The sequence below is a fragment of the Streptomyces sp. NBC_01166 genome (genome assembly GCF_045039765.1).
Classification (GTDB): domain Bacteria; phylum Actinomycetota; class Actinomycetes; order Streptomycetales; family Streptomycetaceae; genus Streptomyces.
Window position 1 is genome coordinate 563,808 of record NZ_CP108613.1, and the last position, 56,031, is coordinate 619,838.

Annotated in this window: 53 protein-coding genes and 2 pseudogenes (1 of these 55 cut by a window edge); 32 read left to right on the top strand and 23 right to left on the bottom strand. The window is 71.9% G+C overall.

Translation table 11 applies throughout. From position 1 onward, the window contains the following. Positions 1-12: 12 nt before the first annotated feature. From OG379_RS02860 to OG379_RS02895, 8 genes and pseudogenes are all read right to left on the bottom strand, one after another. Positions 13-1,419 carry an NADP-dependent succinic semialdehyde dehydrogenase gene (locus OG379_RS02860; protein ID WP_405658901.1) on the bottom strand — a complete coding sequence of 469 codons (1,407 nt, stop codon included), beginning with the start codon at positions 1,417-1,419 and terminating at the stop codon, positions 13-15. Between the two features lie 148 nt (positions 1,420-1,567). After that, positions 1,568-2,083 carry an ATP-binding protein gene (locus OG379_RS02865; protein WP_405658904.1) on the bottom strand — a complete coding sequence of 172 codons (516 nt, stop codon included), beginning with the start codon at positions 2,081-2,083 and terminating at the stop codon, positions 1,568-1,570. Positions 2,084-2,236: 153 nt separating this feature from the next. After that, complete coding sequence (locus tag OG379_RS02870) at positions 2,237-4,333, bottom strand: xanthine dehydrogenase family protein molybdopterin-binding subunit (RefSeq protein WP_405658906.1); 2,097 nt, start codon at positions 4,331-4,333, stop codon at positions 2,237-2,239. A gap of 44 nt (positions 4,334-4,377) precedes the next feature. Next, positions 4,378-5,373: an FAD binding domain-containing protein gene (locus OG379_RS02875; RefSeq protein ID WP_405658909.1), complete on the bottom strand. Its 996-nt coding sequence runs from the start codon at positions 5,371-5,373 to the stop codon at positions 4,378-4,380. Then, positions 5,370-5,942 carry a 2Fe-2S iron-sulfur cluster-binding protein gene (locus tag OG379_RS02880; RefSeq protein WP_405658911.1) on the bottom strand — a complete coding sequence of 191 codons (573 nt, stop codon included), beginning with the start codon at positions 5,940-5,942 and terminating at the stop codon, positions 5,370-5,372. Before OG379_RS02880 ends, OG379_RS02875 begins: the two co-directional genes overlap by 4 nt. Before the next feature lie 36 nt (positions 5,943-5,978). Then, positions 5,979-6,374 carry a hypothetical protein gene (locus tag OG379_RS02885; protein ID WP_393754466.1) on the bottom strand — a complete coding sequence of 132 codons (396 nt, stop codon included), beginning with the start codon at positions 6,372-6,374 and terminating at the stop codon, positions 5,979-5,981. A 227-nt stretch (positions 6,375-6,601) separates the two neighbouring features. Next, positions 6,602-6,837: pseudogene (locus tag OG379_RS02890) on the bottom strand (hypothetical protein); the annotation flags it as partial. Positions 6,838-6,997: 160 nt separating this feature from the next. Continuing rightward, positions 6,998-7,963 carry an LLM class F420-dependent oxidoreductase gene (locus tag OG379_RS02895; protein ID WP_405658913.1) on the bottom strand — a complete coding sequence of 322 codons (966 nt, stop codon included), beginning with the start codon at positions 7,961-7,963 and terminating at the stop codon, positions 6,998-7,000. Positions 7,964-8,051: 88 nt separating this feature from the next. On the opposite strand from OG379_RS02895, the gene OG379_RS02900 reads away from it, so the two are divergent. The 3 genes from OG379_RS02900 (at position 8,052) to OG379_RS02910 (ending at position 10,284) form a co-directional block, all read left to right on the top strand. After that, entirely contained in the window at positions 8,052-8,411 is a 360-nt protein-coding gene (locus tag OG379_RS02900; protein ID WP_393754470.1) for a DUF6479 family protein, read from the top strand. A 27-nt stretch (positions 8,412-8,438) separates the two neighbouring features. Then, positions 8,439-9,353 (top strand): cation diffusion facilitator family transporter, encoded by a 915-nt coding sequence (locus OG379_RS02905; RefSeq protein ID WP_405658915.1) that lies wholly within the window; start codon positions 8,439-8,441, stop codon positions 9,351-9,353. A 103-nt stretch (positions 9,354-9,456) separates the two neighbouring features. Then, positions 9,457-10,284 (top strand): VOC family protein, encoded by an 828-nt coding sequence (locus OG379_RS02910; protein WP_405658917.1) that lies wholly within the window; start codon positions 9,457-9,459, stop codon positions 10,282-10,284. A 6-nt stretch (positions 10,285-10,290) separates the two neighbouring features. Here OG379_RS02910 and OG379_RS02915 read toward each other — a convergent pair whose 3' ends face one another. Next, positions 10,291-10,854, bottom strand: coding sequence for a DUF6328 family protein (locus tag OG379_RS02915; RefSeq protein WP_405658920.1), 564 nt, complete (start codon positions 10,852-10,854; stop codon positions 10,291-10,293). A 307-nt stretch (positions 10,855-11,161) separates the two neighbouring features. On the opposite strand from OG379_RS02915, the gene OG379_RS02920 reads away from it, so the two are divergent. Next, complete coding sequence (locus tag OG379_RS02920; RefSeq protein ID WP_393754479.1) at positions 11,162-11,548, top strand: VOC family protein; 387 nt, start codon at positions 11,162-11,164, stop codon at positions 11,546-11,548. 61 nt (positions 11,549-11,609) lie between these two features. On the opposite strand, the gene OG379_RS02925 is transcribed toward OG379_RS02920, so the two are convergent. Then, positions 11,610-12,092 carry a GNAT family N-acetyltransferase gene (locus tag OG379_RS02925; RefSeq protein ID WP_405658923.1) on the bottom strand — a complete coding sequence of 161 codons (483 nt, stop codon included), beginning with the start codon at positions 12,090-12,092 and terminating at the stop codon, positions 11,610-11,612. 43 nt (positions 12,093-12,135) lie between these two features. Then, the gene (locus OG379_RS02930) at positions 12,136-12,540 is read right to left on the bottom strand and encodes a DUF1992 domain-containing protein (protein ID WP_405658925.1); all 405 of its coding nucleotides are present in this window, start codon (positions 12,538-12,540) and stop codon (positions 12,136-12,138) included. A gap of 227 nt (positions 12,541-12,767) precedes the next feature. Here OG379_RS02930 and OG379_RS02935 point away from each other — a divergent pair, with 227 nt between their 5' ends. Then, on the top strand, positions 12,768-13,343 hold the full coding sequence (locus OG379_RS02935; protein ID WP_405658927.1) for a hypothetical protein: 576 nt from the start codon (positions 12,768-12,770) through the stop codon (positions 13,341-13,343). A 158-nt stretch (positions 13,344-13,501) separates the two neighbouring features. Beyond that, entirely contained in the window at positions 13,502-13,894 is a 393-nt protein-coding gene (locus OG379_RS02940; RefSeq protein WP_405658929.1) for a hypothetical protein, read from the top strand. 115 nt (positions 13,895-14,009) lie between these two features. Here the strand turns inward: OG379_RS02940 and OG379_RS02945 are convergent, their stop codons facing one another. Both OG379_RS02945 and OG379_RS02950 read right to left on the bottom strand, forming a co-directional pair. After that, positions 14,010-14,807: a tyrosine-protein phosphatase gene (locus tag OG379_RS02945; RefSeq protein ID WP_393754495.1), complete on the bottom strand. Its 798-nt coding sequence runs from the start codon at positions 14,805-14,807 to the stop codon at positions 14,010-14,012. Positions 14,808-14,913: 106 nt separating this feature from the next. Next, positions 14,914-15,408 (bottom strand): DUF6325 family protein, encoded by a 495-nt coding sequence (locus tag OG379_RS02950; protein ID WP_405658932.1) that lies wholly within the window; start codon positions 15,406-15,408, stop codon positions 14,914-14,916. 144 nt (positions 15,409-15,552) lie between these two features. On the opposite strand from OG379_RS02950, the gene OG379_RS02955 reads away from it, so the two are divergent. The 6 genes from OG379_RS02955 to meaB all read left to right on the top strand — a co-directional run bounded on the left by OG379_RS02955 (position 15,553) and on the right by meaB (position 24,147). Next, positions 15,553-15,972: a helix-turn-helix transcriptional regulator gene (locus tag OG379_RS02955; protein WP_405658935.1), complete on the top strand. Its 420-nt coding sequence runs from the start codon at positions 15,553-15,555 to the stop codon at positions 15,970-15,972. A gap of 10 nt (positions 15,973-15,982) precedes the next feature. Beyond that, entirely contained in the window at positions 15,983-16,396 is a 414-nt protein-coding gene (locus OG379_RS02960) for a VOC family protein (protein ID WP_362931971.1), read from the top strand. A gap of 115 nt (positions 16,397-16,511) precedes the next feature. Continuing rightward, the gene (locus OG379_RS02965) at positions 16,512-18,902 is read left to right on the top strand and encodes an ATP-binding cassette domain-containing protein (protein WP_405658938.1); all 2,391 of its coding nucleotides are present in this window, start codon (positions 16,512-16,514) and stop codon (positions 18,900-18,902) included. Positions 18,903-19,055: 153 nt separating this feature from the next. Beyond that, a complete protein-coding gene (mutA, locus tag OG379_RS02970) occupies positions 19,056-20,912 on the top strand; it encodes a methylmalonyl-CoA mutase small subunit (protein ID WP_405658940.1) in 1,857 nt (618 codons plus the stop codon). After that, complete coding sequence (gene scpA / locus OG379_RS02975; protein WP_405658942.1) at positions 20,912-23,146, top strand: methylmalonyl-CoA mutase; 2,235 nt, start codon at positions 20,912-20,914, stop codon at positions 23,144-23,146. Before mutA ends, scpA begins: the two co-directional genes overlap by 1 nt. A gap of 11 nt (positions 23,147-23,157) precedes the next feature. After that, positions 23,158-24,147: a methylmalonyl Co-A mutase-associated GTPase MeaB gene (meaB, locus tag OG379_RS02980; protein ID WP_405658945.1), complete on the top strand. Its 990-nt coding sequence runs from the start codon at positions 23,158-23,160 to the stop codon at positions 24,145-24,147. Between the two features lie 18 nt (positions 24,148-24,165). On the opposite strand, the gene OG379_RS02985 is transcribed toward meaB, so the two are convergent. Further along, positions 24,166-25,653 carry an MFS transporter gene (locus OG379_RS02985; protein ID WP_405658947.1) on the bottom strand — a complete coding sequence of 496 codons (1,488 nt, stop codon included), beginning with the start codon at positions 25,651-25,653 and terminating at the stop codon, positions 24,166-24,168. A gap of 115 nt (positions 25,654-25,768) precedes the next feature. On the opposite strand from OG379_RS02985, the gene OG379_RS02990 reads away from it, so the two are divergent. After that, positions 25,769-26,275, top strand: a complete 507-nt coding sequence (locus tag OG379_RS02990; RefSeq protein WP_405658950.1) for a MarR family winged helix-turn-helix transcriptional regulator — start codon at positions 25,769-25,771, stop codon at positions 26,273-26,275. A gap of 305 nt (positions 26,276-26,580) precedes the next feature. Continuing rightward, the gene (gene rho / locus OG379_RS02995) at positions 26,581-27,720 is read left to right on the top strand and encodes a transcription termination factor Rho (RefSeq protein WP_405658952.1); all 1,140 of its coding nucleotides are present in this window, start codon (positions 26,581-26,583) and stop codon (positions 27,718-27,720) included. Between the two features lie 61 nt (positions 27,721-27,781). Here rho and pgm read toward each other — a convergent pair whose 3' ends face one another. After that, positions 27,782-29,428 (bottom strand): phosphoglucomutase (alpha-D-glucose-1,6-bisphosphate-dependent), encoded by a 1,647-nt coding sequence (gene pgm, locus OG379_RS03000; RefSeq protein ID WP_405658954.1) that lies wholly within the window; start codon positions 29,426-29,428, stop codon positions 27,782-27,784. 609 nt (positions 29,429-30,037) lie between these two features. Here pgm and OG379_RS03005 point away from each other — a divergent pair. From OG379_RS03005 to OG379_RS03045, 9 genes are all read left to right on the top strand, one after another. Further along, positions 30,038-31,213: a glycosyltransferase family 4 protein gene (locus OG379_RS03005; protein WP_405658956.1), complete on the top strand. Its 1,176-nt coding sequence runs from the start codon at positions 30,038-30,040 to the stop codon at positions 31,211-31,213. Beyond that, on the top strand, positions 31,210-32,697 hold the full coding sequence (locus tag OG379_RS03010; protein ID WP_405658958.1) for an exopolysaccharide biosynthesis polyprenyl glycosylphosphotransferase: 1,488 nt from the start codon (positions 31,210-31,212) through the stop codon (positions 32,695-32,697). The genes OG379_RS03005 and OG379_RS03010 overlap by 4 nt, the downstream gene beginning before the upstream one ends. Positions 32,698-32,700: 3 nt before the next feature. After that, the gene (locus OG379_RS03015; protein ID WP_405658961.1) at positions 32,701-34,065 is read left to right on the top strand and encodes an O-antigen ligase family protein; all 1,365 of its coding nucleotides are present in this window, start codon (positions 32,701-32,703) and stop codon (positions 34,063-34,065) included. Then, positions 34,062-35,672 (top strand): lipid II flippase MurJ, encoded by a 1,611-nt coding sequence (locus OG379_RS03020; protein ID WP_405658964.1) that lies wholly within the window; start codon positions 34,062-34,064, stop codon positions 35,670-35,672. Before OG379_RS03015 ends, OG379_RS03020 begins: the two co-directional genes overlap by 4 nt. Next, entirely contained in the window at positions 35,662-36,432 is a 771-nt protein-coding gene (locus OG379_RS03025; protein WP_405658966.1) for a polysaccharide deacetylase family protein, read from the top strand. Before OG379_RS03020 ends, OG379_RS03025 begins: the two co-directional genes overlap by 11 nt. Beyond that, entirely contained in the window at positions 36,429-37,580 is a 1,152-nt protein-coding gene (locus tag OG379_RS03030) for a glycosyltransferase (protein ID WP_405658969.1), read from the top strand. The genes OG379_RS03025 and OG379_RS03030 overlap by 4 nt, the downstream gene beginning before the upstream one ends. Beyond that, entirely contained in the window at positions 37,577-38,248 is a 672-nt protein-coding gene (locus tag OG379_RS03035; RefSeq protein ID WP_405658971.1) for a YveK family protein, read from the top strand. The genes OG379_RS03030 and OG379_RS03035 overlap by 4 nt, the downstream gene beginning before the upstream one ends. After that, positions 38,245-39,411 (top strand): GNAT family N-acetyltransferase, encoded by a 1,167-nt coding sequence (locus tag OG379_RS03040; RefSeq protein WP_405658973.1) that lies wholly within the window; start codon positions 38,245-38,247, stop codon positions 39,409-39,411. The genes OG379_RS03035 and OG379_RS03040 overlap by 4 nt, the downstream gene beginning before the upstream one ends. 111 nt (positions 39,412-39,522) lie before the next feature. Beyond that, positions 39,523-39,804 (top strand): chaplin, encoded by a 282-nt coding sequence (locus tag OG379_RS03045; RefSeq protein WP_393754531.1) that lies wholly within the window; start codon positions 39,523-39,525, stop codon positions 39,802-39,804. A gap of 88 nt (positions 39,805-39,892) precedes the next feature. On the opposite strand, the gene OG379_RS03050 is transcribed toward OG379_RS03045, so the two are convergent. Together OG379_RS03050 and OG379_RS03055 are read right to left on the bottom strand one after the other, a co-directional pair. Then, positions 39,893-40,753: a tyrosinase family protein gene (locus OG379_RS03050; protein WP_405658976.1), complete on the bottom strand. Its 861-nt coding sequence runs from the start codon at positions 40,751-40,753 to the stop codon at positions 39,893-39,895. A gap of 20 nt (positions 40,754-40,773) precedes the next feature. Further along, positions 40,774-41,247, bottom strand: a complete 474-nt coding sequence (locus OG379_RS03055; protein ID WP_405658978.1) for a tyrosinase family oxidase copper chaperone — start codon at positions 41,245-41,247, stop codon at positions 40,774-40,776. Between the two features lie 192 nt (positions 41,248-41,439). On the opposite strand from OG379_RS03055, the gene OG379_RS03060 reads away from it, so the two are divergent. The 3 genes from OG379_RS03060 (at position 41,440) to OG379_RS03070 (ending at position 44,863) form a co-directional block, all read left to right on the top strand. Then, the gene (locus OG379_RS03060) at positions 41,440-42,729 is read left to right on the top strand and encodes a cytochrome P450 (protein ID WP_405658980.1); all 1,290 of its coding nucleotides are present in this window, start codon (positions 41,440-41,442) and stop codon (positions 42,727-42,729) included. A gap of 111 nt (positions 42,730-42,840) precedes the next feature. After that, a complete protein-coding gene (locus OG379_RS03065) occupies positions 42,841-44,034 on the top strand; it encodes a glycoside hydrolase family 26 protein (protein WP_405658982.1) in 1,194 nt (397 codons plus the stop codon). Positions 44,035-44,041: 7 nt separating this feature from the next. Beyond that, positions 44,042-44,863, top strand: coding sequence for an SDR family oxidoreductase (locus OG379_RS03070; protein WP_405658985.1), 822 nt, complete (start codon positions 44,042-44,044; stop codon positions 44,861-44,863). A gap of 36 nt (positions 44,864-44,899) precedes the next feature. On the opposite strand, the gene OG379_RS03075 is transcribed toward OG379_RS03070, so the two are convergent. Continuing rightward, complete coding sequence (locus OG379_RS03075) at positions 44,900-46,312, bottom strand: hypothetical protein (RefSeq protein WP_405658988.1); 1,413 nt, start codon at positions 46,310-46,312, stop codon at positions 44,900-44,902. Positions 46,313-46,476: 164 nt separating this feature from the next. Between OG379_RS03075 and OG379_RS03080 the strand changes: the two genes are divergently transcribed. Next, positions 46,477-47,748 carry a molybdopterin-dependent oxidoreductase gene (locus tag OG379_RS03080; protein WP_405658990.1) on the top strand — a complete coding sequence of 424 codons (1,272 nt, stop codon included), beginning with the start codon at positions 46,477-46,479 and terminating at the stop codon, positions 47,746-47,748. A gap of 310 nt (positions 47,749-48,058) precedes the next feature. On the opposite strand, the gene OG379_RS03085 is transcribed toward OG379_RS03080, so the two are convergent. Genes OG379_RS03085 through OG379_RS03095 form a run of 3 tightly spaced genes read right to left on the bottom strand, consistent with a single transcriptional unit; the run spans position 48,059 to position 50,222 of the window. After that, the gene (locus tag OG379_RS03085; protein ID WP_405658992.1) at positions 48,059-48,838 is read right to left on the bottom strand and encodes a class I SAM-dependent methyltransferase; all 780 of its coding nucleotides are present in this window, start codon (positions 48,836-48,838) and stop codon (positions 48,059-48,061) included. Next, the gene (locus OG379_RS03090) at positions 48,835-49,494 is read right to left on the bottom strand and encodes a DUF2064 domain-containing protein (RefSeq protein WP_405658995.1); all 660 of its coding nucleotides are present in this window, start codon (positions 49,492-49,494) and stop codon (positions 48,835-48,837) included. The genes OG379_RS03085 and OG379_RS03090 overlap by 4 nt, the downstream gene beginning before the upstream one ends. Then, positions 49,491-50,222 (bottom strand): glycosyltransferase family 2 protein, encoded by a 732-nt coding sequence (locus OG379_RS03095; RefSeq protein ID WP_405658997.1) that lies wholly within the window; start codon positions 50,220-50,222, stop codon positions 49,491-49,493. The genes OG379_RS03090 and OG379_RS03095 overlap by 4 nt, the downstream gene beginning before the upstream one ends. 124 nt (positions 50,223-50,346) lie before the next feature. On the opposite strand from OG379_RS03095, the gene OG379_RS03100 reads away from it, so the two are divergent. Together OG379_RS03100 and OG379_RS03105 are read left to right on the top strand one after the other, a co-directional pair. Further along, positions 50,347-51,117, top strand: a complete 771-nt coding sequence (locus tag OG379_RS03100) for a response regulator (RefSeq protein WP_405658999.1) — start codon at positions 50,347-50,349, stop codon at positions 51,115-51,117. A gap of 4 nt (positions 51,118-51,121) precedes the next feature. Continuing rightward, positions 51,122-52,234 carry a sensor histidine kinase gene (locus OG379_RS03105; RefSeq protein ID WP_405659001.1) on the top strand — a complete coding sequence of 371 codons (1,113 nt, stop codon included), beginning with the start codon at positions 51,122-51,124 and terminating at the stop codon, positions 52,232-52,234. An 18-nt stretch (positions 52,235-52,252) separates the two neighbouring features. On the opposite strand, the gene OG379_RS03110 is transcribed toward OG379_RS03105, so the two are convergent. Beyond that, positions 52,253-53,338, bottom strand: a complete 1,086-nt coding sequence (locus tag OG379_RS03110; protein ID WP_405659003.1) for an NAD-dependent epimerase/dehydratase family protein — start codon at positions 53,336-53,338, stop codon at positions 52,253-52,255. 254 nt (positions 53,339-53,592) lie between these two features. Here OG379_RS03110 and dhaK point away from each other — a divergent pair, with 254 nt between their 5' ends. From dhaK to OG379_RS03125, 3 genes are read left to right on the top strand one after another with little or no spacing between them, the layout of a single operon-like run. Next, a complete protein-coding gene (gene dhaK, locus OG379_RS03115; protein WP_393754565.1) occupies positions 53,593-54,585 on the top strand; it encodes a dihydroxyacetone kinase subunit DhaK in 993 nt (330 codons plus the stop codon). A gap of 36 nt (positions 54,586-54,621) precedes the next feature. Then, positions 54,622-55,239, top strand: coding sequence for a dihydroxyacetone kinase subunit DhaL (gene dhaL, locus OG379_RS03120; RefSeq protein ID WP_393754569.1), 618 nt, complete (start codon positions 54,622-54,624; stop codon positions 55,237-55,239). After that, positions 55,236-55,646 carry a PTS-dependent dihydroxyacetone kinase phosphotransferase subunit DhaM gene (locus OG379_RS03125; RefSeq protein WP_405659006.1) on the top strand — a complete coding sequence of 137 codons (411 nt, stop codon included), beginning with the start codon at positions 55,236-55,238 and terminating at the stop codon, positions 55,644-55,646. Before dhaL ends, OG379_RS03125 begins: the two co-directional genes overlap by 4 nt. Positions 55,647-55,743: 97 nt before the next feature. Here the strand turns inward: OG379_RS03125 and OG379_RS03130 are convergent. Beyond that, a pseudogene (locus OG379_RS03130) lies at positions 55,744-56,031 on the bottom strand (GH12 family glycosyl hydrolase domain-containing protein) (its annotated part continues 495 nt past the right edge of the window); the annotation flags it as partial.

Consider the following 56,031-nt stretch of genomic DNA (forward strand, 5'->3'; position numbering starts at 1 on the left):
CCTGGGGCAGGACTAGCGGGCGTCCGGGTCGGGGCCGTACCAGACGGTGGTGGCGTTGCAGAACTCGCGGATGCCGTGTCCCGCCAGCTCCCGCCCGTAGCCGGAGCGCTTCACCCCGCCGAACGGCAGCGCCGGGTGGGAGGCCGTCATGCCGTTGAAGAACACCCCGCCGGCCTCCAGGTCGCGCACGCAGCGGTCCATCTCCCCCTGGTCACGCGTCCAGACGTTGGAACTGAGCCCGAAGGGTGTGTCGTTGGCGAGATCCACTGCCTCGTCGAGGTCGGCCACCCGGTAGAGCGTGGCGACCGGGCCGAAGGTCTCCTCGCGGTGGATGCGCATGTCCGGGGTGATCCCCGTGAGCACGGTGGGCTCGTAGAACCAGCCACGGTCCAGACCTTCGGGCCGCTTGCCCCCGCACAGCGCGGTGGCGCCCTTGCCGAGGGCGTCCTCGACGAGCTCCTCCAGGTCGGTGCGGCCCTGTTCGCTGGAGAGGGGACCTACGTCGGTGGACTCCTCCAGAGGGTCGCCGACGGTCAGCGCGCGCATCCCCGCGGTGAACCGCTCGGTGAAGGCGTCGTAGACGTCCGTGTGGACGATGAAGCGCTTGGCGGCGATACACGACTGGCCGTTGTTCTGGACGCGGGCGGTCACCGCGGTCTCCGCGGCCTTCTCGACGTCCGCCGAGGGCAGGACGACGTAGGGGTCGCTGCCGCCGAGTTCCAGCACGGTCTTCTTCACCTCGTCGCCGGCGACGGAGGCGACCGCGCGGCCCGCCGGTTCGCTGCCGGTGAGCGTCGCCGCGGAGACCCGGGGGTCGCGCAGGACGGCCTCGACGGCGCCCGAGCCGATGAGCAGCGTCTGGAAGCAGCCGGCGGGGAACCCGGCCCTGGTGAACAGGTCCTCGATGTACAGGGCGGTCTGCGGCACGTTCGAGGCGTGCTTGAGGAGGCCGGTGTTGCCCGCCATGAGGGCCGGCGCGGCGAAGCGCATGACCTGCCAGAGCGGGAAGTTCCACGGCATCACGGCGAGCACGACGCCCAGCGGCCGGTAGTGCACGCGGGCGCGGGAGGCACCGGAGTCCTTGACGTCGGTGTCGTCGGGGTGCTCGTCGGCGAGCAGGCGCTCGGCGTTGGCCGCGTACCAGCGCATCGCCTTGGCGCACTTGGCGGCCTCGGCGCGGGCTGCCTTGACCGGCTTGCCCATCTCGGTGGTCATGGTGCGGGCGATGTCCTGCTGGTCCTCGTCGAGGAGATCGGCGGCCCGGTTCAGCAGGCGGGCGCGCTCGGCGAAGTCCGTGGTGCGGTAGCTGCGGAACGCGCGGTGCGCGGCGGCGAGCCTGCGCTCGGTCTCCCCCTCGTCCAGCGCGTCGAATGTCCTGAGCGTCTCGCCGTTCGCGGGGTTGACCGTCGCGATGGGCATGGCAGTGCCTCCTTGCGTTGTTCTTCGACCGTGCCGCGCCACGCCGCAGCGCGCAACGCGAACCTCACGCACACGTACCCGGCCGACGCGGATCATGCGTGCCGCGGGCACACCGTCCGCGCCGGCCGGGCCGGCACCGGGCTGTTCGTCACACGAGTTCGGCCACCGGGCCACTTTCGACCGCCGGGCTGCTCCCGGCCACCTGGCCGCCTTCGTCCACCGGGCCGCCGAGGAACGTGCGCCCGCCGGGGAACGGCGTGGGCGGCAGCAGTCCGGTGGTGCACGGCGTCTCGGCGTAGCGCGTGAACCACACGACCTTGCCGTCAGGGGTCCGGCAGGTGCCCCAGCTGTCGCTGAGGGCCATGACACGGCTGAGGCCGCCGCCACCGCCGTCGAGCAGCCGGGGCATCCGGGAATCGTTGTCGGCCACGGACACCGTCAGGTGCCGGCCGCTCCAGCGGAGCTCGACGACGCAGTGGTTGTCGTCGCCGACGTGTCGCTGGACGTTCGTCAGGAGCTCCTCCGCGGCCCGGCACACCGGCCGGACGTGCAGGTCGAGACTCCAGTGACGAAGGTGTGCGGCGACTATGCGCCGCAGCTGGGAAATGCGCTCTGCCGACACCTGCAGTTCGACCAGATAGTGCCGGTCGAGTGGAACGGTCATCGTCGAGGCTCCTCACCGCGAGGCTCACGTGCTTCACCCCGTTTGAACCAACGACCCCCGAACACGAAGCGTGAGCAGTAATCACTTCTGGGTCACTCATCAGGGTGACCCGAGGGGGCCGGTTGCGCAACCGAGGGAGCCGGGCACCGGGTGTCACGGCAGGTAGGGCAGCAGTTTGTCCGGGGTGAGGGGGAGCTCCCGCACCCGGGCGCCGGTGGCGTGGCGCACGGCGTTCCCGATCGCGGCCGCGGTTCCGACGATGCCGATCTCGCCGATGCCCTTGCTGCCCATGGGGTTGAGGTGCGGGTCGTCCTCGTCGATCCAGTGCGCCTGGATGTCGGGGACGTCGGCGCAGGACGGCACGTGGTACGAGGCCAGGTCGTTCTCGGTGAAGTCCCCGAAGGCGGGGTCCATGGTGCTGCCCTCGGTGAGGGCCATGCCGAGGCCCATGACCATTCCGCCGATGAACTGGGAGCGTGCCGTACGGGAGTTGAGGATGCGTCCGGCGGCGTACACGCCGAGCAGTCTGCGCACCCGGACCTCGCCGGTGAGGGAGTCGACCGCCACCTCGGCGAAGTGGGCGCCGAAGGCGTGCCGTGCGTACGGGGACTCCTGCGCCGTCTCCTCACCGGTGTCGGCGGTGACCGTGACGCCCTCCGGCGGGAGCGGCCCGGTGTGTCCTTCGAGCCGGCGTACCAGGGCGGTGGCCGCCTTGTGCACCGCGGAGCCCCAGGAGGCCGTGCCCGAGGAGCCGCCCGCGACAGGTGCCTTGGGCAGATCGCTGTTGCCGATGTCGACCGTCACGTTCTCCTGGGGTGTGTCCAGGACCGAGGCGGCGATCTGCGCCAGGACGGTGCGGGCGCCGGTGCCGATGTCCGTGGCGTTGACCCCGATGCGGTAGGAGCCGTCGGGAACGGCCTGCGCCGAGGCTGCCGCCTTCGACACGATTACGGGGTACGTCGCGGAGGCGACCCCCGTGCCGAGCAGCCAGGGCCCGTCCTCACGGGTGGCGGGCTGCGGGTCCCGGTCGTGCCAGCCGAAGCGCCGGGCGCCCTCGCTCAGACAGGCGGCGAGGTTGCGGCTGCTGAACGGGCGCCCGCTGTCGGGCTCGGTCTGCGGTTCGTTGCGCAGCCTGAGCTCGACGGGGTCGAGGCCGAGGGCGTTCGCCAGTTCGTCCATGGCCGACTCCAGGGCGTACATCCCCGAGGCCTCCCCCGGTGCGCGCATCCAGGACGGGCTGGGCACGTCGAGTGCCGCCACCCGGTGCTCCGTGCGGCTGTGGGGCGAGGCGTACATGATGCGGGCGGGCACGGCGGCCTGCTCGACGAACTCCTTGATCCGCGAGGTGTGCGTGACGATCTCGTGGGAGACGCTGGAGAGGACGCCGTCGCGGTCGGCGCCCAGCCGGACCCGTTGCAGGGTGGGTGCGCGGTGCCCGACGATCGCCGGCATGTACCGCCGGGGCAGGGCGAGCTGGACCGGGAGACCGGTGTGCCGCGCGGCCATCGCGGCGAGGACGGCCTGGGGGCGTGGGGTGCCCTTGGAACCGAAGCCGCCACCGACGTGTTCCGAGATGACGGTGATGCGGTCCGGGTCGAGCCCGAGGGCCGTGGCGAGGCTTTCACGGACGGCGGTCGCTCCCTGGCTGGAGTCATGGACGGTCAGATGTCCGTCGGCCCACCGCGCGGTGGAGGCGTGCGGCTCCATGGGGTGGTTGTGCAGCCCCCGCAGTGTGTAGGTGGCGTCGATCCGCACGGGTGCGGCGTCGAACGCGCGCATGGCGTCGCCGCGTTCGCGAAGAGCCGGGTAGCCGCCGTTCGCCTCCTGCGGGGTGTAGAGGCCCGGGTGGTCCGCGGTGAGGACGACGTCGTGCCCGGTGGAGGCGTACTCGACGTGTACGGCCTCCGCGCCGGCCCGCGCGGATTCGAGGCTCTCCGCCAGGACGAGGGCGACGGGCCAGCCGCGGTGCGGCACCCGGTCGTCCTGGAGCACGGCGAGGATCGGGTCGTCGGGCTCCTTCAGCCGCGGCGCGTTGTCCTGGGTCAGGACGGTGTGCACCCCCGGCACCGCGAGCGCGTCGGCGGTACGGATCGCGGTGACACGCCCGCTCGCGACGGTGGCGGGGACGATCCAGCCGTACAGACAGCCCGGAACGGTGTGCTCCGCGGCGTAGAGGGCGGTGCCGGTGACCTTGTCCCGGCCCTCGCGGCGGACTACGGGCGCGCCCAGCGCCCGGGGGGAGTCGCTCATGACGGAAGTCCTCGGTTCGTGGGGGTGTGCGGGGGGACGGCGGGTCAGCCGGCCGCGGCCTCGGTGGTGAGTTCGGCCAGGGTGCCGACGGCCAGCCGGCGGGCCAGGTCCACCTTGAAGCCGTTGTCGCGCAGGGGTCTGGCCGCCGCGAGCTCGGCGTCCACCGCGCGCGTGAAGGTGTCCTCGTTCGCGGGGGCCCCGCGCAGCACGTCCTCGGCCACCCGGGCACGCCACGGGCGGTGCGCGAGCCCGCCGAAGGCGAGCGAAGCACGGTCGACGCGGCCGTCGCGCACACTCAGCACGGCCGCGACGGAGGCCAGGGCGAAGGCGTACGAGGCGCGGTCCCGGGCCTTGCGGTACAGGGAGACGGCGCCGGCGGGAGGCGGCGGCAGCACCACTTCGGTGATCAGCTCGCCCGGGCGGATCACCGTGTCCTGGTCCGGGTTGTCGCCGGGCAGCCGGTGGAAGTCGGTCACGGGTACGGTCCGCTCCCCCTCGGGTCCGTGCAGCAGGACGGCGGCGTCGAGGGCGGCGAGGGCGACCGCCATGTCCGAGGGGTTGGTGGCGACGCAGTCCTGCGAGTGACCCAGCACCGCGAGATCGCGGTGTGCTCCCTCCCGGGCCGGGCACCCGGAGCCGGGGGCCCGTTTGTTGCAGGGCTTCGTGACGTCCTGGAAGTACGGGCAGCGCGTGCGCTGGAGCAGGTTCCCGCCGGTGGTGGCGGTGTTGCGGAGCTGCCCGGACGCTCCGGCCAGCAGGGCTTGCGAGAGGGCGGGATAGCCGCTCCGTACGTCGGGGTGGGCGGCGAGGTCGCTGTTGCGCACGGTCGCGCCGATCCGGAGACCGCCGTCGTCCGTCCGCGTCACCCGGTCCAGCGGCAGCCGGCTGACGTCGACGAGCAGGCCCGGCGACTCGACGCCGAGTTTCATCAGGTCGACGAGGTTGGTTCCGCCGCCCAGGAACCGTGCGCCCGGGTGTCCGGCGCCCGCCCGGACGGCTTCGGTCACGGTGGCGGGGCGCAGATAGGCGAAGGGTTTCACGGGGCCACGTCCTTGATCGCCTCGACGATGTGGGGGTAAGCGCCGCACCGGCAGAGGTTGCCGCTCATCCGCTCGCGGATCTCGTCCGCGTCGAGCGAGGCCGGCCCCCCGGCGGCGAGCGCCGGCCGCGGGGTGGCGTGGGAGGGGAAGCCGTCCTCGGCCTCCCGGAGCATGCCGGCCGCCGAGCAGATCTGCCCCGGGGTGCAGTAGCCGCACTGGAGCGCGTCCCTCTCCAGGAAGGCCGCCTGCAGGGGATGCAGTCGGTCGCCCTCGGCCAGCCCTTCGACGGTGGTGATGTGGGTGTCCTCCTGGGCGACGGCCAGCAGGAGACAGCTGTTGGCGCGCCGGCCGTCGACGAGCACGGTGCAGGCTCCGCACTGGCCGTGGTCGCAGCCCTTCTTCGCGCCCATGAGTCCGAGGTGCTCCCTCAGGGTGTCCAGCAGGGTGGTGCGGTGGTCGAGCGTCAGGGTCCGTGCCGCGCCGTTGACGTGCAGGGTGAAGGTGGAACAGTCGTCGGGAGTCGGCACCTGGGCCGCATCCGCGTCGACGGTCCCCGGGGTGGCATTCATGTACGCGTTACCTTCCGGGTTCGGTTCGTGCGGGCGTCAGGCGGGGCGGTGGCTCTCCAGCCGCAGGCGGATCTCCTGCTCCTGGTCGCCCGCCGCTGTTCCGACGAGCCGGACGGTGAACGCGTCCGCCAGTTGCTTGCGGAGCCGGTCGACCGCCCAGTAGCCGCCCTGCGCCTCGACCATCACGGGCTCGGAGAGCCGCGCGGGTCCGGGGCCGGCCTTCGTCTCGGTGACGTCGACGGTCGCCGTCCACACGGTGGGGCGTGTGTCCGACTCGTCCTCCGGGGCGTCACCCGCCGGACGGTCGGATGCGAAGGAACGGCGCAGCACGTCGAACACGGTGCGCGCGTCCTCCTTCGGGCAGCCGGTCACCGCCACCACGACATCGCCGCTCTCCTGGTGTTCCTGTGTCTGTTCCTGCGTGCTGTTCACCCTGGGTTCCTTTCACTGGGAGCGCTGCGAGCGCTGCTCGGCGGCCTCATGCTGGGGGCCGACCGTGTGGGCGGGGTCCTCGGCGGAGGCGATTCCCGCCGCGAAGACCCCGAAGCGTCTGGAGGCCGGCCCGCGAGCAGCACGAGGCCCGCGCCTGCGGCGACGGGGCGGTTGCGGTGTCCGAGCCGGAAGCCCTTGTCGGTGCGCCCCGCTGCCAGGTCCTGCCCCCTGGACTCGACGACACGGTCCGCGACCATGTCCATCGCCGTCTCCAGACGAACGACTCCCGGTCGGCTGCGTACGGGCTCCGGTACAGCACCTGGTGGCGACGGGCCGCCGTGGCCGTGCGGCGCCCGGCCCCTTCCGTCTCCCGCGACACCACCACCCGTCCTCTGCCCAGAGGATCACCGCCGGTCAGCTGCCGGAACACGGGGCGGCGGCCGAGCGGGTTGCCTGCTCCCATCGCATTTCCTCCAGCGGTCCGGGGACTGACTCCAGGCTCACCCCACGGCTCCGTGTCGGCGACACGAGCGGTGTTCCGGCGGGCAGGCCCGCGAAAGATCTCGTACCCGGTGTGCGGCGGGGAAACGTGGCCGCCCGCCCGCGCCGTGTGCCCCCGCCGCCTACAGTTCGCAGAGCGCCGGCAGGAGCGTGCTGCGGGCCCAGTCGATGAAGGGCTGCTGGTGGGCCCCACCGATCTGGACGAGAGCGACCTCGGTGAAGCCCGCTTCGCTGTAGGGGCGTACGGCCTCGACGAACGCCTCGACGTCCGAGCCGCACGGGATCGCTCCGGCGATGTCGTCCTTGCGGACGAATTGGGTCGCCTGCTCGAAGGCGGAGGGGCCGGGCAGTTCCGAGTTGACCTTCCAGCCGCCGAGCGACCAGCGGAACTGCTCGTGGGCGCGGGCAACGGCCGCGTCCCGGTCGGTGTCGTAGCAGACGGGCACCTGTCCCACGCGCGGCTTGCCGGCCCCACCGTGCCGGTCGAACGCGCTCAGGAGTTCGCTCTTGGGTTCGGTCGCGATGACCAGGTCGCCCAGGGTTCCCGCGAGTTCGCAGGACTTCTCCCCGGAGACCGCGATGCCGATGGGGACACGCTTGTCGGGCAGGTCCCAGAGCGTGGCGTTCTCCACGTCGAAGTGGGTGCCGTGGTGGTTGACGTAGCCCCCGTCGAAGAGGGCGCGGATGATCTGCACGGCCTCTTCGAGCATCTCCAGCCGCACATGGGCGGAGGGCCATCCCGCGCCCACGACGTGTTCGTTGAGACTCTCCCCGGAACCGAGGCCGAGACGGAAGCGGCCCTCGGCGAGGAGCTGGAGCGTCGCCGCCTTCTGCGCGACCACCGCGGGGTGGTAGCGGGTGGTCGGGCAGGTCACGTACGTCATCAGTGGGATCCGGGAGGTGGCCTGCGCGGCGGCTCCCAGGACCGACCAGGCGTAGGGCGCGTGTCCCTGGGAACCCAACCAGGGGAAGTAGTGGTCGGAGGTGACGGAGAAGTCGAACCCTGCCTCCTCCGCCGCGACCACGTCCCTGACGAGGGCGCGGGGGCCTGCCTGCTCGGTCATCATCGTGTAGCCGATCTGAACCATATGAAACTCATTTACCGTGACATCGCCATAAAACATGAATTCATGTCAATGGCTGTCTGTGATCGACTCCCCGGGGTATCCGCCATGCATGGACGTAACGAATGGAGCATGGGAATCGCTCGCCACCACCGGCGGCGGCGACGGGCCGGGCGCGGTAGGCGTGATCATCGGCATCATCGGTCTGCTGGTGGTGCTTCTGCTGATCGGAGGCTTCTGGTTCGGGATGCGGCGCCGCGACAAGGAGTCACGGCCGCCGCGACCGGATGAGCAGCCGCCGCGTCCGGATCACCGGACGGAGATCCAGGAGAGCGGCCGGCACAGTTCGGACCACTTCCCCGAGAACGGCCGGGCCATGTCGCCGTACGAACTCGGCCACCACGGCAATGAGGTGATCCCGCCCGACAACCCCCCGGGCACCACCCCCGACCCCGAGCGCCCGCGCGACTGACGGCGGCGCAGACGGATGGGGGGAAAGATGAACCAGTCGAATTCCGACCGCAAGACCCGGATCACGGTACTGGTCGCGCTCGCGGCCAACCTCGTCATCGCTGTGGCCAAGGGGGTGGGTGGATTCCTGTCGGGATCCCCCGCCCTCCTGTCCGAGGCCGCCCACTCCGTGGCGGACAGCGTGAACGAGGTCTTCCTGCTGGCCGCGCTGAAGCGCAGCCGCCGGCCTCCGGACGCACATCACCCCTTCGGGTACGGCAAGGAGCGCTACTTCTGGTCGCTGCTCGCGGCCGTCGGAATCTTCGTCGTGGGCGGCTGTTTCTCGTTCTTCCAGGGCTTCGAGGCACTGGGCCGGGACGAGCAGGAGTCACCCGAGGGGTACACCGTCGGCCTGATCGTCCTCGGGGTCGCTTTCCTCGCGGAAGGCGCCTCCCTGGTCCGCGCCCTGCTCCAGCTCCGCGGGGAGAAGGGCGCCGCCCGCGACCCCGCGCTGAGGACGGTGATCGCCGAGGACAGCACGGCGGTGCTGGGTGTGGTGCTGGCCATGGCGGGAATGGTGCTGCACCTGGTCACGGGAGACGTCGTGTGGGAGGCGTCGGCCTCGCTGGCGATCGGCCTGCTGCTGGTCTACGTCGCCTTCCGGCTCGGCAGGGACGCGCGCGACCGGCTGATCGGTGAGTCCGCCGAACCCGGGCTGCGCCGGGGCGTGGAGGACCTCCTCGTCTCCCAGTCCGAGATCGACAACGTCGCGGCCCTGTTCACCATGGGCCTCGGTCTCGACTCCGTGCTGGTGGCGGCAAGGATCGACCTCGCGCCCGGAATCGACAGCGAGGAGGTCGAGCGGGTCGCCGTCCGGATAAAGCGGTCGATCGCCCGGAGCTGGCCCGAGGCCGAGCACGTCTTCCTCGACATCACGAACGCCCCTCCCCGGGGCGGGGTGTGACCGCGTCGGCCGCGTGTTGCGGGAGTCGCCGAGGCGGATGAGGCTGGTCCTGGCCGCGCGGCACCGAAGAAGTCATGCCGCAGAACCGATAAGGCAGTGGACCATGACTCCTAGCGATCCGCGGGGCACGCCGGAACCGGCGGTGCTGAGCGGTGCGAGCGCCCCCTGCTGGGTCCATCTGGTGACCCGCGACCTCGAGGACGCGCGGCGCTTCTACGGCGCCGTTCTCGGCTGGACCTTCCGTCCCGGACCGCTGGGCAGGGACTTCCTGATGGCGCGCTCCGGCGGTGTGCCGGTGGCCGGCATCGGCGCGGTCGCGTCCGCCTATCAGGTGGGCGTGGCCTGGATGCCCTACTTCTCGGTCCGGGACGCCGATGTCGTCTCGGACCGAATCCGGGAGCGCAGCGGCACCGTGGCCGTGGGCCCGCTGGCGGTCGGGCAGGGACGTGCGGTCCTGGCCGCCGACCGGGACGGAGCCTCCTTCGGCGTCTGGGAGTGGACAGGCCGCGCGGCCACCCTCGCACCGTCCGGGAACCGGGCACACGCCTGGCTGCGGCTGCGCACCAGGGACGCCTTCGACGCCGCGATCTTCTACGGCGAGGTCCTCGGCTGGGAGAGCGGGGAGCCCGGCGGCTGCGAGGTGGCGTACGTGAAGGAAGAGGTGCTCGTACGCTGCAACGGCCGCCCGCTGGCCCGGATCAGCTCCGGTGCCGTGGAGGCCGCTCCCGATCCTCAGGTGCGTCCGCACTGGCAGGTGCAGTTCCCGGTCCCCGATGTGGGCGCGACCGTCCAGGCGGCGGAGCGGAACGGGGGGACCCTCATGGAACGGCGCGACGTGCGGTTCGGCAACGAGGCGACGCTGCGGGATCCGGACGGCGGGCTCTTCACCGTGACGGACGTACGCGGCCCTGCGGGCGTGGACGAGGACTGACGGGGGTCAGGGACGCGGGTCCGGGTCCCCGGCGTCCGGGGTCTCTCCTCCGTCGGCGGGCCTCCGGCCGTTGTTCCGGGCAATGGCCCAGAGCGGGAACACGAACCAGCAGACGAGGAACCACAGGGCCATCCCGCCGACCAGCCACAGGGCCGCCACGTTGTGCAGCGCCACCCTCAGTATGAGCAGCAGCGTGCTGCACATCGTGCAGAAGAGCAGGCCGAGGCCCAGCTTCGTGAGACGTGAGGCCCAGGTGACCGTCTGCGGCTTCATCCGGCGGCCGGTGAGGAGCCGGTGGTACGACACGGGCCCTATCAGCGCGGCTGCGGTCGCGGATCCCAGCATGACGGTCACGACGTAGATGTTCCGGTCGGCGGTGGAGAGATCGGCGAAGCGGGGCTGGAAGACCACCGCGAGCAGGAAGCCGAACAGGATCTGGACGCCGGTCTGCGCGACCCGGAGTTCCTGGAGCAGGTCGCCCCACTGCCGGTCCGCCCGCTCCTCCTCGGTCTCCTGGCGTCCGCTGCGGGGGTTCGTACCGCTCCCGCCGCCCACCGGTCTCTGTCCCATGGATGCCTCCCCCACCTCGTAGAGGTGGTACTGGTGCCCCGCGTAGCGGCCGCGAATCCTGGCTCACCCGCCTTGCCGGGCGGCCGGTCAGTGCGGGGCGGCTCGCCGGCCGGTGCTCTCCATGGTGGCAGCCACCGGGAAAACCACCACAGCGACAGCGGGAAGGAGGCGACCGCCTCGGACCGAGGGCCAGACCTCGACGCAGCGTGACTACTCGCATAGGATCGTCGTACGGCATCGCGCGTCGGTCACCGGCTGGGTGAGGCGTGGAGGTAGCCCGTGAGATGCCCGTTGGAGGCATTCCACAGTGTCAGTCGAGCTGAATCACACCATCGTTCACAGCCGGGACAACCGCGAGTCCGCCGAGTTCCTGGCGCACATCCTGGGTCTCACCGTCGGAACGGAATGGGGACCCTTCATCCCGGTCGTCCTCGCGAACGGCGTCACGCTGGACTTCGCGTCCGTTCCCGCCGAATCGATCACCGTGCAGCACTACGCGTTCCTCATCTCGGAGGCGGAGTTCGACACCGCCTTCGAACGCATCGAGGCGCAGGGGATCTCGTATTACGCCGATCCCCACAAGAAGCAGCCCGGCGAGATCAATCACAACGACGGCGGACGCGGGGTGTACTTCCCGGATCCGAGCGGTCACGGGATGGAGATCATCACCCGTCCGTACGGCGGCTGGTCGTAACCTGCTCCACCCCCGGCCCGCTCGAACGGCCCGGCCCCCGACCGGGGCCGGGCCCTTCGGCTCAGGGGCCCCCGTCGGTCCTCAGCGTCAGCTCGGGCCGGTCCCACATCACCGCGGGAGGGCGGGCCGCGACGGTGCCGGTGCGTTCGGCGCCGACGCTGCGGTAGAAGCCCTCGGCCGGCGGGTGCGCGACCACACGTACGGCGGCGATCCCCGCGCGGCGCGCCTCGTCGCGCAGGTGGCCGACGAGGAGCCGCCCGATGCCCCGCCCCTGGGCGTCGTCGGCGACGAACATCAGGTCGAGCTCCGGAGGGGAAAGGACCAGGGCGTAGAAGCCGAGCACGCGGCCGTCGTCGTCCACGGCCACATGGACGACGTGCGCCTCGATGTAGTCGGGGCCGACCTTGTACCCCGCGACCATGGGCGCGTACGGGCCCTCGTAGGCGCGTGACGAGGTGACGAGACGGGTGAGCCGCTTGGCGTCCCGTGCGACGGCTCGTCGGACGTGGACGCCGCCGCGCCGGTCCGTAATACTCGTTCTCATGCGGTGAGTATTACGCATTCCTGGCGCGGAGCACACATGACGCTCAGCGCACGCTTCGTCCGGAGTGCCACTCGGCCACGATCGCGTCGATGTCGAACGGTCCGAGATTCAGCGGCGGCCCCTCCGGCGGTCTGGCGAGCGCCTCGCGGATCCTCTCGTTCATCTCGGCCAGGATGCGCCGGACCTCAGCCTCCGACCGTGCCTGCGACGCCTCCTGCCGGGCGTCTTCGGCCGCCTTCCGCAGTGTCAGGGAGGGCGGGAGCGCCGACAGCCCCTCGCGCTCCATCTTCGCCTTGATCCACCACATCGGGTCGTACGGCCTCTCCAGACCGGGAATCGGCTTTCCGGCACCCGGCAGGTCGGTGAACGCGCCCCGCTCCTCGGCCTCGCGGATCTGCCGGTCGACCCAGGTCTCGAAGTCGACCCCTGCTGGTTTGCGCTCGGTCACCGCACGCCCCTCTCGCAACTCGTACCGGACAGAACCGTGTTCGGCCGGGCACGTCCGCGTCTGCGTGTTCCAGGATACCGGGGGCATTCCCGCATGAACGGCGTCCAGGGGGTACACGCCTGTTGCGCACAGCCCGGTCGGCACACCGAACCGGGCCCGAAAAGGAAGGGGTTGACGAGAGTGAAACAGCACGACGCACCGACCGCGAACCGACGGGAGCGTCGGCCATGACGACCGTGGTGATCATCGTTGCCGTCGTCCTCGTGGCCGCGCTCGCCTTCTTCCTCGTCCGTGGCCGTAGGACCGGCGGGCGTGGGCTGCGGCGCCGCTTCGGACCCGAGTACGACCGGACGGTCGCCCGTCACGACGGCGACACCGCAGCGGCCGAGCACGAGCTCTCCGAGCGGGTGAAGCTGCACGGCTCCCTGTCCGAGCGGCCCCTGCGCCCGGAAGCCCGTGAGGCGTACGCCCGCCGCTGGGCAGAGGTACAGGAACAGTTCATCGACTCCCCCAGGGACGCGGTCGTCGAAGCCGACGCGCTCCTGGCACAGCTGGCGCACGACCGGGGCTTCCCGGACGGTGACAGCTTCGAGGAGCAGACGGCCGCCCTCTCCGTCCACCACGCCGAGCAGGTCGACGGCTACCGCAAGGTGCACACGGCCGTACGCGGCCAGGGCGGCACGGAGGAGATGAGGAAGGCCCTGATCGAGTCCCGGGCCCTCTTCGACGTACTTCTCGCGGACGCACCGGCTGAGCCGGCCCGAATGGACCGGCACGAGGCGAAAGGCAGTGCAGCAGCATGACCAACCGTACCGAGCACACGACAGAGCCCGTCCCCGCCACGGAGCCCCCGCCCGTCGACGACCGGGGGACCGTACTTGGGAGGGCGCCCGGATCCGCCCGGGGCGCAGCCCCGGGAGCAGCCCCGGGAACAGCGGCCGGGCTCACGCCCGGAGAGAGCATGGACCGTGAGCCGAGGAGCGGAGGACCGGGCGATCTCAGCGTTCCGCCCGCCCCGCGGAAGGCCCCGGCCGTGCCACAGGCCGAGGCCGAGCGGACCGGCCACCACGGGACCACCGGCACCGAACCGCTGGTCCCCCGGGACCACCAGGACAGGCTGGCGCTCCGCATGCAGCAGGCGGTCACCGACTTCGTCGAGAGCCCCCGCCGGGCGGTCGAGGAGGCGGACAGCACCTTCGACCAGATCGTCTCGGGCCTGACCGAAGCCCTCGCGGAACGCAGGCGCGTCCTGCGCGCGAGCTGGCAGGAGCAGGACACCGAGGCCCAGACGGAGGAACTGCGCATAGCGCTGCAGCGCTACCGCGACCTCAGCGAACAACTGCTGAAGATCTGAGCGGCACGGCCGCCCCACACCGGCCCGGTGCCACGTCGCCCGACGTGGCACCGGACCGGCCCGTGCCCGGGGCGGCCCGTGCCCGGGGCGGCCCGCCCGGCCGGGACCTCCCCGGTCAGGCCGGGACGGCCAGGTCGGCGCGCAGCCGCTCGGCCACCGCCGGGGGGAGGCGCAGCGCCTTGCCCAGATAGCCGTCGAGTCCGCCCCAGCGTTCGTCCATCGCGTCCAGGGCCGCCTCGAGATAGCGGGGCCGGGCCTCGATGACGGCGGACGCGATGTCCGGATCCCCGCCCTCGTCGAGGAAGCGCCGCACCGCGGGCCCGAAGGCGGCGCGCACCGCGCGGTTCACCGCGAGGAACTCCGCACGTACGACCTCACGGGAGGCGCCCGCCATCATCAGCAGCAGTGCGGTGGCCCAGCCCGTCCTGTCCTTCCCTGTCGCGCAGTGGAAGAGCAGCGGTCTCGCGTGCGGGTCAGCGACCGTGTCCAGGAAGGCGCGGTAGGCGGCCGCCGCTCCCGGGGAGAGGACCATCTTCCGGTAGGTCTGGGCGAACAGTTCCTCCGCCTTGCCGCCGCCGAGCAGACTGGCTGCTCCGTCCGGGTCACTGAGCAGCACCTTGAGCCGTGCCGGCGTCACGCCCGGGTTGTCGCCGAGGACGTCGGCGACGAAGAGCCGCGCGCCCGTCGGCAGCCGGTCCGGCGCCCATCGGCGCTCGTCGGCGGTGCGCAGGTCGACGACGGTGCGGATGCCGAGCGCGGCCACCGCCATGTCGTGCTCCGCGTCGAAGTCGCTCAGCTGGCCCGAGCGCAGCAGGATTCCCTGGCGCAGGCGGCGGTGGCGCCCCAGGGCGATGCCGCCCAGATCGCGCAGGTTGACAACGGTGGAGGCGGGGACGGCCCGGGCGGTCTGCACGATGAACTGCCTCTTTCCCGACAGACTGCAGGTCGGAATCAACGTCGCACGGCGTGCGAATATCGACAAAGGGAACGTGAGGTACCGGGACACCGGCGGAGGGGAATCAGTCGGCGAGGATCCTTGTCTTCTGTGCCGCGAATTCCGCGTCCGTGAGAACGCCCCGCTGCTTCAGATCGGCGAGCCTCTCGAGCAGCGTGATGACATCGTCCCCACCGTCCGCCGGGACGCGATCGTGCGCCAGGAGAAGGCCGCCCGCCTCCTGGACCGCCCGGGTGAGTGGCACCGACCAGAGGTCCTCCCACACGATCAGCGCGGCAGAGCTCCCCTCGGGCAGGCGTTCGAGCACATCGAGATCTGTGATCCGCGGCAGCCCGGCATCCCGGTCGCCCGGCGGTTCGAACGACACAAGCCCCTGGGGGTCCATCTCCCGCAGTTCGACGTACTCGAGGGCGCCGCCCGCACCTCTGCGGGTGAAGGCCAGGTCGAGGATGCGTACCGCCTCGGACGCGACGGCGTCGGCCAGTACGGGCGCGATCGCGTCGGCGAAGCGGCCGCCGGGAAAGGTGACGACGAGGTACTCCACGGGTCCCACGGCCATGGTGCGTCCTTCCCCTGCGATTCTGGATCGACAGCAGCTTAACTTCGGGCAATCCGTTACGCACTGTGAAAAAAGATGGCAGAGCGGACATAGGCGGAACCTGTGCACGCCGGTCGCGCTCCGCGCCCGTGGGATGGTGGTGGTGTGACCTTGGAAGACCTCGTCCGGCTGCGCCGGGCCCGTGACCGGATGGACCGCGACTACGCGGAGCCGCTCGACGTCACCGCGCTCGCCCGCGTCGCCCTCATGTCGCCGGGCCATTTCTCCCGCAGCTTCCGCGCCGCGTTCGGGGAGACCCCGTACAGCTACTTGATGACGCGCCGGATCGAGCGCGCGAAGGCCCTGCTGCGGCGGGGCGACCTCACGGTGACGGAGGTCTGCTTCGCGGTCGGCTGCACCTCGCTGGGGTCGTTCAGCTCGCGGTTCACCGAGCTGGTCGGCGAGAGCCCCAGCGCGTACCGGGCCCGCCCTCATGAGGCGGGCGCCGCCATCCCGGCCTGTGTCGCCAAGATCCACACAAGACCGGTCAGGAATGGAGAAGCGAAAGCATTCCGCCGCCCGTAGCGTTATTCGCATGGAAATCAACCTTTCGACATGCTTCATCGCCGTCGACGACCACGACAAGGCGCTGGCCTTCTACCGGGATGTCCTCGGCCTGGAGGTGCGCAACGACGTCGGTTTCGAGGGGATGCGCTGGGTGACCGTCGGCGCGCCGTCCCAGCCCGGTGTGGAGATCGTCCTCGAGCCGCCGCTCGCGGACCCGAACGCCTCCCCCGCCGACAAGGCGACCATGGCGGAACTGCTGGCCAAGGGGCTGCTGCGCGGTGTCATCTTCAGCACCGACGACTGCGACGCCACCTTCGAGCGCATCCGCGCGGCGGGCGGCGAGGTGCTCCAGGAGCCGGTCGACCAGCCGTACGGCGTCCGCGACTGCGCCTTCCGCGACCCGTCCGGCAACATGCTGCGCTTCAACCAGCCCCGCGGCTGATTCCGCCCCGGGGCGGGACCGTCCTCTGATAGACAACGACCGTTGCCGCGACGCGCCGGTGACGCCGACGGTGACCGCCCAGGCGGCCCGCGTGACAGATGGAGAAACGACAAGCATGGCCACGAGGACGGACAGCCGGTCGCCCGCGCCGCATGTTGCCGACAACCACGATCTGATCCGTGTGCACGGCGCGCGCGTGAACAATCTCAAGGACGTCAGCGTCGAGATCCCGAAGCGCCGGCTGACGGTGTTCACCGGTGTCTCCGGCTCGGGCAAGAGTTCGCTGGTGTTCAGCACGATCGCCGCCGAGTCACAGCGGATGATCAACGAGACCTACAGCGCCTTCCTGCAGGGCTTCATGCCGACGCTGGCGCGCCCCGAGGTCGACGTGCTGGAGGGGCTCACCACGGCGATCATCGTCGACCAGCAGCGGATGGGAGCCGACCCGCGTTCCACGGTCGGCACCGCCACCGACGCCAACGCGATGCTGCGCATCCTCTTCAGCCGGCTAGGCAAGCCGCACATCGGTCCGCCCAGCGCGTACTCCTTCAACACCGCGTCGGTCCGGGCGAGCGGCGGGATCACCGTCGAGCGCGGCGCGGCCAAGACCAAGACCGTGAAGGCGACCTTCCATCGCACGGGCGGCATGTGTACGCGCTGCGAGGGCCGGGGCTCGGTCTCCGACATCGACCTCACCCAGCTCTACGACGACTCCAAGTCGCTCGCCGAGGGCGCGTTCACCATCCCCGGCTGGAAGTCGGACAGCCAGTGGACCGTGCAGGTCTACGCACAGTCGGGCTTCGTCGACCCGGACAAGCCGATCCGCAAGTACACCAAGAAGGAACTGCAGGCCTTCCTCTACGGGGAGCCGGTCAAGGTCAAGGTCAACGGCGTCAACCTCACCTACGAGGGGCTGATCCCCAAGATCCAGAAGTCGTTCCTGTCCAAGGACAAGGAGGCGCTGCAGCCGCACATCCGGGCGTTCGTGGAGCGCGCGGTCACCTTCACCACCTGCCCCGAGTGCGACGGCACCAGGCTCAGCGAAGGCGCCCGGTCGTCGAAGATCGAGCGGATCAGCATCGCCGACGCCTGCGCGATGCAGATCAGCGATCTGGCCACCTGGGTGAGCAAGCTCGACGAGCCGTCGGTCGCGCCCCTGCTGGCCGCGCTGCGGCACACCCTCGACTCCTTCGTGCAGATCGGTCTCGGCTACCTCTCGCTCGACCGTCCGGCAGGCACGCTCTCAGGGGGCGAGTCGCAGCGAGTCAAGATGATCCGTCACCTCGGCTCCTCGCTCACGGACGTCACCTACGTCTTCGACGAGCCCACCATCGGCCTGCACCCCCATGACATCCAGCGGATGAACGACCTGCTGCTCCGCCTGCGGGACAAGGGCAACACGGTGCTCGTCGTGGAGCACAAGCCGGAGACGATCGCGATCGCCGACCATATCGTCGACCTCGGCCCCGGCGCCGGTACGGCGGGGGGCGCCGTCTGCTTCGAGGGAACCGTCGAGGGCCTGCGTAAGAGTTCCACCGTCACGGGCCGCCACTTCGACGACCGGGCCGCCGTCAAGGATTCGGTGCGCAAGCCCACCGGCGCGCTGGAGATCCGCGGGGCTTCGCTGCACAACCTGCGGGACGTCGACGTCGACATCCCTCTCGGGGTGCTGACCGTCCTCACCGGCGTCGCCGGTTCCGGCAAGAGTTCACTGGTGCACGGCTCGATCCCGGCCGGCGAGAACGTGGTGTCGGTCGACCAGAGCCCGATCAAGGGCTCGCGGCGCAGCAACCCGGCCACGTACACCGGACTGCTCGACCCCATCCGCAAGGCGTTCGCCAAGGCCAACGACGTGAAGCCGGCGCTGTTCAGCGCCAATTCCGAGGGCGCCTGCCCCACCTGCAACGGCGCGGGCGTCATCTACACCGACCTGGGGATGATGGCCGGCACCACGACGATGTGCGAGGACTGCGAGGGAAAGAGGTTCGACGCGTCGGTCCTCGAATACCACTTCGGCGGCCGGGACATCAGCGAGGTGCTCGCGATGTCGGTGGCCGAGGCCGAGGAGTTCTTCGGCACCGGCGAGACGAGCACGCCGGCCGCACACCGCATCCTCGGCAGGCTCGCCGACGTGGGGCTCGGCTACCTGACACTCGGCCAGCCGCTCACCACGCTCTCCGGCGGCGAACGGCAGCGGCTCAAGCTCGCCACCCACATGGCCGAGAAGGGCGGTGTCTACGTCCTCGACGAGCCGACGGCGGGTCTGCACCTCGCCGACGTCCAGCAGTTGCTCGGTCTGCTCGACCGGCTCGTCGACTGCGGCAAGTCGGTCATCGTCGTCGAGCACCATCAGGCGGTCATGGCGCACGCGGACTGGATCATCGACCTCGGGCCGGGGGCGGGCCACGACGGAGGCCGGATCGTCTTCGAGGGCACACCGGCCGACCTCGTGGCCGACCGCTCCACCCTGACCGGCGAGCACCTCGCGGCCTACGTCGGGGCGTGACCCGCGCGGCCCCGCGCCGGCGCGGGGCCGCGCCTCGGTTCAAGATCCGCCGGACAAGGCAGCACCACCCAGCGGATCCGGCACATTTCGGAGAGTGCAAGGTCACAGCGAGTGGCCCTGCTGCTCGTCGGAGTGCTGACCTAGCATCTGAGCATGACGGTCCTGCCTGCTGACGGGCTTTCCCGGGCCGCCGAGTTCCCCGACCCTTCCCACGACCAGTGGCAGAGCCTTGTCGAAGGCGTACTGCGCAAGTCGGGCAAGGAAGTCACGGGCTCGGCCGCCGAGGAAGCGCTGTCCACCGCGCTCGGGGACGGGCTCACAGTCCGCCCCCTGTACACCTCCATCGACGTATCGGCGGACCCCGGTCTGCCCGGCTTCGCGCCCTTCACCCGGGGCAGCAGGCCGACGGGGAACACCACGGACGGCTGGGACGTGCGCCAGCGCCACGCCCTGGCCGATCCGGTGCGCCTCAACGAGGCCGTGCTCGGCGATCTGGAGAACGGCGTCACGTCGCTCTGGCTGGCCGTCGGCGGGGCCGGTGGGGTTCCGGTGTCCGGCCTCGCCCGCGCACTCGAGGGCGTCTATCTCGATCTGGCTCCCGTAGTACTCGACGCGGGCGCCGATCCCGGGCCCGCCGTCCGTGAGTTGCTCGGGCTCTACGAGGCCCGGGGTATCGCGAAGGAGACGGCACGGGGCAGCCTCGGGGTGGACCCGCTCGGGCAGGCCGCGCGCACGGGCACGGAGCCTGAGCTGAGCGACGCCGTCCACTGGGCGCGGCTGTGCTCCCGCGAGTATCCCGGGATGCGCTCCCTGGCCGTGGACGCGCTGCCGTACCACGAGGCGGGCGGCTCGGCCGCCGAGGAGCTGGGGCTCTCGCTGGCCACCGGTGTCGCCTACCTCCGCACGCTGACGTCCTCGGGGCTCTCCGTCGAGGAGGCGTGCGCGCAACTGGAGTTCCGGTACGCCGCCACGGCGGACCAGTTCCTGACGATCGCGAAACTGCGCGCCGCCCGCCGGCTGTGGGCACGGGTCGCCGAGGTCTGCGGGGCCCCGGACGCCGGGGCGCAGCGGCAGCACGCCGTGACCTCGTCGGTGATGATGACGCGCCGTGATCCATGGGTGAACATGCTGCGGACGACGCTGGCATGTCTGGGCGCGGGTGTGGGCGGTGCCGAATCCGTCACCGTACTGCCGTTCGATCACGCACTGGGTCTGCCGGACGCGTTCGCCCGGCGGATCGCCCGCAACACCTCGACGATCCTGATGGAGGAGTCGCATCTGGCCCGGGTCACGGACCCGGCGGGCGGTTCCTGGTACGTCGAGCGGCTGACCGACGAACTCGCCGCTGCCGCCTGGGCGTTCTTCCAGGAGGTCGAGCGGGCCGGCGGCCAGGCGGCCGCCCTCCGCTCCGGCATGGTCCGGGAGCGGCTCGCGGCCACGTGGGCGGCGCGGAGCAGGGATCTGGCCCGGCGCAAGGAGCCGGTGACCGGGGTCAGTGAATTCCCGTCCCTCGACGAGCGGCCCGTGGAGCGCGAGCCCGTGCCCGCCGCACCGCGGGACGGCAGGCTCCCCGAGGTCAGGCGCGACGAGGCGTTCGAGGCGCTGCGGTCCAGGTCCGACGCCCACCTCGCGGCCACGGGCAACCGGCCGAAGGTGTTCCTCGCCGCGCTCGGGCCCGCCTCCGTGCACACCGCACGGGCCTCCTTCGCCGCGAACCTCTTCCTGTCGGGCGGCATCCAGCCCGTCCACGAGCCGGCTTCGGTGGACGCGTCCACCGCTGCCGAGGCCTTCGCGGCCAGTGGGGCGACGATCGCCTGCCTGTGTTCGGCGGACACGCTCTACGCCGAACAGGGCGAGGCCGTCGCCTCGGCACTCAGGGCCGCGGGCGCCGAACAGATCTTCCTCGCGGGGCGGCCCGGCGAGTACACCGGGGCGGACGTGCATGTGTTCGCCGGCTGCGACGTGGTCTCCGTCCTCTCCTCCGAACTCGACCGCATGGGAGTGGCGTGATGCAGACCCCCGAGACCACGACGTCCCCCGGGACGCCCGTCCCTGACTTCTCCGAGGTGGCGCTGACCGGCGCGCCCCCCGCCGAGGTCTCCGAGGACCAGTGGCAGGCCGCGGTGAAGGAGTCCGCCGACCGGTCCGAGGACGAGCTGCTCTGGGAGACCCCGGAGGGCATCGAGGTCAAGCCGCTGTACACCGGACGGGATTTGGAGGGGCTCGACTTCCTCGGGACCTATCCGGGCATCGCGCCGTACGTGCGCGGCCCGTACCCGACGATGTACGTCAACCAGCCCTGGACGATCCGTCAGTACGCCGGATTCTCCACGGCCGAGGAGTCCAACGCCTTCTACCGGCGGAACCTCGCGGCCGGGCAGAAGGGTCTGTCCATCGCGTTCGACCTGCCCACCCACCGCGGCTACGACAGCGACCACCCGAGGGTGACCGGTGACGTCGGCATGGCGGGCGTGGCGATCGACTCGATCTACGACATGCGCCAGCTCTTCGACGGCATCCCGCTGGACCGGATGTCGGTGTCGATGACGATGAACGGCGCCGTGCTGCCCGTGCTCGCGCTCTACATCGTCGCCGCGGAGGAGCAGGGGGTCGCCCCCGAGAAGCTGGCCGGGACCATCCAGAACGACATCCTCAAGGAGTTCATGGTCCGCAACACCTACATCTATCCGCCCGGTCCCTCGATGCGGATCATCTCCGACATCTTCGCCTTCACCTCGCAGAAGATGCCCCGCTACAACTCCATCTCGATCTCCGGCTACCACATCCAGGAGGCGGGAGCGACGGCCGACCTGGAGCTGGCGTACACCCTGGCCGACGGGGTGGAGTATCTGCGGGCCGGACAGGCGGCGGGCCTGGACGTGGACGCGTTCGCACCGCGCCTCTCCTTCTTCTGGGCGATCGGCATGAACTTCTTCATGGAGATCGCGAAGCTGCGGGCGGCCCGGCTGCTCTGGGCGAGGCTGGTCAGGGAGTTCGGGCCGAAGAACTCCAAGTCCCTCTCGCTGCGCACCCATTCACAGACTTCCGGCTGGTCGCTGACCGCGCAGGACGTCTTCAACAACGTGACGCGCACCTGCGTCGAGGCGATGGCGGCGACCCAGGGGCACACGCAGTCGCTGCACACCAACGCGCTCGACGAGGCACTCGCCCTCCCGACGGACTTCTCGGCACGGATCGCCCGCAACACCCAGCTGCTGCTCCAGCAGGAGTCCGGCACCTGCCGGGTGATCGACCCGTGGGGCGGCAGCGCGTACGTGGAGAAGCTGACCCACGACCTCGCGGCGCGGGCCTGGCAGCACATCGAGGAGGTCGAGGCGGCCGGCGGCATGGCCAAGGCCATCGACGCGGGTATCCCGAAGCTCCGCATCGAGGAGGCCGCGGCCCGTACGCAGGCCCGGATCGACGCCGGGCGCCAGCCCGTCATCGGCGTGAACAAGTACAGGGTGGAGACCGACGAGAAGATCGATGTGCTCAAGGTCGACAACTCCTCGGTGCGCACCCAGCAGATCGAGAAGCTGCGCCGGCTGCGCGAGGAGCGCGACGAGACGGCCTGTCAGGACGCACTGCGCGCCCTGACGGCCGCGGCGGAGCGGGACCCGGGGCCGGGACTCGAAGGCAATCTGCTGGCGCTGGCCGTCGACGCGGCCCGGGCCATGGCCACGGTCGGCGAGATCTCCGACGCGCTGGAGAAGGTGTACGGCAGGCACGCGGGCCAGATCCGTACGATCTCCGGGGTGTACCGCAAAGAGGCAGGAGAGTCCCCGTCCGTGGACCGCACGCGCACACTGGTCGACGACTTCGAGGAGGCGGAGGGGCGGCGTCCGCGCATCCTCGTCGCCAAGATGGGCCAGGACGGTCACGACCGCGGCCAGAAGGTGATCGCGACGGCCTTCGCCGACCTGGGCTTCGACGTCGATGTCGGCCCGCTGTTCCAGACGCCCGGTGAGGTCGCCCGGCAGGCGGTCGAGGCGGACGTGCACGTCGTGGGCGTCTCGTCGCTCGCCGCCGGTCACCTCACGCTCGTGCCCGCGCTGCGCGAGGAGCTGGCCGCCGAGGGCCGGGAGGACATCATGATCGTGGTGGGCGGGGTGATTCCGCCGCAGGACATCGAGGCGCTGCACGAGGCCGGTGCCGCCGCGGTGTTCCCGCCCGGCACCGTGATCCCGGACGCCGCCCACGATCTGGTCACACGGCTCGGTGCCGCGCTCGGCCACGAGCTGTGAGCCGCTGACGGATGGCGCGAGACATCGACACCGACGCATACGCCAAGGGTGTGCTCGCCGGGAAGCGTGCGTTCGTGGCACGCGCGATCACCCTGGTCGAGTCCACCCGCCCGGATCACCGGGCGGCGGCGCAACAGCTGCTGAGCGAGCTGCTGCCGCATTCGGGGCGGGCCAGGCGCATCGGGATCAGCGGGGTGCCGGGCGTGGGGAAGTCCACGTTCATCGACGCGCTCGGCACCATGCTGACGGGGCTCGGGCACCGGGTCGCCGTGCTGGCCGTGGACCCGTCGTCCAGCCGCACGGGCGGTTCCATCCTGGGTGACAAGACCCGGATGGAGCGGCTGGCGGTGGACGCGCGGGCGTTCGTACGGCCCTCCCCCACCGCGGGAACCCTCGGCGGGGTGGCCAAGGCGACCCGCGAGTCCATCGTGGTGATGGAGGCCGCCGGATACGACGTGGTGCTGGTGGAGACGGTCGGCGTAGGGCAGTCGGAGACGGCGGTAGCCAACATGGTCGACACGTTCCTGCTGCTCACCCTGGCGCGCACGGGCGACCAGCTGCAGGGCATCAAGAAGGGTGTCCTGGAGCTGGCGGACGCCATCGCGGTCAACAAGGCCGACGGCCCGCACGAACGCGACGCCCGCTCCGCGGCACGTGAACTGGCGGGTGCGCTGAGGCTGATGCACCCCGTGGACGCGGCCTGGACTCCCCCGGTGCTGACGTGCAGCGCCAGGGAATCGACCGGTCTGGACGCGCTGTGGGAGCGGCTGGAGCAGCACCGTACGCTCCTGGAGTCCACGGGGCGGCTGTCGGCCAAGCGCCGTGAGCAGCAGGTGGACTGGACCTGGGCGATGGTCCGTGACGAACTGCTGGACAGCCTGCGCAGCCATCCGGCGGTGCGCACGCTCGCCCCCGAGCTGGAACAGCGTGTCCGCGGGGGCGAGTTGACGGCGACGCTGGCTGCGGGCCAGATCCTGCGGGCGTTCCGCGGGGAGGACTGAGGGCCGCCCGGCCCGGGTTCACACGGCGGCGTGCCGTGTGTCGGCGGGGGTGTCGTCGATGCCGTGCTGCTCCTCGTCCGGGCGCCCCTGCTCGGGCAGCAGGAAGGTGATGGCCAGGAAGACGGCCAGGAGGCACGCCTGGACGATGAGGGCGCGGTGGAATCCGCCGGTGAAATCGCCGCGCCCGGCCTGGGTGAAGAACAAGGAGCCGAAGACGGCGACGCCGACGGAGCCGCCGATGGACTGGACGGCGGACAGGACCCCGGAGGCGGAGCCGATCTCCTTGTCGTCCACGGCGGCGAGTACGAAGCTGAACAGGGCGGCGATGACCATGCCTGCGCCGATTCCTGAGACGGTGACGCCCGGAGCGATGTCCCGGACGGAGAACGAGGCCGTGGTGAGGCCGTCCAGCTCGAACCAGAGCAGTGTCGCACCGGCGAGCTGGACGAGCGGGCCGATCTGGAGGACCTTGCGGCCGATCCTGTCGGCGAGGACCGCGCCGCTGACCGCCCCGCCGATCGCCGTGCCGACCGCGAGCGGCAGGTTGCCGAGTCCCGCGTCACCGGCCGTGAAGTGCCGGCCGATCTGGAGATAGAGGGTCAGCACGAGTTGCGTGCCGACGAGCCCGGCGAAGAACAGGGCGATGCCGCCAAGCCCGACGGTGAAGGCAGGCTTGCGCAGCAGGCCGGGGGTGACCAGCGGTTCACGGCCCGCCGCTGCCGTACGGCGCTGGTGCACCGCGAACAGGACGAATCCGATGGCCGAGGCGGCCATGCACAGCCATGTCCAGAGCGGCCAGCCGTCCTCCTGTCCCTGGTTCAGCGGCAGGACGAGGAGCGCGCAGGAAGCCACGACCAGCGCGGCACCGGCCATGTCGACGCTCACCGTGCGGTCGCCGGGCTTCCTCGGCACGCACTTCGCGGCCGTGATCAGGGCAGCGAGACCGATGGGCAGATTGACCAGGAACACCGACCGCCAGCCCAGGCCGAAGAAGTCGCCCTCGACGAGGAAGCCGCCGAGGACCGGGCCGATGATGCCGCCGAGCCCGAGGACGGGGCCGAAGATCCCGAAGACCTTGGTGAGTTCGGAGCCGGAGAAGTTCTCCCGCAGCAGGCCCAGGCCCTGCGGCAGGAGCATCGCCCCGGCGGCGCCCTGCAGCAGCCGGAAGACGATCAGTGCTTCGATGTCCGGCGCCAGCGCGCACAGCAGCGAGGTGGCGGTGAAGGCGGTCAGGCCGATCAGGAACATACTGCGCCGCCCGTAACGGTCCCCGAGCCGGCCACCGAGCACGAGCCCCGCCCCCAAGGTGAGGGCGTACCCGCCGATCACCCACTGAAGGCCTGCGGGGCCGGCGCCGAGGGACTGCTCCAGTGCCGGTCCGGCGACGTTCACGATCGAGGCGTCCAGGAGATCCATGACCTCCGCGACCAGCATCACCACAAGGATCAGCCACCGCCATCGGTAGGGCTCGGTGGTCTCGTCCAGGGCGGGGGGCGGGACACGCATACTCGATACCTCCACGGTGAAGTAATTCCACGATGAAGGTAAAGTGATGGCGGTAGGTTGTCAAAGCGCGCCGACGACGCGGATCGCGCGGCAGGAGAGAGGTGGCGGGCCTTCCATGGAGGACGTGAGGCGCGACGATGTCGCGGCGCGGCGTGAGCGGCTGATGGAGGGGCTGAGAATCTACGGCGGCCACTACGCCGAGCTCAGCCGGCGCTTCGCCGCCTGGCTGGGCCTGCACTCCACCGACGCGACCGCGGTGCTGGAGATCGCCGCCGCCGAGGAGCGCGGCACTCCGCTGTCACCGGCCCGGCTGAGCGAGCGGATCTCCCTGTCCACGGGCGCAACCACCGCACTCCTGAACCGCCTCGAAGCGGCAGGGCACGTCACCCGCACCCGCGAGCACTCGGACCGGCGCGTCGTCACCCTGCGCAGCGGCCCGCACATCCAGGAACGGGCGGACGAGTTCTTCGGCCCGCTCGCCCGCCGCCTCGACACCACGATGTCGCACTATCCGCCGGAACTCCTGGCGCGGTTCGAGTCCTTCGTGACCGACCTGAACTCCACCATGGACGCCCACCTCGCGGAGCGGAGCCCGACGACCCCGCGTCCCTCCGGCGACTGACCCCGGGGGCCCGGGCCCCCGCCCGGCAGCAGACCGCTTGACTCCGGCCGTCACACCCCTGAGCGCGGGGCCTTCCCCTCCCCCGACCTTGCGTGGTAGGTTGCCTTCAGCACACGTGAACGCCCGAATCGGGCACCGGTGCTTCTCCCCCGCTGTCGCGCCCGTCCTTCGACGACCGGCGATCCAGCTTCTCGCACCATCTCTTCCGTCCGGTCCGGGCTTCTCATGCCCGTCGTACGAGGCGTGATTCCGCCGCCTTGCCTTCGCCGGACCTCTCATTCGCCATGTCCGCGAAAGGACCCACCATGACCAGCACACTCGAACGCCCCGCAGTCCGGCAGGATCAGCCCGTCCGCACCGTCGGTGTCCTCGACACCACGAACAACGGACACGGCGTACTGCGCACCGACGGCGGCCATCCCTCACCCCGCGACGTCCAGGTGTCGCCCGCGCTGATCCGGCGGTTCGGCCTGCGCAAGGGCGATGTCGTCGACGGGACGTGCGAACGCCCTCGCACCCTGACCGGCGTCGACTCCGTCAACGGCCGTGCGGCGCACGAACTCCGGGGCCGTCCGCACTTCCATGACCTCACCCCGCTCCACCCCCGGGAGCGCCTGCGCCTGGAGAGGCCGGACGGGGGCCCGGCCCCCCGGATCATCGATCTCGTGTCCCCCGTCGGCAAGGGGCAGCGTGGCCTGATCGTCGCGCCTCCCAAGACCGGCAAGACCGTTCTTCTGCAGCAGATCGCCGCCTCGGTCGCCGTCAATCATCCCGAGTGCCACCTGATGGTGGTCCTCCTGGACGAACGCCCCGAAGAGGTCACGGACATGCGCCGTTCCGTGCGCGGGGAGGTGTACGCCTCCACCTTCGACCGGCCCGCCAAGGAGCACATCGCGCTCGCGGACCTCGCCGTGGAACGCGCCAAGCGGCTGGTCGAACAGGGCCGCGACGTCGTGATCCTCCTCGACTCCCTCACCCGGCTGTGCCGCGCTCACAACAACAACGCCGGGGCCGGCGGCCGCACGCTGAGCGGCGGCGTGGACGCGTCGGCACTCATCGGTCCCAAGAAGCTGTTCGGCGCGGCCAGGCTCGCCGAAGAAGGCGGTTCGCTCACCATTCTGGCGACCGTGCTGGTGGACACCGGCTCCCGCGCCGACGACTACTTCTTCGAGGAGCTCAAGAGCACCGGCAACATGGAGCTCCGCCTCGACCGTGCGTCCGCGGACCGACGGGTCTTCCCCGCGGTCGACATCACGCCCTCGGGCACCCGCCGCGAGGAACTCCTGCTGCCCTCGGGAGAACTGGCCGCCGTACGAGGACTGAGGCGCGCATTGCGGTCGAGGGACGCCCGGACCATGCTCGAAGCGCTGCTGGACAAGATCCGCAGCACGCCCGACAACGCCGCCTTCCTCCGGCAGGTCCAGCACACCGCCCCTGACGCGTGATCAACACGGTTGCCCGCGCCGGTCGCGGAGGCGGGCGCGCCGGGCGCGCCCGCCCGGCCGCTCAGCCCGTGGCACCCAGTGCGTCGGAGACCAGGGCGCGTGCCTCGTCCTGGACCCTGGCCAGGTGTTCGGCGCCCTGGAAGCTTTCCGCGTACACCTTGTAGACGTCCTCGGTGCCGGACGGGCGGGCCGCGAACCACGCACTTTCGGTGCAGACCTTGAGCCCGCCGACGGCCGCGCCGTTGCCGGGCGCCTCGGTGAGCACGGCGGTGATCGGCTCACCGGCCAGCGTGTCCGCGGAGACCTGTTCCGGGGAGAGCCTGGCCAGCACCGCCTTCTGCTCACGGGTCGCGGGGGCGTCGATCCGGGCGTACGCCGGATCGCCGAACCGGGCGGTGAGTTCGCCGTAGTGCTGGGACGGGGTCGAGCCGGTGACGGCCGTGATCTCCGAGGCGAGCAGGGCGAGCAGGATCCCGTCCTTGTCCGTCGTCCACACCCGGCCGTCGCGGCGCAGGAAGGACGCTCCGGCGGACTCCTCGCCGCCGAATCCCAGGGTGCCGCCGAACAGCCCGTCGACGAACCACTTGAAGCCCACGGGGACCTCCACCAGTTGCCGTCCCAGGTCCGAGGCGACCCGGTCGATCATGGAGGAGGAGACCAGGGTCTTGCCGATGCCGGTGCCGGCCGGCCAGTTCTCCCGGTGGGAGTAGAGGTAGCGGATGGCCACGGCCAGGTAGTGGTTCGGGTTCATCAGCCCGCCGTCCGGCGTGACGATGCCGTGCCGGTCGGCGTCCGCGTCGTTACCGGTGGCGATGGTGTACGCGTCGCGCTGCTCGATCAGCGAGGCCATGGCGTAGGGCGAGGAGCAGTCCATGCGGATCTTGCCGTCCCAGTCGAGCGTCATGAAACGCCAGGTGGGGTCGGCGAGCGGGTTGACCACCGTGAGATCGAGCCGGTGGCGCTCGGCGATCCGCCCCCAGTACGCGACCGAGGCCCCGCCCAGGGGGTCGGCGCCGATCCGGATGCCGGCGTCGCGTACGGCGTCCAGGTCGAGGACGGCCGGGAGATCGTCGACGTAACCGGAAAGGAAGTCGTGCCGCCCGGTGGTGTCGGCGGCGAGCGCCCTGGCGTAGGGGATCCGACGGACCTCCTTCAGACCTCCCTCGATCAGGGCGTTGGCCCGGTCCTGGATCCAGGAGGTGGCGTCCGAGCCGGCCGGCCCGCCGTGCGGCGGGTTGTACTTGAAGCCGCCGTCGGCGGGCGGGTTGTGCGAGGGCGTGACGATGATGCCGTCCGCGAGGCCGCTCTTCCGGTCCCGGTTGTACGTGAGGATCGCGTGCGAGACGGCTGGGGTGGGGGTGTAGCCGTCGTCGCTGTCGATCAGGACGGTGACGCCGTTGGCGGCCAGCACCTCGACGGCCGTGATCCGGGCGGGTTCGGAGAGCGCGTGGGTGTCGGCCCCGAGGAACACCGGCCCGTCCGTGCCCTGCCGCTCGCGGTAGTCGCAGATGGCCTGGGTGGTGGCGGCGATGTGGTCCTCGTTGAACGCAGCCGCGAGCGCCGATCCCCGGTGCCCCGACGTTCCGAAGGCCACCCGCTGGCCGGGCTCACCCGGGTCCGGGTGGACCGTGTAATAGGCCGTCACCAGCCGCGCCACGTCCACCAGGTCTCCGGGCTGCGCCGGCTGACCGGCCCGTTCGTGAACCATCGATTCTCCTCTGTCCTCATCGGCCGTTCGCGGACCGCCACCGGGCGGACGATCATCACGAGTTGTACCCGATACTGCCTCCTCGGCCACACACCCGGGTACGCGGCCTGACCGGCAGTACACCCGGCGCACGGCGGATCCCGGGGCCGTTTCGCCATGGTTGGCCGGTTCGCACGGAAAGGGCGCAGAGACGCGGCGGGCCCGGAGAATGCCGCACCGGGCAGCCGGAACGTGGGCAGCAGGAATTCCTGCACCAACGGGACGGGAATTGCGGCGCATTAACGCCTGACGTATCCGGGACCCTGGGGATACGCCGTCGGAATACTCCCTCGGGATACGAGCGGAGGCGCACGGCACGGCCATCATGCGCCACAGCGGCGAGCAAAGTCGGTCATAGTCGTCTGACACGCCGCAGAACCGAGGAACAGGTGGTCGGAGGCTTTGCCGGGGGCAATCCATCCGGACACGAGCGCGAGTCATGCGTGTTTTCGCACGTATGGTCTGCCACAGTGCAGTTCGGTTTTACCCACTTGATCTCCGCCGCCATATTCCTTGCCGCCGGTGTTTACCCGAACCGGCTCTTCGGGGGCATGTGAAAGAGAGCCGTGCGTGCTGCAGAAGAGTTGCACCGAGGAAAGACGACTGACAGTCCTTCACCTGGTCCAGCCGGTGGAGGGAGGAGTCGCACGGGTCGTGACCGACCTCGTCGCGGCACAGGTACGGGCAGGGCTGCGGCCCGTCGTGGCCTGCCCGCCGGACGGGGCCCTGGCGGCCGGCGCGTCCACCGCCGGAGCGCGGGTGTGTTCCTGGCCGGCGGAGCGCGCCCCCGGTGCCCGGCTCGGCGGGGAGGTCCTCACGGCCGGCCGTCTGATCCGTGCGTGCGCTCCCGACGTGGTCCATGCCCACAGCGCCAAGGCGGGACTCGCCGGGCGGCTGGCCGTGCGGGGCCGGGTACCGACGGTCTTCCAGCCACACGCCTGGTCGTTCGAGGCCCTGGAAGGCCGGGCCGCCGGACTGGCGGCGGCGTGGGAGCGGTTCGGGGCGCGGTGGAGCGACCGCATCCTCTGCGTCAGTGAGTCCGAGCGCGTGTCCGGGCAGCGCGCGGGCATCACGGCGCGCTGGTCGGTCATCCACAACGGCATCGATCTCGGCCGCTTCCGGCCTGTCTGCGGGGACGCCGCCGCGTCGGCCCGTGGATCGCTCCCGCTGCTCGAAGGAACCCCCGCCGAGGTGCCGCTGGTCGTGTGCGTCGGACGCCTGAGCCGGCAGAAGGGCCAGGACGTGCTGCTGCGAGCATGGCGCACCGCGGCGACGGGTGGCGCGCGGCTGGTCCTGGTCGGCGACGGACCGTACGGGGACGAGCTGCGCCGCACCGCGCCACCCGGAGTTCTGTTCGCCGGGAAGAGCGCGGACGTACGGCCCTGGATCCACGCGGCGGACCTGCTGGTCCTCCCTTCGCGCTGGGAGGGGATGGCGCTGGCCCCCCTCGAAGCGATGGCCTGCGGCACACCGGTCCTGCTGACCGACGTCGACGGGGCCAGGGAGAGCCTGCCGCCCGGACACCTGCCCCACTGCCTGGTGCCGCCCGAGGACCCCGCGGCTCTCGCGGCAGCGCTCACCACGCTGCTGGGCGATCCGGCGCTGCGGGCGCGGCTGGGCCGCACCGCGCAGAGCCGCACCCGGGAGGTCTTCGACGTGACGAAGACCGCCGGAGCGGTCCTGCGCCTCTACGAGGAACTTGTCGGCCAGTCCCGCCCCACGACGAGGAAGCGCACCGAGCGATGACGACGGAGAGTGCACCTGCCCCCCGAGCCGCCCAGGCCACCGCCGTACGGCGCGCCGCTACCACGATCCATCCGCCGCGCAGCGGCAGGGAGGACGCTCCCGCCCCACGGACCGCGGCAGGCCGACGGGGCCGGGCCCCGGCGGCGCTCGTGGCATCCGACGTGCTCGCGCTCGGCCTGGCCGTGGCCGTCATCGCCCCCGGGCCCTGGCCGCCGGTCGCCGCCCTGCTGCAGGCAGCCGTGCAGCTGCTCCTCAACGCGTACCGGGGTCTCTACCGCACGGGACTCTCCCCCTCGGCTCTGGCCGAACTGCCCGCCCTGGCGGGGCTGGCCGTGGTGCAGTGGTACGTCGTCGCCGAGGCGGTGTCCGCGTACGACCCGCGCCTCGCCGCCGGGTGGACGGCGCTCGCCTGCGCGGTCGGCCTCCAGACCCTGGTGACCTGCGGAGCACGCGCCGTGGTCCACCGGTCCCGGCTGTGGTCGGCCGCACGAAATCCGCGGTCCACCCTGGTGGTGGGAGACGGTCCGTTCGCCGACCGGGTCGTCTCCGTGCTGCAGGAGCACACGCGGTACGGGATGCGGCCGATCGGCCGGGTGTCGGGATCCGGCCCGGACGCGGACGAGACGGCGGACCCGCCTGCGGGCGGGGCCCCGCTGCCCGTCCTTACGTCGGTGCAGGACACCGGCCGGGCGGTCGTGCAGAACTCCGTGCGGCACGCCGTCTTCACGGTCCCGCCCGACGCCGCGTCCGACGGGGCGGAGCTCTTCGCCCTCTTCGCGCGGCATGGCTGCCGGGTGTGGCTGATCACCGATCAGGCGCCGGTCGCCCGCTGCCGGACCGCGCCCCGGCCGGACCATGTGTGGGGTTTCGCGGCCCACTCGCTGCATGCCGGAGCGCACCGTCCGGTGGCGCACCGGGTGAAGCGGGCCATGGACGCCGTCCTGGCCACGGTGGCGCTGGTCGCGGCGGCCCCGGTGATGGCCGCCTGCGCGCTGGCCGTGCGCCTGTGCGACGGCCCGGGCGTCATCTTCCGCCAGGAACGGATCGGCGGATACGGGCGGCCGTTCGTCCTGCTGAAGTTCCGCACGCTGCGCCCGGCCGACGCGCACGAATCGGCCACCCGGTGGAACGTCTCGTCGGACCGGCGCATGAGCCGCGTCGGCAAGTTGCTGCGCAGGACGTCCCTCGATGAGCTGCCGCAGCTGTGGAACGTCGTACGCGGCGACATGAGCCTGGTCGGGCCGCGCCCCGAACGCCCTTACTTCGTGCAGCAGTTCAGTCTCGCGCATCCCGGTTACCGGTCCCGGCACCGGATGCCCGTCGGCATCACGGGACTGGCCCAGGTGCACGGCCTGCGAGGCGACACCTCGATCGAGGACCGGGCGCGCTTCGACAACCGGTACATCGAGACATGGTCGCTCTGGCAGGACATGTGCGTACTGGCGCGTACGGCCGGCTCGGTGTTCCGGCTCGGAGGCAGCTGAACCGTGACCCTCACCGTGGCCCCGCCGCCCGTCGCACCGGCCGCCGCCCAGGAGAAGGCGCCCCCTCACGGACGGGGCGGCCGTTGGCCGTTGCTGCCGCTGATCGCGACCGTCCTGCTCGTGGCCGTCCCGGCCGACGACACGTCACCCTGGACGGTGGCGGGCGTGCCTGCGGCCGATCTCCTCTCGGGGGTGGCCGTCCTCGTCTGCGCGGGCTGCCTGCTGTTCCTGCGGCGGCGTCCGCTCTCGCCGGCCGCGGCGGTCGTGCTGGGGCTCCCGGCCGTCGGCCTCGCCCTGGCCACGGTCACCGCCACGGACCCGGTGGCGGCCCTGCCGGGGTTCGTGCGGTACCTGCAGGTCTTCGTCCTCGTACCGGCCGCTGTCCTCCTGCTGGTCAGGGACGCCGCCGGGTTCCGGGCAGTCGCGGGAGCACTCGTCCTGCTGGCGGTGGTCCAGGGTGCGACGGGGGTACACCAGTACGTCACCGGCACCGGCGCCTCCTACATGGGGGAGGAGATCCGCGCCGTCGGCACGTTCGGCCCCAGCGATGTGATGGGTATGGCCACGGTCGTCGGTTACGGCCTGGTGGCGGCAGTCGCGTACGCGCTGCGCACCCCGGCCGGCACACCTCGCCGGCTGAGGCCGTGGGCTCCCGCGACCGCCGCGCTGCTACTCGTCCCGCTCACGCTGTCCTTCAGCCGGGGGGCGTGGATCGCGACGGCCGCCGGGGTCCTCGCCGTGATCGCGCTGACCGGGCTCCGGCAGGCCGCCCGCGCGCTGGCGGTGCTGGGCGCTGCCGGGGTCGTCCTGGTGGGTGGTTTCGGCGTCGGGTCAGAGATGATCTCGCAGCGGCTCACCAGCATCACCGAGGTGACCAGCGCCCCCGACAGGTCGGTCAACGACCGCTACGCCATGTGGGCCGCCGCAGCCGGGATGTGGCGCGAGCGGCCCGCGACCGGAGTCGGCCTGAAGGGCTTCCCCGCCCACCGTGACGGGCACGCCTCGATCGGGCTCTCGGCAGGCAGTGACACGGCGGGTGCCGGTCAGGAGTTCCGCAAGCAGCCGCTGCTCTCCCCCCACAACATGTATCTGCTGGTACTCGGCGAGCAGGGGCTCATCGGCTTCACCGCACTGGTGGGCTCCTGGGCGGCGCTCCTGGTCGGCGGGGTGCGCAGGCTGGTGCTCGCACGGGCCCGGGGGGCCGCGGCCGTCGACTGCGGTCTCGCCGCGGTCGGGCTGATGACCTGGCAGACGGTCGACTTCCTTTACGCGGACATCGGGGGCCCCTCGACCGTCCTGACCGGGATCGTGCTCGGCCTCGCCGCGTGGTGGGCGCTGGCCGAGCCGGAGAGGACGACCGACGCGTGAGCGGGACCGCCACGGAGGCGACGGTCACCGGACCGCCGGCACCCGACGCGCCGGTACGGCCCGGGCGCTTCCTCGTGCGGGCGGCGGGCGGCGCCGCGGGCCTCACCGTGATCGCCGCGCTGCTGGGGCTCTTCCGCGACCAGGCCCTCGCCCGGCTGTTCGGCGCGAGCCACGCCAGCGACGCCTTCCTGATCGCCTGGACGGTCCCTGAGATGGCGGCCACGCTGCTGATCGAGGACGGCATGGCACTGCTGCTCGTGCCGGCGTTCAGCCTGGCCCTGACCCGGCGTGCGGCCGGCGGCCACGCCCAGGACCCGGTCCGCGTACTGGTGGCCGACACCCTCCCCCGGCTGTTCGCCGCGCTGGCCTGCGCGGGAGGGCTGCTGGTCTGGGGAGCACCCTGGGCCGTCGCCGTCCTGGCTCCCGGGCTGGACGATCCCCGGCTCGCGGTGGACTGCACACGTCTGACGGCCGTCACGGTCCTCACCTTCGGTGTCACGGGGTACTTCAGCGCGGCGCTGCGGGCGCACGGCAGGTTCCTGGCGCCGGCCGGTGTCTACATCGCGTACAACGTCGGCATCATCGGCATGACGCTGGCGCTGCACTCCGTCTGGGGGGTGCGCGCGGCGGCCGCGGGGGTCGCCGTCGGCAGCCTGCTGATGATCCTCACCCTGCTGCCCACGTTCCTGCGGCTGATGCCCGCCCGGCGCGGGAAGCGTGCGCCCCGCGAGCGTGGTTCCGGTTCCGCCCTTCTCGGAGCGACGGTCCTGGCGCCGGTCGTCCTGTTCGTGGTGAGCCGTCAATCGCAGGTCTTCGTCGAGCGGTTCCTCGCGTCTTCGCTGCCGGAGGGGGCCATCTCGCATCTGAACTACGCACAGAAGGTCGCCCAGCTGCCGATGGTGCTGTCCATGATGATCTGCACGGTGACCTTCCCCGTCGTCGCGCGGGCCATGGCGGCCGGGGACCGGGAGGGTGCCCGGCAGCGGGTCGAACGTGATCTGGCACTGGCCGGGACCGTGGTGCTGCTGGGCACGGCGATGGTGCTCGGCTGTGCGCCCCGTATCGTCGAAGTCCTCTTCCAACGCGGCGCCTTCGACGCGGCGGACACCGCCGCCACGGCCGGCGTCATGCGGGTCTACGCGCTGGGCCTGCTCGGCCACACGCTGGTCGGCGCCCTGTGCCGGCCGTTCTTCTCGGCCGGCCGGCCGACCTGGTACCCGCTCGGCGCGATGGCGGCGGGACTCCTGGTCACCACTGTTTCCGGGGTGCTGCTGACCGGCCCCTTCGGTGTCGACGGCATCGCCGCCGCCAATGCCGTCGGCATCAGCACGGCTGCCCTGCTGATGCTGCTGGGGCTGGGCTCGCGGGCGGTGGCCTTACGGCCCATGGCCGTCGCCCTCTCCCTCGCCCGGCCCGTGGCCGCGGCGGCGGTCGCGGCGGCCGCGGGCCGGCTGGCCACCGAGCTGGTGCCGGGACCGGTACCGGGTCTGGCGGCCGGCTGCCTGCTCGTACCCATGGCGTTCCTGCTCACCGGGCTCGTGCTCCGGGCCCCGGAAGCCGTTCATCTGCTGGCTCTTATCCGACAGAGGTTCCCTCATGACCGCTGACACCTCGGCGCCCCCTGCGCGGACGCTCCCTCCCAGGTCCCGGCCGTGGATCCTGACCTATCACTCGGTGAGCGACCCCACGGAGGATCCGTACGGCATCACCGTCTCCGCCCGCCGTCTGAACGAGCAGCTCACCTGGCTGCGGCGCCGGGGGCTGACCGGCGTCGGGATCACGGCCCTGCTGCGCGCGCGGGCCGCCGGGAAGCAGGGGCTGGTCGGGCTCACCTTCGACGACGGGTACGCCGACTTCCTCCACGAGGCGCTCCCGGTGCTGCGCGCCCACGGCTGCACAGCGACCGTGTTCGTCCTGCCCGGACGGCCCGGCGGCTCCAACGCCTGGGATCCGCTCGGCCCGCGCAGACCGCTGCTGACCGAGGAAGACGTCCGTACCGTCGCCGCGGCGGGTATGGAGGTCGGCTCGCACGGGATGCTCCACCGGGATCTGACGGCGCTGTCGGACGACGAACTGCGCGAGGAGACGCACGGCAGCCGGGAGGCGCTGCGCCGCATCACCGGGCAGGCGCCGTCCGGGTTCTGCTATCCGTACGGGACGGCCGACCGCCGGGTGGCCGAGTCCGTGCGGGAGGCGGGATACGCGTACGGATGCGCCCTCGTGCCCGGCTCCCTGTCGGGGCCGTTCGCCCTTCCCCGTACGCATGTCAGCCACGCCGACCGCGGCGCCCGTCTGCTGGCCAAGGAGGTGCGGCACCGGCTGCGGCACCGCTCCCCCGGCGCCGGGCGGCCGGGTGACGGCCGGTGAGGGCGCTGCACGTCATCACCGGCCTCGGCATCGGCGGGGCCGAGCAGCAGCTGCGACTGCTGCTGCGCCATCTGCCGGTGCGCTGCGACGTCGTGACGCTCACCAATCCGGGAGCGGTCGCGGAAGGGCTCCGCGCCGACGGAGTCCGTGTCCGGGACCTGGGGATGAGGAGCAACAGGGACCTCGGCGCCGTACCCCGGCTGGCCCGGCTCATCCGCCGTGGCTCGTACGACCTCGTGCACACGCACCTCTACCGGGCCTGTGTCTACGGACGGATCGCGGCGCGCCTCGCCGGGACCACCGTGGTGTCGACGGAGCACTCGCTCGGTCGCGCGGAGATCGAGGGGCGGCCGCTCACCCGGTCCACCAGGGAGCTCTACCTGCGCACCGAGCGGCTCGGGGCGGCGACGGTCGCGGTCTCCGACACCGTCGCGGGCAGGCTGCGCGACTGGGGGGTGCCGGCCGCCCGGATCCATACCGTCCCCAACGGCGTCGATGTGGCGGCCTTCCGCTTCGACCGCGCTCAGCGGAACGCCACCCGGGCCCTCCTGGGCCTCCCCGAGGCGGCGTTCGTGGTGGGGGGTGTGGGCAGACTGGTTCCCGGTAAACGCTTCGACCTGCTGATCCGTTCCGTCGCCGCCCTCCCCGGTGCCTGGCTGGTCCTGGCCGGCGACGGGCCGGAGGCCGGGGCGCTGCGCGCTCTCGCCGCCCGGCTCGGGGTGGCCGGCCGGGTCAGGTTCCTCGGCGAGTGCGGGACCTCGGGCGCCGGTCCCGGCATCTCCGCGGTGCTCAGTGCCGTCGACACGTTCGTCTCGGCGTCCCGCGAGGAGTCGTTCGGTCTTGCCGTCGTCGAGGCCCTGGCTGCCGGGCTACCGGTCGTGTACGCGGCCTGCCCCGCCATCGAGGACCTCCCGACGGGCCGGGTGCCGGGGGCTACCCGTATCGGATCCGGCGCCGGCACGGACGATCCCACGGACGAGCTGACGGCCGCGCTCCGGCACCGCATGGAGAGCGGCGCACGGAGGCTGCCGCCGCCCCCCGCCGTGGACCACTACGACATCAGGCTCAGCAGCCGGCGCCTCATGGACGTCTACGCACGGGCCGTCGACACCACCGCAGTCCCCCCGACCGAGAGAACACAATCATGACCGACTCGCCCGAGCAGCAGCCGGCCGTCCCCGGACGGTTCCGCAGGCTCCGCCCCGCATTCGTACGGACCGGGTGGTGGTTGCCGCTGCCCGCCGGTGTCCTGCTCGGAGCCGCCTGCGGATTCTCGTACGGTCTGCTCGCCACGCCCGAGTACGCGGCCACCAGCTACGCCGTGGTCACCGCCGGAAAGGACATCGATCCGGCCGCCGCGCTGGGTTACGCGCAGTCGTACGGCCGCCTGGCCACCAGTGACGCCACCCTCTCCTACGCCAAGGGGGCCGCCGGGGAGCCCGTGCGCGAACTGCGTACACACGTACGGTCCGAGACCTCTCCCGACTCGCCCATGATCTCGGTCACCGGCACGTCGGCCGACCGGGACCGTGCCGCGGACATCGCCAACGCGGTGACGGAGGCGGTGGTCGTCAGCAGTGGGCACGTCGCGAAGGACACCGGTGTGAAGCTGGTCAAGTTCTCTCACGCCGTCCCTCCCGTCGACCCCGTGTCCCCGTCCACGCCGCTCGGCACGGCCGTGGGCGCCAGCGCGGGAGGACTGGCCGGCGGCCTGGTCCTGCTCGTCCGCCCCCGCACCGGACGCCGGGGCGCCACGGCCCAGGTGCCGGGCCCCGCCCAGGGCGGCACCACCGGCGAAAGGGAGCTCGTGCGATGAACACCGACCGACACGGGCGGCTCGCCGTCACCCTCTGCAGGGACCTGCCGGACTTCGCGGACCTCGCCGCGGAGTGGGACGCGCTGCACCGCCGGTGCCCCACCGCGACCCCGTTCCAGAGCCATGCGTGGCTCCACTCGTGGTGGCTCTCCTACGGGGTCCCCGGCCGCCTCCGGGTCCTCCTCGCGCGCCGGGGAGGCCGGCTGATCGGGGCGGTGCCCCTGATGCTCGTGCACCGCCCGATGCCCCTGCTGGTTCCGATGGGCGGCACGATCTCCGACTTCTTCGACATCCTGGTGGACGGCGAGGACACCCCGGCAGCGGTCACCGCGCTGGAGCGCGGGCTCCACCGCGCCGCCGCGCACACGGTCGTGGACCTGCGGGAGGTGCGGCCCGACGCCTCGGCGCACCTGCTGTTCGAGGCGTGGTCCGGTGCTCGGAGCAGCCGCACGGACTCGACCTGCATGGAGCTGCCCGCCGAGCCCATCGACGCCCTCATGGGGCGGATGAGCGGCTCCCGCGCCCAGCGAACGCGGGCCAAGCTCCGCAGGATCGACGCGCTCGGCATCGAGTGCCGCACCGCGCCCGTACACCGGGTGGCGGGCGCCGTCGGCACCCTGCTGCGGCTGCACGAGCTCCAGTGGCTCGGCAGGGGGGTCAACCCTGAGCATCTGCGGCCCCGTTTCTGCGCGCATCTGGTGCGCTCCACCCGCCGGATGGTGCGCGACGGCGAGGCCTCGGTCAGGGAGTTCCTGCTCGACGGGGAGGTGGTGGCCGCCGACCTGTCCTTCAGGTCGGCGCGGCTGACGGGGGGTTACCTCTACGGGGCCGATCCCCGGCTCAGGGAGACGAAGGTGGATGTCTCCACCATGCTGCTGCGTGAGATCGCCCGGGAGGCCGGGGGCCTGGACCGCGGTGTGCTGAGCCTGCTGCGCGGGTCGGAGCAGTACAAGAACCACTGGGGTCCTGTGCCGGTCGTCAACCGGCGCCTGATGCTGGCCCGTCCGGCGCTGGAGCCGCTGCTGCGGCTGCGCGAGACGCAGGTGACCGTCCGGGACCGGGCGGCGGAGACGGTGAAATCCCGCCTTCCCGCAGCGCGGGACTGGCGCGGCCGGCTCAGCGAGCTGCCGGCGGCCGGGGCCGCGTTCATCGGCCTGAGTTGAGCCGCGATGATGAGTTTTGCGACGATCCGTTACCGTCTGTCGAGTTTCGCGTTGTCAGGGCATACCGGCCGCACGCTCGGCGGCCGGCTTCGAACCTCTCAAGGAGAACTGATGTCGCGTATCTCGAAGGTGGCCGCCGTCATGGCAGGTACCGGTGCCCTGATCGCCGGCGGTGCCGGCATGGCTACCGCCGACTCCGGGGCGGAGGCCGTCGCGGCCCACTCCCCCGGTGTCCTTTCGGGCAACGTCGTCCAGGTGCCGGTCCACATCCCGGTCAACGTGTGCGGCAACACGGTGAACGTGATCGCTCTGCTGAACCCGGCGTTCGGCAACACCTGCGCCAACGTGTCGGACAGCCACGAGGACAAGGGCGAGTACGGCTACGGCCACTGATCTCCCCCACGCACCGTCCGGGCCTTCCCCCTCCACGCGCGACGCGGAGGGGGAAGGCCCTGCCCCGTTTCCGCCCGGCAGGCGGCGCTCAGAGGTACCGGTAGAGCCGGGTGTGGTCCATGAGCTGCGAGGGCGCCACGTCCCACGGCGGCATGGGCCGGTCGTACGCGAAGATCCGGTCCTGCTGCGGGTCCTCGGCGGGGAGCGCGCGCGCCGGCAGGTAGCGGGAGCGCGGATGCGCCTTCTGCCAGCGGGTCCACAGCAGGTCGATGAAGGCGTGGTGCAGCCAGAAGACGGGGTCGTCGGGCGACGCGGCGCCCGCCATCGACCCGCCGATCCAGCGGTGCACCTGGTTGTGGTTGGCCACGCCGCGGCCGCCCCTGATGCCCCAGCCTTCGACCCTGTTGCGGAAGCCGGTGGTGCTGACGCTGCTCCAGGGCGCGGCGTCGTACACCGGATCGCGCAGCGCACGCTCCACGTCCGCCGGCCGGGGCAGTGTGACGGGCGCGGAGGGCCGGCCGAAGTTGCGCCGCAGGAAGGGGTCGTCGGTCACTCCGGCGCGGATCCGCCAGTTCCCCTGCCGGTAGGCGAACGGTCCGGTCGTGACCTGCCGGTCGCCCGGCCTGCCGTTGCCGCCGAGGAAGTCCTCCGCCCAGAGGGACGCCTTCGCCGTGTTGTCCCGCGTCCAGTCCCAGTACGGGATCGACACACGGGAATCGACGGCCCGCAGCGCCTTCTCGAACTCCAGGAGGTATCTGCGGTGCCAGGGGAAGAAGGACGGGGTCATGTGGGCGGGCCGGGGCCTGCTCTCCGAGTCGGTGACGTAGAACTCCCGGTGCATGCTGACGAAGTCGTCGTAGCGGCCCGATCGCTTGAGCTCCAGGATCGCGTCGACCAGGCGCTTCTTCTCGGTGCGCGTGAGATCGCGCTGATTCTTGCGGCTGTACACGCGTGCTCGTCCTTAAGGGCTCAGATGGTGTGCGGGGATGCTGCCGACAACCGGGCGGTACCGAGTTCGTCCACCGCCGCGCGGGCGGTCTCGAGGAGTGTGGGGAACGACTCGTAGTGGTTGACGGCGCTCAGATAGCTCCCGTCGGCGCGCCGCATCACGTGCAGCGCCCTCCCGTCGACGCTGATCTCGGTGCCGGACACCGCGGCGACGGCTCCGGCCTCGCCGGCGTACGGCTGTGCGCCGGCCGGCACCGTGGCCGTGGCCGTGCCCCGGATCTCGCGGCCCTTGTACAGCTCGGAGAAGCGCTCGGGCCCCACGGCTCCGCGCTCCTGGGCAGGGCTTCCGGGCTCCGGGTCCTCGAGGATCACCGGGGCGAGCGCGCCGCCGGTGCCCGCGATCACGGCCGCGGTGAAGGCGGTGCGCAGCACCGCCCGGCGGGCCGGCCGGGGGGCGCCGGCCCGCTGCCCTGTGGTGGCGTCGGTCGGATTCATGGTTGGTCTGCCTCCCTCTCGTCCGTTCCTGCGAGGTGTCCCGTCCGAGTGGGCAACGAGACGGAGCGTGAACGGTTCTCGTCCACAGGGCATCACGCGACCGTGGGAATTCCGCGGTGCGGTACGGCCGTGTCGGGCGCGCTGCGCCGTCCGCCGGGTCAGCATGGCCGTCCGAGCTCCCGGAGGTTGTGCATGAACGCGCCGACACAGGTGCCCACGGTCCGCGTGCGAGGAACGGCCGGTGCCGATCTGGCGGATCCGGCGTTCTGGCGACTGCCACGGTCCGAGCGGCTCTCGGAGTTCGCCCGGCTGAGGGAACTCGACACACCGGTCCGCTTCACCCCTCGTACGGGGTCGCGTACGCCGTTCTACGCGCTGGTGAAGCACGCGGACGTGAGGGCGGCCAGCAGGCAGCCGCAGGTCTTCGCCAGCGCCCCCGGTGTCACCACTCCGGAACCGGCGCCCTGGGCCAAGGCCGTGTTCGGCAACTCCATGGTCAACATGGACGGCGCCGAGCACGCGGGGCTGCGCAGGACCATCTCCCGCGCCTTCACACCGAGGCTGCTCGCGGCCGCCGAGGAGAACATCGGCGCCGTCGCCCGGCGGCTGGTGGACGAGGTGATCACGGAAGGACCGGGCGACTTCATGCGCTCGGCACCTTCGCGTATGCCCTTCGAGGTGATCTGCGACCTCATGGGCATCCCCGCGCGCCACCGGGCCCGCATCGCGGCGCGCATCGACCACGCGTCGGAGTACGTCGGTGTACAGAGGCGTGGCCGTGCGCGGCTCCGTGTCCCGGGGCGCGGCCTGCGCTCCCTGGCCCGCATGCAGCTGGAGATGGCGGGCATCGCCCGTGAACGGCGCCGTGTCCCCCAGGACGACGTGATCTCGGCGCTCGTCCGCGCGGATGTCGGCGGGCAGGCCCTGTCCTCGCGTCAGCTCGGCGCGTTCTTCTCGCTGCTGCTCGTGGCGGGGGTGGAGACCACCCGGAACGCGATCGCCCACGGTCTGGTCCTGCTCACGGCGCATCCGGAGCAGCGGGCCCTGCTGGAGTCCGACTTCGACCGCTACGCCGACGGCGCGGTGGACGAGATCGTCCGCCACTCGACGCCGATCATCCAGTTCCGCCGGACGGTGGCGGCCGAATGCGCGCTCGGCGGTCACACGTTTCTGCCCGGGGAGAAGGTCGTACTCCTCTACGCCTCCGCCAACCGCGACGCCTCCGTCTTCGACGACCCCGGTGCCTTCGACATCACCCGGTCACCCAATCCGCACCTCGGATACGGCGGCGGAGGCCCCCACCACTGCCTGGGTGCCCATCTGGCGAAACTGGAGATGAAGGCGCTCTTCCGCGAAATGCTCACTCGCCTGGGAGGCGTCCGAACCTCGGGCGAACCCGGCCTGGTCCATTCGAACTTCGACAATCGCGTCCGCTCCCTGCCTTTCACCTTCGAAATGTGTCACCCGAATGGTCCGCTCTGAACTCGCGCGTGTCGCGAATGGGCTATTCACGGGCGGCCCCACAGCCCGTTGTTGAATCTTTCTCCTTAGGGTCGACAGGGTCGGGGACAGGACGCAACCCAAGGAGAAGCCGTGGCCGTACAGCGCCGTCTCATCAAATTCGGCGTCGGGGCGACCGCGCTCTGCCTCCTCGTCGGCGGCGCGGTCCTCGCCGACCGTGACACCGCGGACATACAGGCCGGCAAGGGCACGGCGCGGCAGGCACCGGAGCCGGGGACGACGACCGCGATCGGCGCCTATCTGGACTACGGGCCGGAGGGCGTGCAGCGGATGGGAGAGCTGTCCCGCTGGCTCGACGGTACGGAGCTACGCGTCGGGCACAGCTACCTGCCGGGCGACCTGTGGGAGAACATCGAGGGCCGCCCCGGCTTCCTCGCCTCGTGGGCGGCCTGGCGGAAAGCGGCCGAGGACCGGATGTTCGTGCTCAACACGCCGATGCTGGAGCGGAACGAGGAGCACGTCTCCGACGAGGAGGTCCGCGGTCTGCTGCGGGCCGGCGCCGAGGGGCAGTTCGACGAGCACTTCCGCCGGCTGGCCGAGCGTCTGGTCCTGCTGGGCGTCCCGGACACGGTGATCGTCCTCGGCTGGGAGATGAACGGGACGACGTACACGCACCGGTGCGGTCCCGATCCCGTCGCGTGGAAGGCGTACTGGAACCGCATCGTCACGACGATGCGCTCCGTGTCCGGCCAGAAGTTCCGCTTCGACTTCGCTCCGAGCAGGGGGCGGGACGCCGTGCCCTGGACGGAGTGCTATCCGGGCGACGACGTCGTGGACATCATCGGCATGGACTCCTACGACCAGCCTCCGGCGCGGACCTTCGACGAGCAGGTGAACGAGCCGTACGGTCTGCAGAAGCAGGTCGACTTCGCGGCCGAGCACGGCAAGCCGATCTCGTTCCCTGAGTGGGGGCTCTTCCGCAACGGCGACAACCCCGAGTACATGCGCAGCATGCTGGAGTGGATGGAGCGGCACAAGCCGGTCTACCAGACGATCACGGACTACTGCCCGCACGGGGTGTGGCAGTGTGCCGACAACCCCGAGTCCTCACGGGTGTTCCGCGAGATGCTGAGCGGGCTGCCGGATGCGACCGGGCCCTCGGCTCCCGCGCCGGACCCGAGCGGGACGCCGGAGACGCCCGATCCCGACAAGCCGACGCCGACGCCCACGCCGGACACGAACGACTCCGGCTGGTGCTTCACCGTCCCGCTGAGCGACTGGTTCGGCCAGTGGCTGGGCGACCGCGAGTTCTGCCTGCGCGACTGAGGGCAGGATGCGCGTCCCGGGAAGGCGTTCCCGGGACGCGTCGGCGTACCGCGCGACGGGGCCGGAGGAGCAGGAGATGCGGGTGGCGGTGGCAGGCGGCACCGGTGCGGTGGGCCGGCCGGTCGCCGAGGAACTGGCCGCGGCCGGGCACGAACCGGTCGTGCTGGCGCGGTCGCGTGGCGTGGACCTCGTCTCCGGCGCCGGACTGGACGCGGCGCTGGCCGGTGCGGACGCAGTCATCGACGTGAGCAACAGGTCGGTCCTCGGCCGCGACAAGGCGGTCGCGTTCTTCGGCTCGGTCAGCCGCAACCTGCTGGACGCGGGCGCACGTGCCGGGGTGCGTCACCATCTGGCACTGTCGATCGTCGGCGTGGACGGGATCGGTCACGGCTACTACCAGGGGAAACTCCGCCAGGAGGAGGTCGTGAAGGGCGGGCAGGTGCCCTGGACGGTCCTCCGGGCCACGCAGTTCCACGAATTCGTGCTCCAGACCCTCCAGCAGATGCCGAAGCGGCTCGCCGTGGTTCCCCGGATGAACACCCAGCCGGTGGCGGCGCGGGAGGTGGCGCGCCATCTGGTGGAACTGGTGCTCGCTCCCCCGGGGGGCATGGCGCCGGAGCTCGCCGGACCGAGGGTGGAGCAGCTGGCCGACCTGGTGCGCAGGCTGCTGGAGGCCCGCCACGAGCGGAGACTGGTGGTGCCGGTCAGGCTGCCCGGCACCGTCGGGGCCGCGATGGCGGGCGACGGCCAGCTGCCGGCGGGCCCGGGGCCCAGGGGCACGGAGACCTTCGACGAGTGGCTCGCCCGCACTGTCGCATGGGGAGAATGACAGGCCCCGCCCCGAGCGCCTGCTTCCCGACGGCGCTCACCACCCGGTCCACAGCAGATGGTTGACGAGCAGGGCGACGACCGCCTGGGCGGCCAGCCAGCCGCGTCTGTCGATGTCCGGAAGCAGGGCGGCGGCGGGCATCAGCCAGAGGATGAACGGCTGCCAGATGCGTTCCGTCTCCGCCTTGCTCATCCCCGACAGATCGGCGGCGGCGAGGGCCAGGAGTGCGGCCAGGGTGAGAAGCACCAGCCGCTGAGCGGCCGTTGGTGTGCCCGGACGCAGTGCTCGTACGGCTGCGGGGACGGAGGCCGCCGTACGGCGCAGACCGGCGACGGTGGCCAGTCCCGCGGCGAGTGTGGTGCAGGCAAGGTTCGCCCAGACCCAGTAGGAGTAGGGGCGGGTCCCGCCCGCACCCTGGTAGTAGCGCTCGACGAGCAGATGATAGGCCTCCCACCAGTTGAAGCCCGCCAGGGAGAAGGCGACGGGTGCGACGAGTGCGCCGAGCGCGAGATGGCCGAGCGGGCGTGCCGTCCGGGCGAGCACGAGGACGGCTGCCAGCAGGACCGCGATGAGCGTCAGACCGTAACTGAGATAGCAGGTCCCCCCGAACAGCAGTCCGGAGCCCAGCGCGGCGGCTGCCGGATGCCGGGCGGTGCGGGTCGCGGCGAGGGCCAGCAGTGCGACGGACCAGGCCGCGACGGCGGCGAAGTACCCGTCCGCCGAGGTGCCGGTCCAGACGGCGAAGGGGGCGAGGACGAGGAACGGGGCCGCGCGCCGCGCGAGGTGTTCACCCGTCAGAGCACGTAGCGCGACCATGACGGCCACAGCGGCTGAGCTGCCGAGCACGATGCACCACATGCCCGCCCAGGCCCCGCCCCCGAGTCCCGCGCGGTCCAGGCCGACGAAGGTGAGTGTGGCGCCCGGCGGGTGGCCGGCGACGTGTGCGGGCCAGTTACCCGGCGGACCGATCACGATGTGGTCGGTGAAACCGCGCAGGGCAGCTCCGATGTCGTCGAAGCGGTCGATCACCCGCAGGTATTCGTGCTTGGTGGTCAGCCTGCGCGCGATCCCCCGGTACCAGCCCTCGATGAGGGCGAGCGAGAGGATCCACGCCACCGAGCCGGCCCAGCAGGTGAGCAGCAGCCTCCGCCAGGGGAGCACGGCCGTGAGCCGTGGCCCGTAGGCGACGACCGCCACCGCCACCGCCACGGCGGCCGGGGTACCGGGGCCCAGGTGCGGATCCCACGAGGCCAGAAGGGGCGGCCAGTGGACCTGCAGGCTGCCGTCGCCCTCCTGGATCACCCATCCGACCGCTATGGCCACACCCACCAGCAGGACTCCCGCCGCTGCGGCCGTCAGGTCCCGACGACGGCCGGCGGGCCCGGTGGTGGGGGTGGGCGCTGTGGGTTCGGGGGGCCGGATGCGGTCGCTGTGTTCCTCGGTCGTCACGCAGGCACGCTACGCATCAGGGGGGTGCGGCGAGCGGTGCGACGCCGCCGCGTCACACAACCGTCAGATCCTGCGGCGGGCGGTCCGCCCCGCACCGCCGACGTCAGACTTTCGTCAGGAGTCGTACGCCCCTGGGAGCGGCGTCCCCGGCATAACGTCAGCACATGCGCGACAGACGGCAGCGAACCGGTGCACACCTCCCTTCCGCCGGCCTCCCCCTTCCCACCGGGCCCGCCTTCTGGCGCAGTCCGGTGCGCGGGGTCCGGTTCACGGCCGTGCTCGGCATGGTGCTCCTCGCCGGCATCACCCTGCTGTTCGTCACGGGCCTTCTGTCGTACGCGGCGTACAACCCGGATCTCGCGGCCGTGAACGACAAGACACCGGCCAAGGGATGGCTGGGCTTCTACCTGTTCGAATGGCCCACCGGGCCTCACTGGCTGTACCGGCTGACACAGGGGATCCACGTCACCCTCGGCATCGTTCTCGTGCCGGTGCTCCTGGCCAAGCTGTGGTCGGTGATCCCGAAGCTCTTCACGCTGCCGCCGGCACGGTCGGCCGGGCATGCCCTGGAGCGGCTGTCGCTGCTGCTGCTCGTGGGCGGAGCTCTCTTCGAATTCGTCACGGGACTGCTCAACATCCAGTTGGAGTACCTGTTCCCCGGATCGTTCTATCCCCTGCACCTCTACGGAGCGTGGGTCTTCTTCGCCGCGTTCCTCGCCCACACCTGCCTCAAGCTCCCCCGGGCGCTGCGGGTCCTGCGCCACGGTCTCCCCACGACGGAGCGCGACGAGCTCGCCTCGCCGCGTCCCGCTCCACCGACCGTCTCCCGGCGCGGCGCCCTCGCCGTCGTGGGGGCGGGGTCGCTGCTCCTTCTGGTGACCTCCGGCGGCCGGAGCTTCGACGGCGGGCTGCGGCGGACCGCTCTGCTGACCCCGCGCGGCGGCGCCGAACCCGGCCCGGGTCCCAACGGCTTCCAGATCAACAAGACGGCCGCCGCGGTGGGCATCGATCCGGCCGCGACGGGGGGACGCTGGCGGCTCACCGTCGTCGGACCGGCCGGGGAGATCCAGCTGTCCCGGTCGGCGCTCCTGGCCATGGAACAGCACAGCGCGGCGCTGCCCATCGCCTGTGTGGAGGGCTGGTCGACCTCCGACCAGTGGTGGCGTGGTGTCCCTCTGCGCGATCTGGCCGCGCTTGCCGGATTCCCGGACGGTCCGCCGGGGGTGCTGGTGGAGTCCCTCCAGCGCAGCGGGCCGTTCCGGAGGGTGGCGCTCAGGGACAACCAGGTGCGCGATCCGCGCTCGCTGCTGGCGCTGGGCGTCAACGGTGAGTCCCTTTCCCCGGATCACGGCTATCCGGCGCGCGTCATCGTGCCGGCCGCCCCCGGTGTGATGAATACCAAATGGGTGAGCCGCCTGACGTTCGGAGAGCTGTGATGCGGGTTCTGCGCCGCTGGTACGGGGAAGGGCCGCTGCACCTGCTGCTGATGGTCTCGTCGTTCGCCCTCGCGGGTTACGCGGGGGTGCGGTTGCTCGACGGGGACACGCTCATGATCCTGGTGTGGTTCGTGGGCGCCGCGTTCGTGCACGACCTGGTGCTGGTGCCGCTGTACTCGGCGGCGGACCGGGCCCTTCGGATCCCCTTCACCAGGCGGCCGTCGCTGGTGAACTTCGTACGCGTGCCGCTGCTCCTTTCCGGGCTGCTCCTGCTGATGTGGTTCCCTCTGATCACGCGTCACGCGGAGCGTTACGAGCCCGCGAGCGGGATGTCCCCTGACAGGTTCCTGGGGAACTGGCTACTGATCACGGCCGCGCTGTTCTCCGTGTCTGCGCTCTCGCTGGTCGTACGGACCGTCGTGGCGCGGCGCAGGGCGAGGAACGGACGGCCGTCGGCCTCCCACTGATCGACGGGCTTCCAGCCCTCCGACCGGGCGTACGCGAGCAGCGCGGACACCCCGGCACGGGCCCAGAGGAAGTGGGCCGCGCCGGCGCGCCCCCGGCCGTCGTCGATGCGTACCTGGACCTGCTCGTCCACGTCATGGGGTGCGGCTTCCGTGATGAGCAGTCCGCCCGGCGCAAGCACTGCGGCGACCCGGCGGAGCAGGGCCCGGGGGGCACCGCCGATCCCGATGTTGCCGTCGATGAGCAGAGCCGTCCCCCAGCGGCCTTCGCCTGGCAGCGGCTCGAAAACGCTGCGGCGGAGCGCCGATCCTCCGATCCGCTGGGTGCGTCCGATGGCGGCCTCGCTCACATCGATGCCCAGCGCGCGGTGTCCGCGCGCGGCCAGCGCTGCCACCAGCCGTCCGGGCCCGCATCCGATGTCGATGACCGGTCCCTCGCTCCGGCGGAGCGCCGAGAGGTCGGCGGCGTCGGCGTCCGCGCACCAACGTTCGATGTCCAGCGGCAGGAGCCACCCGTCCTTCCGCCGGAGGAAGAGCGGGCCGCGGCCCCGGGTCAGCGCCCGCGCGTACGGATCGGCCGCCCAGGGGGCGGACGACGGGCCGGCCGGCGGCAGCACCGTGCTCATCGGACCGCCGCCCCGCCCAGGCGGGTGAGGGCGTCGGCGAAGCGGCCGTGGGGCGCGGCGGCGGCGACGTGCAGCGCGTCCTCGGCGGTGTCCACGTCGCGCAGCGCCGGCAGGTCCCGTACGGCGAGACCCGCGCCGATCAGGCGCGCCCGCTGGATCTCACCGGTGTCGGGGCGGGACATCGGCACGCCCCGTACGAGGCCGGGGTCGGGCGCCGCCAGGCCCAGAGCCCAGAAGCCGCCGTCCTCGGCCGGCCCGAACCAGGCGTCGCAGCCGTCCCAGGCACCCGGGGAGAGCGCCGGTGCCAGCAGGGACGGGGTGATCTGCGGGGTGTCCATCCCGATCAGGAGGGCCGGCCCGCTACAGGTACCGAACGCCGCCGCGATGCGCTCGTCCAGGGCGCCCGCACTCTGCGGCAGCACGTCGTAGCCCCGTGGCAGCCAGGGTCCGGGACGCCCGTCGAGGACCAGGACCCGTCGCGAGGCGGGCAGGGTGAGCACGGTCCGCAGGGTGTCCTCGAGGGCCGCTGCGGCGAGCTCCGCGGCCTCGCCGGGGCTGAACGGCGGCGTGAGCCGGGTCTTGACCCGGCCGGGAACCGGCTCCTTCGCGATGACCAGCAGCGTCGTCGCCCCGGCAGGTGGCATCCGCGCACTCATCGGGACGCCTCCGCCGCGACGTTCCGCAGGGCCGGCGGCTGCGGCTGCCGCAGCACCGCACGCATGTCCCGCACCGCGTGCCAGGTGCCCCGCCAGGTGCCGGTGACCTTGGACTTCCCTGTCCGGGGCAGATACGGCACATCCGTCTCGGCGACGCGCAGCCCGGCGTCCGAGGCGCGCACCACCATCTGCAGCGGGTAGCCGCTGCGACGGTCCGTCAGGTCGAGTGCCAGCAGCGCCTCCCGGCGTACGGCCCGCATCGGCCCCAGGTCGTGCAGCCGGAGGCCGGTGCGACGACGGAGCATGCCGGACAGCGCCATGTTGCCCAGTCTGGCGTGCAGCGGCCAGGCACCGCGGGCCGCGGGGCGGCGCCTGCCGAGGAGAAGATCGCTCTCCCCCTCGGCGATCCGCCGGACGAAGCCGGGCAGCAGCGCCGGGTCGAGCGAACCGTCGCAGTCGCAGAAGCAGACGTACTCCGCCTCGGCGGCGAGCAGCCCGGCGTGGCAGGCGGAGCCGAAGCCGCGGCGCGGTTCGTGCACGACGGTCGCGCCGAGCGAGCGGGCGATGGCCGCCGAGCCGTCGGTGGACCCGTTGTCGACGACGATGGCCCGCCACCCGTCGGGAACGCGGGCCAGTACCCGGGGCAGGGCCTCGGCCTCGTCGAGGCAGGGCAGGACGATGTCGGCTCGGATGGGGTCGGCGGGATCCGCCGGTGCAGAGTCGGTCACGCTGATCACCCTACGGAGCGGAATCCGGCATTTCGGTCTTCAGGTTCTTACGAAACGTGGACGTCGACCGTGTGGCGGCCGGGGGCCCTCCGGACGGGCGGCCGGTGATGCCACAGTGGGCACCATGCAGAACATCTCCTCCCCTCCGGACCGCCGTGCCGAATCACCGAACGGCCGCGGGGACGGCGTGTCGCACGGCCGGGTCCTCGTCGTGGACGACGATCCGACGGTCGCGGAGGTCGCCGCAGGGTATCTGGGACGCGCGGGCTACGACGTCGAGCGGGCGGACGACGGACCGGCCGCACTGGAACGCTTCGCGGCTCTGCGCCCCGATCTGGTGGTGCTCGACCTGATGCTCCCCGGCATGGACGGCTTCGAGGTGTGCCGCCGTATGCGCGCGCAGGGGCCCGTGCCCGTCATCATGCTCACCGCGAGAGGGGACGAGGACGACAGGATCCTCGGCCTGGAGACCGGCGCGGACGACTACGTGACCAAGCCCTTCAGCCCACGTGAGCTCGTGCTGCGCGTGGACTCGGTGCTACGCCGGGGCCGGCGCACCGAGGCTGGCTCACCCACCCGGCTCGGCGGTGCCGGACTCCGCCTGGAGCCACTGGCCCGCCGTGCGACCCGTGACGGGAGGGATCTCGCTCTCACACTCCGGGAGTTCGATCTGCTCGCGTTCTTCCTGAGCCACCCTGGACAGGCCTTCGCCCGCGAGGAGCTGATGCGGGAGGTCTGGGGCTGGGACTTCGGCGACCTGTCGACGGTGACGGTCCATGTGCGCCGACTGCGCGGCAAGGTCGAGCGCGATCCCGCCCGTCCCACTCTGATCCAGACGGTGTGGGGCGTGGGTTACCGCATGGATCTGCCGGACGACGAGACTGCCGGGGACTGAGCGCATGACCGACCTGCTGCTCATCGCCCTCCTCGCCTTTCTCGGCGCCGCCGCCGCCGGACTGCTGGGCGCCCTGGCCCTGCGGCTGCTCCGGCACCGCCCCCTGGCGGTCTCCCTGACCGTCGTCGCGGCGGTTGCCGTCACGGCGATGCTGGCCGGGACCCTGACCGTGGCCTGGGCGATGTTCCTCTCCCCGCACGACCTGACGGTGGTGACGACCGTCGTCGCCATGGCCGCCGCCGTGTCCCTCGCGACGGCGATGCTGCTGGGCCGCTGGGTGGCCGCCAGGAGCCGGGACCTGACGCTGGCCGCCCGCGACTTCGGCGAAGGGGGCACGTTCGCGGCCCCGGAGGGGCAGGCCACCGCGGAACTCGCCGCGCTCACCCGCGAACTGGCGGCGACGAGCGCGAAGCTCGAAAGCTCCCGGGAGCGCGAGCGCGCCCTGGAGAGATCGCGCCGGGAACTCGTCGCCTGGATCTCGCACGATCTCCGGACCCCGCTGACCGGGCTGCGCGCCATGTCCGAGGCCCTGGAGGACGGCGTGGCCCCGGACTCCGGCCGCTACCTGCGGCAGATACGCCGGGAGGTGGAGCGCATGAACGACATGGTCGGTGATCTCTTCGAACTCTCCCGGATCCACGCCGGGTCGCTCACGCTGACCCCAACCCGGGTGTCCGCCCACGACCTCGTCGGCGACGCGCTCGCCGGGGCCCATCCGCTGGCCCGGGAACACGGGGTCCGCCTGGTCGGCGACCGGGTGGACGCCGTGCCCGTGGAGGTCGACAGCAAGGAGATGAGCCGGGTCCTGGGCAACCTCCTGATCAACGCGATCCGGCGCACCCCCGCCGACGGAACGGTCGCGGTGGCCGCACAGCGCTCACCCGACGGTCTCGTGCTCTCGGTGACCGACGGGTGCGGCGGGATCCCCGAGGAGGACCTCGCGCGCGTGTTCGACACGGGGTGGAGGGGCAACTCGGCCCGCACGCCGCCCGCGGGGGCCGGCCTCGGACTCGCCATCGTCCGTGGGATCGTCGAGGCGCACTCCGGCCGCGCGGACGTACGGAACGTGGCCGGTGGCTGCTGCTTCGAAGTCACCCTTCCTGCCGCATCGGGCTGAGCCACCCCCGGCCAGGTGTCACCGGCCCCCTTGCGCCCGCAGCGGCGCCGTGGCGAATTCCCGCATCCCTTCGCCGAATTCCGTCTCCGGCTTCCAGCCGAGCTCGTCGCGGAGGCGGCGCGAGTCCGCGGTCACATGGCGGACGTCCCCGAGCCGGTACTCACCGGTGACGACGGGGGCCGGGCCGCCATGGGCCACGGACAGCGCGCGGGCCATCTCGCCGATGGTCCGCGGTGTGCCGCTTCCCGTGTTGTAGGCGTCGAAGGTACCCGGCTCGCGCTCCCCCAGCGCCGTGAGCGCCACGGCGTTGGCCGCCGCCACGTCCCGTACGTGCACGAAGTCGCGCCGCTGGCCGCCGTCCTCGAACACCCGGGGGGCCTCGCCCCGGGCCAGGGCCGAGCGGAAGAAGGACGCGACACCGGCGTAGGGGGTGTCTCTCGGCATCCCCGGGCCGTACACGTTGTGGTAGCGCAGCGCGACGGCCCGCCCGCCCGTCGCGCGGGTCCAGGCGGCGGCGAGGTGTTCCTGCGCGAGCTTGGTCGCGGCGTAGACGTTGCGGGGGTCGCCGGCTGCCTCCTCCGTGACCAGACCGGGGACCAGTTCCGCGCCGCAGGCCGGACAGCGCGGCTCGAACCGTCCGGCGTCGAGGTCGGCGACCGCCCTGGGGCCCGGTCTGACGGAGCCGTGCCGGGGGCAGTCGTAGCGCCCTTCCCCGTAGACCACCATCGAGCCGGCGAGCACCAGGTCCCGGACCCCGGCCGCCGCCATCCCTGCGAGCAGCACGGCGGTGCCGAGGTCGTTGCACCCCACGTACTCCGGGGCGTCCGCGAAGTCCTTGCCGAGGCCGACCATCGCCGCCTGGTGGCAGACGGCGTCGACCCCGGAGAGCGCTGCGGCCACCGCGTCCCGGTCCCGTACGTCCGCGACGATCGTCCGCACACCCGGCGGCGGGGGGTGGCCGCCCGCGGGGGTCCCGGCCCCGGCCGGTCCGTGCGCGGAGGGGAGCAGTGCGTCGAGGATCACCGGCTCGTGCCCGCCGGAGGCGAGAGTCCGGACAATGTACGACCCGATGAACCCGGCTCCGCCGGTGACCAGTACACGCATGGCCGCCACGCTAGGCCGCCCGGAGACGGGAAAGGCGGTGCGGCACGCCCACGTCACCGGACCGTAAGACCCTGGGTGTCGGGAGACGCGCGGACGGCCGCCGACGACTCGGTGACACGTCCCCCGACGCGTCGCTTCCCGATCACACGGGTCTCTTCGATACTGGGTGCCGTACGCACCTGACCAGTGGACCGGATTCACACCGACGGCCGGTCAGCATCACCGGCCTGCCGTTGCTCTCCCAGGAGGAACCGTTGCGCATGCTCATCAACGTGCCGGAGACCGTCGTCGCGGACGGACTCCGCGGAATGGCCGCCGCCCATCCGGAACTCGTCGTGGACCCCGAGAACCGTCTCGTGGTCCGGCGCGACGCCCCGGTGGCCGGGAAGGTGGGGCTGGTGTCCGGCGGGGGGTCCGGGCACGAGCCGCTGCACGCGGGGTTCGTCGGGCCCGGGATGCTGTCGGCCGCGTGCCCCGGGGAGGTGTTCACCTCGCCGGTGCCCGATCAGATGGTGCGGGCGGCGACCGCGGTCGACAGCGGCGCCGGGGTGCTGTTCGTCGTGAAGAACTACACGGGGGACGTGCTGAACTTCGACATGGCCGCCGAGCTCGCCGAGGACGAAGGCGTCCAGGTGGCCCGGGTCCTCGTCGACGACGACGTGGCCGTGTCCGACAGCACCTTCACGGCGGGGCGGCGGGGCACGGGGGCGACGCTGTTCGTCGAGAAGCTCGCCGGCGCCCTCGCCGACGAGGGTGCGCCGCTGGAGCGGGTGGAGGCCATGGCCCGGCGGGTGAACGAGTCCTCGCGGAGCTTCGGGGTGGCGCTCAGCTCCGTCACCACCCCGGCGAAGGGCACCCCGACCTTCGATCTCCCTCCGGGTGAACTGGAGTTGGGGATCGGCATCCACGGCGAGCCCGGCCGGGAACGCCGCCCGATGATGACCTCCGGGGAGATCGCCGACGTCGCTGTCCACGCCGTGCTGGAGGATCTGCGGCCCAGCGGCCCCGTGCTGGTGCTGGTCAACGGGATGGGCGCGACACCGCTGCTGGAGCTGTACGGGTTCAATGCCGAGGTACAGCGGGTGCTGTCGGAGCGGGGCGTGGCGGTGGCTCGTACGCTGGTGGGCAACTACGTGACGTCGCTCGACATGGCAGGCTGTTCGGTGACGCTCTGCCAGGTGGACGAGGAGATGGTGCGGCTCTGGGACGCGCCGGTACAGACGCCCGCGCTCCGCTGGGGCCGGTGAACGACTTTCCACTGTGTGTGAGGAACAGGAGATCTTGTGCTCGACACCGATTTCTTCCGTCGCTGGATGGCCGCCACCGCGGCTGCCGTCGACCGTGAGTCGGACCGGCTGACCGAGCTCGACGCCGCGATCGGGGACGCCGATCACGGGAGCAACATGCGGCGCGGTTTCGCGGCGGTGTGCGACGTCCTCGACAAGGAGGCCCCCGCGGCGCCCGGGGCCGTGCTGACGCTGGCCGGCCGCCATCTGATCTCCACGGTCGGCGGGGCGTCGGGGCCGCTGTACGGAACTCTCCTGCGCCGTACCGGGAAGACGCTGGGTGACGCGACGGAGGTGACTCCGGCTCAGCTGGCGGAGGCCCTCGGGGCGGGCGTGGCCGCGGTGGCCCAGCTCGGCGGGGCGCAGGCGGGTGACAAGACGATGCTCGACGCGCTGCTCCCGGCCGTCGAGGTGCTGGGCTCCTCGTTCGAGGAGGCCCGCGACGCGGCGCTGGCCGGTGCTCTGGCGACCGTGCCGCTCCGGGCGCGCAAGGGCAGAGCCAGCTATCTGGGCGAGCGCAGCATCGGGCACCAGGATCCGGGGGCCGCCTCTGCGGCGCTGCTCGTCGGGGCGCTCGTCGAGGCCGCGGAACCGAGCGCCGGGGGCGGCGCATGAGCGACGCGCAGCAGGTCGGGATCGTTCTCGTCTCGCACAGCGGACCGGTGGCGGAGGCCGTCGTCGAGCTGGCCAGGGGGCTCGCGGCCGGGGGCGCGACGGCACCGGTGGCGGCGGCCGGGGGCACCTCGGCCGGAGGCCTCGGGACGAGTTCGGAGCTGATCGCCGAGGCGGCGAGGACGGTCGACAGGGGTGTCGGGGTCGCGTTGCTCGTGGACCTCGGGAGCGCGGTGCTCACCGTGAAGTCCATGCTGGCGGAGGGCGACGAACTGCCCGACGGGGCACGGCTGGTGGACGCGCCGTTCGTGGAGGGCGCGGTCGCCGCGCTGGTGACGGCGTCGGCGGGGGGCGATCTCGACACCGTGGAGGCGGCGGCCACGGACGCCTACGGCTACCGGAAGGCATGAGGAAAGCTGCGCCGGCGCCCCCGTAGGGAGGAGCGCCGGCGCAGGTCCGGCAGCCGGGCTCAGGTCACCGTGCGGAACGCGCCGTCGACCGCTCGGCACCGGCTGTGTCGACGGCCGAGGAGAAGGAGGTGACGGCGAGGCCGGCTCCGCCCTGCCACGGCTCGAACCCGGCCTGGACGCTGGTGAGATACCAGGAGGGCTGCGCCATGCCGCGGGTGACGGTCTCGTCGACGAAGTCCATGACGTCGAAGCTCCAGCTCGCGATCGCGGAGGGGGCCACGAACGAGATCACGTCGTTGCCGCCGTTGTTGCCCGTCCACACCTCCCAGTCGCGTCCGGCGACCGTGGCGGAACCGGTCCGCGAGCCCACCGGCTGGACGGGGCC

Coding starts and splice junctions, on each gene's coding strand:
- OG379_RS02860 (WP_405658901.1), bottom strand. CDS start 1,419: ATGCCCATCGCGACGGTCAACCCCGCGAACGGCGAGACGCTCAGGACA.
- OG379_RS02865 (WP_405658904.1), bottom strand. CDS start 2,083: ATGACCGTTCCACTCGACCGGCACTATCTGGTCGAACTGCAGGTGTCG.
- OG379_RS02870 (WP_405658906.1), bottom strand. CDS start 4,333: ATGAGCGACTCCCCCCGGGCGCTGGGCGCGCCCGTAGTCCGCCGCGAG.
- OG379_RS02880 (WP_405658911.1), bottom strand. CDS start 5,942: ATGAATGCCACCCCGGGGACCGTCGACGCGGATGCGGCCCAGGTGCCG.
- OG379_RS02895 (WP_405658913.1), bottom strand. CDS start 7,963: ATGGTTCAGATCGGCTACACGATGATGACCGAGCAGGCAGGCCCCCGC.
- OG379_RS02900 (WP_393754470.1), top strand. CDS start 8,052: ATGGACGTAACGAATGGAGCATGGGAATCGCTCGCCACCACCGGCGGC.
- OG379_RS02905 (WP_405658915.1), top strand. CDS start 8,439: ATGAACCAGTCGAATTCCGACCGCAAGACCCGGATCACGGTACTGGTC.
- OG379_RS02910 (WP_405658917.1), top strand. CDS start 9,457: ATGACTCCTAGCGATCCGCGGGGCACGCCGGAACCGGCGGTGCTGAGC.
- OG379_RS02915 (WP_405658920.1), bottom strand. CDS start 10,854: ATGGGACAGAGACCGGTGGGCGGCGGGAGCGGTACGAACCCCCGCAGC.
- OG379_RS02925 (WP_405658923.1), bottom strand. CDS start 12,092: ATGAGAACGAGTATTACGGACCGGCGCGGCGGCGTCCACGTCCGACGA.
- OG379_RS02935 (WP_405658927.1), top strand. CDS start 12,768: ATGACGACCGTGGTGATCATCGTTGCCGTCGTCCTCGTGGCCGCGCTC.
- OG379_RS02940 (WP_405658929.1), top strand. CDS start 13,502: ATGGACCGTGAGCCGAGGAGCGGAGGACCGGGCGATCTCAGCGTTCCG.
- OG379_RS02950 (WP_405658932.1), bottom strand. CDS start 15,408: ATGGCCGTGGGACCCGTGGAGTACCTCGTCGTCACCTTTCCCGGCGGC.
- OG379_RS02960 (WP_362931971.1), top strand. CDS start 15,983: ATGGAAATCAACCTTTCGACATGCTTCATCGCCGTCGACGACCACGAC.
- OG379_RS02965 (WP_405658938.1), top strand. CDS start 16,512: ATGGCCACGAGGACGGACAGCCGGTCGCCCGCGCCGCATGTTGCCGAC.
- mutA (WP_405658940.1), top strand. CDS start 19,056: ATGACGGTCCTGCCTGCTGACGGGCTTTCCCGGGCCGCCGAGTTCCCC.
- scpA (WP_405658942.1), top strand. CDS start 20,912: ATGCAGACCCCCGAGACCACGACGTCCCCCGGGACGCCCGTCCCTGAC.
- meaB (WP_405658945.1), top strand. CDS start 23,158: ATGGCGCGAGACATCGACACCGACGCATACGCCAAGGGTGTGCTCGCC.
- OG379_RS02985 (WP_405658947.1), bottom strand. CDS start 25,653: ATGCGTGTCCCGCCCCCCGCCCTGGACGAGACCACCGAGCCCTACCGA.
- OG379_RS02990 (WP_405658950.1), top strand. CDS start 25,769: ATGGAGGACGTGAGGCGCGACGATGTCGCGGCGCGGCGTGAGCGGCTG.
- rho (WP_405658952.1), top strand. CDS start 26,581: ATGACCAGCACACTCGAACGCCCCGCAGTCCGGCAGGATCAGCCCGTC.
- pgm (WP_405658954.1), bottom strand. CDS start 29,428: ATGGTTCACGAACGGGCCGGTCAGCCGGCGCAGCCCGGAGACCTGGTG.
- OG379_RS03010 (WP_405658958.1), top strand. CDS start 31,210: ATGACGACGGAGAGTGCACCTGCCCCCCGAGCCGCCCAGGCCACCGCC.
- OG379_RS03025 (WP_405658966.1), top strand. CDS start 35,662: ATGACCGCTGACACCTCGGCGCCCCCTGCGCGGACGCTCCCTCCCAGG.
- OG379_RS03035 (WP_405658971.1), top strand. CDS start 37,577: ATGACCGACTCGCCCGAGCAGCAGCCGGCCGTCCCCGGACGGTTCCGC.
- OG379_RS03040 (WP_405658973.1), top strand. CDS start 38,245: ATGAACACCGACCGACACGGGCGGCTCGCCGTCACCCTCTGCAGGGAC.
- OG379_RS03045 (WP_393754531.1), top strand. CDS start 39,523: ATGTCGCGTATCTCGAAGGTGGCCGCCGTCATGGCAGGTACCGGTGCC.
- OG379_RS03055 (WP_405658978.1), bottom strand. CDS start 41,247: ATGAATCCGACCGACGCCACCACAGGGCAGCGGGCCGGCGCCCCCCGG.
- OG379_RS03060 (WP_405658980.1), top strand. CDS start 41,440: ATGAACGCGCCGACACAGGTGCCCACGGTCCGCGTGCGAGGAACGGCC.
- OG379_RS03070 (WP_405658985.1), top strand. CDS start 44,042: ATGCGCGTCCCGGGAAGGCGTTCCCGGGACGCGTCGGCGTACCGCGCG.
- OG379_RS03080 (WP_405658990.1), top strand. CDS start 46,477: ATGCGCGACAGACGGCAGCGAACCGGTGCACACCTCCCTTCCGCCGGC.
- OG379_RS03085 (WP_405658992.1), bottom strand. CDS start 48,838: ATGAGCACGGTGCTGCCGCCGGCCGGCCCGTCGTCCGCCCCCTGGGCG.
- OG379_RS03090 (WP_405658995.1), bottom strand. CDS start 49,494: ATGAGTGCGCGGATGCCACCTGCCGGGGCGACGACGCTGCTGGTCATC.
- OG379_RS03100 (WP_405658999.1), top strand. CDS start 50,347: ATGCAGAACATCTCCTCCCCTCCGGACCGCCGTGCCGAATCACCGAAC.
- OG379_RS03105 (WP_405659001.1), top strand. CDS start 51,122: ATGACCGACCTGCTGCTCATCGCCCTCCTCGCCTTTCTCGGCGCCGCC.
- OG379_RS03110 (WP_405659003.1), bottom strand. CDS start 53,338: ATGCGTGTACTGGTCACCGGCGGAGCCGGGTTCATCGGGTCGTACATT.
- OG379_RS03125 (WP_405659006.1), top strand. CDS start 55,236: ATGAGCGACGCGCAGCAGGTCGGGATCGTTCTCGTCTCGCACAGCGGA.